The sequence below is a fragment of the Bacillus sp. BP-3 genome (genome assembly GCF_028401955.1).
Lineage (GTDB): Bacteria > Bacillota > Bacilli > Bacillales > Bacillaceae_G > Bacillus_A.
Window position 1 is genome coordinate 1 of the sequence record NZ_JAQOTJ010000017.1, and the last position, 57,671, is coordinate 57,671.

Here is a 57,671-nt window from a genome sequence, read left to right on the forward strand (position 1 = left end):
TTTCTAGTTCTTTTGTTCATTAACAAATCAATAATTCCCAGAGTGTCGGAAATCCTGAAGGGTTTCCCAACACTCTGCGAAAAAAGCTACTTGAATATAATCAAGTAGCTTTTTTCTATTCTGCAAAATACGAAAATCCAATTGCTCCAACACCTGTATGTGTACTAATAACAGGTGTTGTAAAAAAGATTTCAGATTGTGTAAATCCACTAATTTTTTCAACTGCTTCTTTCATTTTCTGCGCTAATGGTAATGCTTTTGCATGTGGAATCGCAACTGCTTTTACTGTTTTACCAGCTATATCCTCTTCAAATATTTTCGTCAAAGTTTTTACAATTTGTCCTTGGCTACGTACTTTAGTAATCGGATTATAGACTCCATCGTCAATACTAGCAACTGGCTTAATATTCAATAAAGATCCAATCATTGCTTTTCCTTTACCGATACGACCGCCTTTGACAAGGTTCTCTAACGTATCAACAACAACGAATAGACGTGTGTTTTTTCTAACTTCTTCAATACGTTTTAAAATTTCTTCTAAAGAACGATCTTCTTGCACCATTTTCGCTGCTTCAATTACTTGATAAGCCAAAGCATGACTAATAAATAAAGAATCTACTACTGTTACTTTTGTATCTGTCATTGTTGCTGCACTATTTGCCGTTGCAACTGACCCGCTTAATCCATTTGTTAAGTGAATCGAAAGAACTTGACTGCCGTCCTCTCCTAAGCGATCATACAATTCTACAAATGAGCCAACTGCTGGCTGCGATGTTTTAGGTAATTCTTCTGATTTTTGCATTTCTTCAATAAACTCATCTGGTTGTAAATCTACACGATCTAAATAAGTTTGTCCGTTCACAGAAATTGATAATGGGATAACATGAATATCATATTTCTCAATCACATCTGGTGATAAATCCGCCGTTGAGTCTGTGACAATTTTAATTTTTTGCATGTTTTATTTCTTCCCTTTCCACTACGCTCTCCCTGTTATTATACTAGTAATCCTACTGCTTTCAACAGTTTAAGGTAATTTTCCAACGAAATTCTTGTTTTTTATGCCTAAAAAGAAAACGGCAGAGCTCTTTTTCTCTGCCGCGAGTTTTTCCTATGCATTTTTTTCTAACGTATTTATTTCATATACATTTGAATAATCATTCCATTTTAAGCAACTCTGCAAATATTCTCGAAATGAGTACGAAAACCTTGGTTGTTTTTGTTTTTGTATTTTAGAAATAAAGAGCTGAAGACGCGACTGAATTTGAAACGCTAATGGGTGCTGTGTTTGTAATACTGGAATTTCAACCACCTTTACGCACTTTCCTGTTGGATGAGTGAAATAAAAACTCTTCATAATCACGATATCAATCCTCTTTTTTTTTTTGATTTATAATGTTAGTATAAACCGACAAAGACAAAAAGTTTGTCTAAATTTTGGAGAAGCTTTATTTTTTTCTTCTTTATATTGTATACGCTTACATCAATAGTATAACAAAGAAATAAAAAAAGTGCCCGTCATAAAGAAGCACTTTTCGATGAAGATTGTAATTCTCGTTTTATCTTTCTTTTATATACAATTTTTGACATCGTAATACTTAATTCATAAATTACTAACAGTGGAATTGCTACGGAAAAATCCGAAATAAAATCAGGTGGTGTAATACAAACCGCAATAACAATTAATATAAAGTATGCATATCTTCTAATCTTTTGTAGTGCTACTGGATTTAAAATCCCAATGCTCGTTAAAAACATTGTTACAACAGGCAATTCAAAAATTACAGCAAATGGTACGGTCATGTTCATAACAAAAGAAAAATACTTGTCTGTTGTAAACATCGTTTGAAACATTTCATCACCAAGACTAACTAAAAAATTGAGTACAAATGGTAGAATAATAAAGTATCCGAAACATAGTCCACCAATGAATAATATAAATAATCCTGGCACGTATAATAGCGTCATTTTTTGCTCATGCGGAAGCAATGCTGGCTTGACGAATAACCAAAGCTGTAGAGCTGCGATTGGAATAGTACATACGATTGAAAACACAGCTGCAATAACAAAATAAATCCACAAAATATCGCTTGGCCCAAGAACTGTTAATTTCATATGTAAATCTTTCACAATAAAACTATAAATCTCTTTTGTATAAGAAAAACCAATAATAAGGAAAAATAAAAATGCCACTGCTGTAATAATAAGTCGTTTTCGCAACTCCCCAAGATGATCTACTATGCTCATTTCGTGATTGTTCATATTCTCACCCATTTCTCTGGTAACTGGGAAAAAGATGCAAGCTCCTCTTACACCTTTTTCCCCTCACAAACGGCCGTAGCCATCCGTTTCATTTAACTAATAATAAGCAGGAACTCCTTCCTACTGATAAAAAACTTCATTTTTTCTCGTCTATATCATCATGCAGACCTTTTGCAGATTTTTTAAATTCTTTTAAGGTTTCTCCAAATGCTCGTCCAATTTCCGGTAATTTCTTTGGTCCAAAAATAATTAATGCTAAAATTAAAATTAAAATTAATCCTGGAAACCCAATATTCGGCATACTGCTTCCTCCTTATCTTCAATTAATTTCATTTTGTCAAAAAAGTCTGTAAACGTCAATGTATCCATTATTTTTTTGTCTGAAAAATTTGAAAATATAATCTTTATACATTTTTTATTTCCTATTCCTGTTGTATATGATATGGTGAATGAAACTATACTCTTCATTTCACTCATGAGAAAGAGGTCGAAACATGACTAAAAAAATGACTCGAATGACTCAATTTGTTAAAGAAGAAATTGCAAATGCAATTACACATGGCATCGGTGCCATTTTAAGTATTCCTGCGTTAATTATTTTAATTATTCATGCATCAAAACATGGAACTGCATCAGCAATTGTAGGGTTTACTGTATATGGTGTGAGCATGTTTTTACTGTATTTATGTTCAACGCTATTACATAGCATCCATCATCCAAAAGTGGAAAAATTATTCACCATTTTAGATCACTCAGCCATCTATTTGTTAATTGCTGGCACATATACACCATTTTTACTAGTTACACTACGCGGGCCACTAGGCTGGACATTACTTGCGATTATATGGACACTTGCAATTGCAGGAATTATTTTTAAAATCTTTTTTGTACGTCGCTTTATTAAACTATCAACTTTATTTTACGTCCTGATGGGATGGCTCATTATCGTTGCTATTAAACCACTATATGAAAACTTAACGGGGAGCGGTTTTTCATTATTATTAATTGGCGGAATTTTATACTCTGTCGGTGCTATCTTCTTCCTATGGGAGAAGCTCCCATTTAACCATGCAATTTGGCACGTCTTCGTATTAGGCGGAAGCACGATGATGTTTTTCTGCGTTTTATTTTATGTATTACCTGTAGCATAAGAAAAGGTCTCAGCTTTTATTATAGCTGAGACCTTTTTTACTTACTTTTTTAACTGACTTGCAATAATATCTTGCGTATATTTCGCTAATTCTTTAATATCCATATTTTCATATTGTTCTGCAGTGATTGGTTTCGAAATTGTGACTGTTGCATGCGCCGGCTTCATTCGATTACCGTTTGCTTCAAACATTTTATACGTTCCGTCCAATGTTACAGGTAAAATCGCTACACCCGCTTTTACAGCAAGATGGAAACTACCAGCCTTAAATTCTCCCATTTCACCACCCTTACTACGAGTACCTTCAGGGAAAATCACGATAGAGTGCCCTTGTTTTAACAGTTCAATCCCATTTTTAATGGCTTGCAACGATTGACGTCGATCTTTACGATCCATAAATACACAATTCATCATTTCCATCCATGTTGAAACAAGTGGAAACTTTTTAATTTCTACTTTCGAAACAAAGCCAATTGGCTTATTTAAATATCCTAGTAAAACAGGAATATCCATATCACTTTGATGATTACTTACAACCAGTACCGGCTTATCTTGTGGCACATTTTCGAGTCCATTCACTTGTATTGTTGATCCAACTACACGAATCATCTTCTTGCCAAACCAATTTGTTGTTTGATACACTAGCTGATCTTTTTCTTGTACTGGTAGTGTATGTATCTTTCGTTTTAAACGCCACATTCTTGGTGTAATACCAATTACAATTAAAATTAAGTACAAAATTTTAAAAAACGTCTGAATCATATAGAACCCCCACATATTGTCATTCCGTTCTTCATTATACTAGACAAACGAAGGAAAAAGAAGAAAAAATGTCCAAACGACAATCGTTTGGACATTTTTCATAATATAATAGATTAGAATTGTTTTGCTAACTCTTGAGCTTTTTCAATAGCTCTTTCTTTAATTTCAGGTGCTTGCGCAGGATTTGCGCTCATACCTTCTACTGCGATATATTCGACATCCGTTACTCCCATAAAGCCTAGTATTGCTTTTAAGTGATTGCGTCCAAAATCCACTCCTGCATACGGGCCTTCAGAATACACACCGCCTGTCGCTTGGATATGAAGTGCTTTTTTGCCTTCTAATAAACCGATCGGACCATTTTCAGTATATTTAAATGTTTTTCCTGCAATTGATAGGTTATCTAAGTATGCTTTTACAACTGGTGGATAGCTTAAATTCCACATCGGTGTTACGAATACATATTTATCTGCATGCATAAATGTTTCTAAGTTTCCGTTCATAGCTGCAATTTTTTGTTGTTGGCTTTCACTTAATGTTTCAAAGCCTTCTCCTGCTCCAAGTTTCCCCCAAGCAGCAAGCACTTCACCATCAATTACAGGTACGTTTGTATGGAATAAATCAATTGTTAAAATTTCATCTTGAGGATTCGCTTGTTTGTATGCTTCAATAAATGCTTCTCCTACCGCCATACCGAATGATACTTCTGCTGGATTTGGATTTGCTGTAATAAATAATACTTTTGACATGTTCATTTCTCTCCCTTTTTCATAGATATCTTTAATTCGAGATTTTTAACAAAAAAGTAAATCACTTACCTTACGTAAGTAATAATACCTAATTAACGCTTTCTTGTCAATGAAAAAATAGTTACTTTTTTTTAGTAAGTAAATAACCATATAGAAAAGGAGCCATCTCGCTTATGAACGAGATAACTCCTTTTCCATTACTGCCCTAATACATGCTTTACTTTCTCAGCCGGAATACTACTTCCGCCTCTTCCTTTTACATCTTCAATCATCATTGAGATAATCATATTTGGAGAATTTGCATCAAATGCTACAAACCATCCTAACTCTTTACCATCTGCTTCTTTTGATTCTTTTAATTCAGCTGTTCCTGTTTTTCCAGCAAGTGTAATACCATCTAATTTTGCAACTTTACCCGTTCCTTCTGGATCATTTACAACTTTTATTAAAGAGTTTTTCAAAATATCATTGTTCTCTTTAGATATCACTTTTTCTTTCCACGCCTTTACTTGCTTATCATCTTTCACAAGATGCGGAGATGGAATATTTCCTTCATTTACAATTGGCGCATATGATAGTGCAACGTGTAGAGATGACATTAAAACTTGTCCTTGACCATATCCTGTATCTGCAAGTTGAATATCACCTTTTATGCCATCTTTTGCGATTTGCGACGTTGCAAATCCATATTCAATTGGTAACTTTTCACCTAGTCCGAATTTCTTCGCTTCTTCTGTAAATTTATCTTTACCAATTTTCAATGCTTCCTGCGCAAAATAAATGTTATCGGAATACATCATTGCTTTTTCAAAATCTACTGGATTTGCATCTTTTACTCGCGTTACATAATAGTTACCCCAAGAAGAATCTTTTGCCCATTTCATACCATCAATTTTAAGAGATTCTTTCGGATTAAGTGCTTTTGTTTCAAGACCAATTGCTCCTGTAATCGTTTTGAAAACTGAGCCCGGTGCGTATACTTGTGTAAAGCGATTTGTCATTGGCTTTTTCGGGTCATTGTTTAAAGCTTCTCGCTCTGCTTTCGCTGACTCTCTCATATAAACATTCGGGTTGTATGATGGACTACTTACGAGCGCTAATGTTTCCCCTGTTTTCGGATGTACTGCTGCACTTGAACCTGCCTCACCCTTCATTTCTGCATAAATCTTTTGTTGCAAATTTCCATCAATCGTTAGTGTAATATTTTCGCCATCTTTCGCTGGTTTTTTTGCAAGCTCTTTTAGCTCTTTTCCTTTTGCATCGGCAATATAAACACGTCCACCTTTTTCCCCGCGGAGTTTATCTTCAAAAACGCTTTCAAGGCCTGTTCTTCCAATAGGATCATCCGCTTTATATCCTTTTCCTTCTAATTTCTTCAAATCATCTGCATTTACTTTGCCCATATAGCCCGTTAAATGAGCGGCAGCTTCTCCTAAAGGATACGTCCGAACATTTACTGTGCGCGTTGCTACACCAGGCATAGATATGTAATCATTTTCATTTGCACCTTCTGGTAAAATAGAAAGTGGTACATAGTAATTTGGTTGTACCCACTTCGCTGTTAATTTCTTTTCGATCTCTTCAACTGGCATTTGTAATAACTTCGCTAACGTTTCTTTCGTTTGCTGTGCTGATTCGCCTAACTTCCCAGGTACAACTCCAACTTCTGCGGATTTCCCATTTGTCGCCAATCCACTTCCGTTCCTATCAGAAATTTCACCGCGCTTTGGCGAAAATGATTGAACAAGTACTTTATCATCTTGTTTCATAGTTGGAAAAATAAATGATGGATTCCAATCAACTTTCCAGACGTCCTTATCTCCATCTTTTTCTTTCACAAGTTTTGCCTCATTTTCAAATGAGATTTTCCCACCAATTGTATCCATACTAACTTTAAAAGGTACATTCGCATTGTCCTTCTCATCTTTTTTGTCTTCTTTTTTCGGTTCTGCAGCAACTTTTAAATTTTTCACTGTAATTCCTGTATACACATTTTCATATTTCTTTACAAAATCATCTTTTGAAATGGACTGCTTTGCCTCTTTTGATAACTGATCATACATTTTATCAAATTTTTTGTCATTCCATGCTTTTACATATGTATCCATCGCTTGTTCTGGCTTCTCTTCTTTCCCACAGCCTACTACTAGTAGCAATGAAAAAATAAGAAGTATTCCCCATATCTTTTTCACATTTCTTCCTCCTTTATTTCTCGAAACTATCATACTATAAAAATCCAATTTCTCAAAATTAATCCAATAAAAAAAACGACGCAATATGCGCCGTTCTTTATATCATCATTATAACATTCAGAAAATTTTTATATAAGACTTTGTTTTAATTTTTTCTTTTCTTAATATAGAATCAAAAAGGAGTCGATACAAAGTTGTGGCTTGTACTAAGAAAAGGTAGGAATCTCTGTATATATTTTTTCGGGAGATTTATTTCTAATATTGGAGCACGATCAAACATGGGGGCATGGGAGTATATTTAGCAATTTTTGCTGCTGGAGGTATACTCGGAGCAACACAAGTATCAAAATACCGAGAACAGTTAAACAATAAGAAAGCCTATATTAGATTTATAAGTATGAGCGGCATTTTATTTTTTCTATTAGGTGTTCCGTCTCCATCTCTTAGTATTATTGCGACCTTTTTACTAGGTATTACATTTAATCTAAGTGTTGTGTTGGCACAAGTCTATATTCAACAATCATGCGAAGAACAGTATTTAGGGTAAGTATTTGCAACTTAGACGTTACTCGCTGTTTTGGGCGGAGGAATAGGGGCTTATTTATCTGGACTACTACATGATATCTTTGACTTAAAAACAGCCTTTTTTGTAACAGGTTTCTGTATGCTGCTTCCAATCTGCATCACTTTATTAAAGACATTTCATCATAGGCAACAGCAAAAGAAGATTGGTATGTAACACACCAATCTTCTCTCTCCTTATTTTTTTCTACCGTACACATGATAAGCGTATGTATATGGATTTTTCTCATCTGTCACGCCTTGTATTACAGATATTTCTTCCCACTCATTGTAGTTTATTTCTGGGAAAAATGTATCACCTTCAAATACCTCTTCAATTTGTGTAATATACAAGCGATCAGCAAAAGGAAGCACTTCTTTAAAAATTTCTGCACCGCCAATTACAAAGAGTTCATCAATCATTTGCTCGTCCATTTTCTTCACATCATCAATAGAATGAATGACCTTACAGCCTTCCATTTCATAATTTTGATTACGAGTTAAAATGATATTTGTTCTGCCGGGTAACGGTCTGCCAATAGATTCAAACGTTTTTCTTCCCATAATAATCGGATGACCCATCGTTACTTTTTTAAAATACGCCAAATCTGCCGGTAGATGCCAAGGTAATTGATTGTCTTTACCGATTAGTCGATTTTTATCCATTGCTACAAGTAATGAAATCATCTATATCCCCCCTATTTTTGTTTACACTGCTACTGGTGCTTTAATTGCAGGATGTGGATCGTATCCTTCTAACGTTAGATCATTCATTTCAAAATCAAAGATAGACTTCACATCTGAATTTAGCTTTAACGTTGGGAATGGACGTGGTTCACGTGCTAATTGTGTTTTCACTTGTTCAAAATGATTTGTGTAAATATGAGCATCACCAATTGTATGAACGAATTCTCCTACTTCTAAGCCGCATTCATGGGCAATTAAATGTGTTAATAAAGAATAGCTTGCTATATTAAACGGAATACCTAGGAAAATGTCCCCGCTGCGTTGATATAACTGACAAGATAATTTTCCGTCTGCCACATAAAACTGGAATAACGTATGACAAGGCGGCAATGCCATACTTGGTATATCTTCTGGATTCCATGCAGACACAATAAGGCGGCGGGAATCAGGATTTTTCTTAATCATATCAATTACATCTTGTAATTGGTCAAGCGTTTCTCCAGCAGCCGTTTTCCATGCACGCCACTGCTTTCCATACACATCACCTAAATTACCGTAACGCTTCGCAAATTCATCATCTTCAAGCACCTTTGTTTTAAATAATTCCATTTGCTCATTGTATTGCTTATTAAACTCTTCATCTTGCTGGGAACGAAGTCCAAAATCGTTCATATCTGGACCTGTATATGCATCGCTCTCTACCCAGTTCTTAAACGCCCATTCGTTCCAAATATTATTATTATGCTGCAGCAAATAACGAATATTTGTATCACCTTTCATAAACCAAAGAAGTTCGCTCGCTACTAAACGAAACGGCACACGTTTTGTCGTAAGTAACGGAAAACCTTGACTTAAATCAAAGCGCATTTGATACCCAAATACAGATACTGTTCCTGTACCAGTGCGGTCTTCTTTTCTCGTACCGTTTTCCATAACATGACGGCACATATTTAAATATTCATACTCTGCGTGTTTCATCAAGTAACCTTCTTTCACAATTGCTTTATGTAACATTATTTTTTCCTATATGGAGTTTATCATATATGCCTTCGAATTTCACACGGACTTTTTTATAAAAACTCTTTAATATAGAATACACACGCAAAAACTCATTATTTAAATATTTTTACACCTTTAAAATCTGACATACTTTCGTCAATCTTTCTGCTAAAAAGAAAAAGGGATTTCCTATCTATTTCAAGAAACTATAGTGCGGTAGTAAAAATATATGAGTGGAGGTTTTACTATGCAAAAAACTGAAATGCCTCTTACAAGTAAATTACATACGACAATCCAAAACATGATGAAAGATTTAAAGGTCCCTGGAGCGGCAGTAGCCATCGTAAAGAATGGAGAGGTAATGCTGTCAGAAGGTTATGGGTACCGTAATACAAAAAATAAAAAACCCGTTACACCAAAAACATTATTTGCAATCGGTTCCGCAACAAAAGCATTTGGTACTTTTTCTTTAAGCTTGCTCGAGCAGCAGCAAAAATTTAATTGGGATACACCAGTACAATCGTATATTCCAACTTTTTCACTTCACGATCCACTAGCAAGCGCACAAACAACAGCTCGTGACCTTGCATCTCACCGCACCGGTGTCAGTCGCCACGATTTACTATGGCGCGCAGACTCCTTAAGTAGAAAAAATATCGTTGAAAACCTTCGCCACTTAGAGCTAGATGCACCGTTCCGCTCTGCATTTTTATATAACAACTTAATGTATGCTACAATTAGCTCTATTGCAGAAAATATTACAAATGAAACCTGGGAACAATATACAACAGAACATATTTTAAATCCACTTCAAATGGAACATACAAACTTCTCAGTAACCACTTCACAAAAATCAAATGACCATGCACTTCCTTACATCGAGAAAGATGGAAACATAACAGAAGTACCTTTTTGCAATCTGAATACAATTGGTGCTGCTGGATGTATGAACTCTAATATTGAGGATATGGCAAAATGGGTGTTACTGCATTTAAATAAAGGAAAAGTTGGCGAACATGAACTTCTTGCGCAAAATCTGCTTGAGCAAATGTATACACCGCATATCCCGATTCCAGATGCACCAATGTTCACTATGCCAGAAACTCTAGTAAACAGTTACGGTCTTGGCTGGTTTATTACTGCCTATCGCGGCCATAAGGAAATCTATCACGGAGGGAATATCGATGGATTTTCAGCATTTGTCTCCTTTATGCCAGAACATAATATTGGTCTTGTCATATTAACGAACCGTGGTAACACGTTACTCCCTCCATATCTTGCACATCAAATTTATGATGAATTGCTTGAATTAGAACCAATTGACTGGCACAAACGTTCGATAGAAGATACGGAAAAGTTTCAAGAAATGATGAAAGAAATGAACAAACCGCTACCACAAGTAAAGGAAACTGTTCTTTCCCATCCGTTAAAAGATTATACAGGAACGTTCGAACACCCTGCTTACGGCACAATTGAAGTACACAAACGAAATGAATCATTAAATTTAAAATTTGCGTCATTCGACATTGAAATGAACCATCACCACTATGATATGTTCAATACGAAATGGAATCTTTTCCAAGTAGAAATGGACATATTAATTTCTTATGAAATGAATCCAGCTGGTGAACTGCACGAACTGAAAATACACCTCCCAGCAACGTTAAGCACCAAGCCACTTCTGTTTACGAAAATAAATAACTAGCATTTTTATTTTTGTAATTTTTCTCAAAACCAAAAAAAGTACATCACTCTTCTATATAGTGGTGTACTTTTTTGTTTCATAAGACCTCTACGTAACCTCATGTACAGTAACAAATATTTCTAACCAATTTTTCATATACAAGGACAGAATATAAAAGATATGAAGTTTCTTTAAGCAAGTTATTTTATATATTCCAAGGGTTAATATTTATATCATTATTATATTTATAATCAATTTTTTCTTTTCCACACTTTTCACACTTATAAAAGCTAGCTGTCCCCATCTGCCCTGTTTTAAAATTTTCACTATCCTGAGTGTTAATGAATATATACTTATGTATACATTTTGGTTCTCTTACTTTATTCAACCATTTTCCTAACATAAAGCAATCACTCCTTTAGAGGATATTCCTCCTTCATTTCTACATTTAGAAAATCCTACAAAAGATTTCCCATAAATGAACACGTTACCTTACTCTCTTTGCATTAGCCTTAACTCACGGCGTACAAGAGGTAACGAATTAGAAAATTCATTTTTTACACTTTCCAAAATTAATCTTCATAACATATTTTGTAGAAACTTATACGAAAGTGAGTTGAGTAATAATGTTTTATCCTTATCTTAACAACCAAATGAGAATTCCTGCTGGGTATGGTGCTAGTGTAACGCAAAGCGGAGCGCAAAGTACAATTCAAGCTGTTCAACAAGCATTACAAGCACAACAACAGGCGCAACAAATGCAACAAAGTATGCAACCTTATTACTTGCAATATTATTATCCAATGCATAGTACACAATATGGAATATCTATTTCAACGATTCCGTATGGAACTGAATACAATTTATAATAAATAATAATAAAAAATAATAGCTGTTTAACGGATACTTACTCATGTCCGTAAAATTTGATCCTTTTGAGGATTATCGTAATGAAGGAAAACGAAAGTGGTACAAATTCAATAAAAAAAGCTAGCAATAGCTAACTGCTCTACAAAAGATATATAAGATCGCTTCGCTGAAACTAGCTGTAGTATAAACGGGCTTTGAAATATTATGCAGTGGAGAGAAAAGGATAAATAATTTTAGACTGTTCCAATTTGATTTTGATCAGCTACATCTGAATCAAATGTATTCGTACCGCTTACACCGTTAAAAGTATTAAGAACAAAAGCAACGTTAGATGAACCGGATCCGTTATAAGCTTTCGTATTTTCTTTCGGAGATACATTATAGAAGTCTCCTAAGTTAAAAGAACCATTACTATTTTGTACGACTAAGTTTCCAACAAGAGACGGCATATTTTCACCTACTTTATCAAGGATTGTTTAAATCACTATATGATTCATTCTGTGAAAGGGTTCGACTGCAATTTACTCATGGAATTGCGAAGAGATTAAAACAAAAATCTCATTTTAAAATTTCTCCAATAATACCCTTCATTTGATGAACCTCTAAATCGGTATTTGTCATAATAACTACACCTGTTTCTAAATATGGATAAGCTACGAGCATACTTTGAAATCCTATCCCCCAACCAAGTGAAGAAAATTCAATTTCTTGTCCTGTACCATCAAGAAAAACACCTAAACCCGCCCATTCTTTACAGCCTTGTGAAGTAATGAGTTCTTTTACCTGAATCTCAGAAAGACCAATTTTACTTTTACCTTTTAACGAGTTCATTACTTCAATTACCAAAATAGCTAAATCTGTTGGTGTTGTCCAAAGTCCGGAAGCTGCTGGATATGGATAAATTGGATATCCGCTCGAAACGACTTCTCCTTTTTTATTATGACCACAAGAAAATTGTCTATTACTTCCAGTTAATGCTATTGGTCCAAATGTGCTGTTTTTCATACGTAACGGTTCAAATATAAGCTCATCTATTAACACCTCAAAAGGTTTACCACAAACATCTTCTATTACTTGTTGTATGATACAAAAACCTGCATCGGAATATTGAAAGTCACTTTCTGGTTCATAATTCACTTCAATACGTTCTTTACAATATGGTGTTTTCCCTTCTAATAATTCACCCATTGTAAGTTCGTCTAGAGTGGAATTATATTCGCAAAAACTCCCTTCAGGATCGATAATTCCAGATTGATGGCTAAGTAATGTTCGTAACGTAACCTTTTTATTTTGCGTATATTCATTTTCAAAAAGCTTCCAAGATATAAGTCTATTATTTATATCCTCATCTAAATGAAAGATTCCTTGTTCGGTTAGCTTTAAAACTAGCATTGCTGTTAAAAACTTACTAATCGAACAAGCATTAAAAATAGAATTACTGTTTACATTTCTATTCGTTCCCGCTTTCATGACACCAAGCTCTTTTGTCATATGCACCTCACCATTTTCAATGAAAGCAATGCTTAAACCAGATACATTATAGTGCTCCATACGCTCTGAAATATTTATATTCCTTAATTCCATATCAAATCCACCTCCATATTATCCCATGTAAATTTTAACAAAAGAATGTATGTTCGTAAGTTGTTTTTATCTTTATCCCGCAAGCGTCATTTGTTTTTGCATCTCATTTTCTTTACTACTAACCTGGCAAATCGAAGTACTTAATGCTATCCTAGAAGGATTAACCATCGTCATGAAAGAGGAACTTACGTTTTGAATACAAGCTAATAAGACTGGAGATAATCCAACTTGAACTGCAGTCTGTGTTTGTAATTTGATAAACATTGTATTTGATGCAGTATTACTTCCTGTTAAAAAACCTATATAAGGAAGGACGAGAATCTTTGCCTCACAAATGATGAGGGAAAATTCCGATAATATTATGTTATATCAACCTCATATGAATGAGGTATTCGTGTTTATAAATTATGTTGGACAAGCATACAAGCAAAAAACTCCTTTTTCATTTAATATACTAAATATAAATAAAGGAGTTTGATAATTTATGGTACCACCAGGACCATCATCCGGAACAATTCTAGATCTTGCAACAAATACTATTACTGTTTTAAGTACGGGAGTTTATAGTATCGAATTTAGTATTGTTATTGCTATAGCTGTCAATGCTAGCGCCCAATCCGAAGTTGTGACAGTTATTGCAAATGTTAATGGCGTAGATGATTTGACAAGTTTTGCGGCTTTTATAATCAATCCTTTTATAATCAATCCAATAGATAATGCTTTTCTAACTATTGTATCGATCCCATCTAAAACCATACAGCGAAATCTCAATGCAGGAGATCAAGTATCTCTTCGTTTTACTTCAGTTGCTGGTGGTGGTTCAGGAGTTTCCGGTTATGACAATCCTTCACTTGTTGTTACAAAAATTGCATAAGGTGAATGAAACAAACAATGCTCCTCCTAGGCATTGCTTGTTTTGAGATGAAAGTCTCTACTTTCCTATTACATCCTTTTTGATGTATTTCTTAATAAAGAGTGAATCATTCTTGCTAATTTAAGTGTTAAGAGAATTTTCGATAATCTTGATCATAGTATCCTCTTCTAATTATAGTTTGTTTAACTAATAGAAGTCATTCTACTTATACTCCATTTACATCTCCATATTCGGCGCATACACAACTTCTAAGATGTAACCGTTTGGATCATAAAAATCTACTGTATAATATCCTTCTGAATACTCTTTTACTTCTATTGGACCACGAATGATTGTAGCTTGAACATTATGTAAAAAACTTACTACTTCATCAACTACAGAACGATTCATTGCTTGATAACAAATATGTCTTGGCCCTAATGTTCGTACAAGCTCTGCATCAATCTCTTTAAAATAAATTTCTGTTTTCCCTGTACTAAAAGCTGTTTCATTTAGTTGTTTCCAGCCAATAATCGAAAATAATTGACGATAAAATTCAATAGACTCCTCTAAGTTTGCTACCCAAAATTCAATATGGTGAATACCTGGTTCAAACGTTTTTTCCGACATACTCCCTTGCTCCCTTTCCCGCTTCACATTATTTTGAATGTACAACACTTACAATTTCTTCTGGTACATTCGCTATGTAATTCGGAGATTCAGCCTGTACCGTTTCTATCACATCATATCCCCAGCTTACCCAAATCACTTCTACACCAATTTTTTTGCAAGATACAATATCTCGAAGCTCATCTCCTACGTAAATCACATCTGAATTTTTTAGTTTGTTTGCTTTTAAAAATTTCTTTATTACCTTGTCTTTTCCGAAAATATTGTTAGAACAAAAAACATTATGAATATAATCAATTTCATTTTGACGTAAAAATTCCCGAATATGTTCCTCAGCGTTCGATGATACAATGACAATTTCATAGCCACTCTCTTTCAACGTCTGCAAAACATCTCTAATTCCATCAAATAAAGAAAGACTTTGAATCGATGGCTGATATAATTTATAGAACTCTAATGCGATCATAGGAATTTTATATAAAGGCACGTGAAGCAATTTACATCTCTCTGGAATTGATAACTTCCGTAATGCCTCAACATCCTCTTCTTTTACCTGTTTAAAACGGTGTTTCTCTGCTATTTCATTAAAAATAGGAATAAAGATATCTTTAGAATCTACTAAGGTACCGTCAAAATCAAACATAACATATTTACTCATTGCCAATGCTCCTTGCTATCATATTTTTTTACACTTAAGAATTCTCTTTCAAATTGATATAACCTTTTGTTTACAAAAAAGAACAAGGTATATCTCCTTGTTCTCATTTTTCTATGACAGCCATTGCGGCGGTGTATTCGTATTCCAATAAATATCACCAAGCTCGTGGTGTGCTATAAAGTCATCATCATAACGATGATAATGAAAATTAAAATAATAACCATCTTGCGGTGGATGATCTCTTCTTACGTGAAAACGAAGTAAGTCATCTCCAGTTTTTGTATTATAAACATGGAAAATCTTTTCATTTTTCCCACCGGCTGGTTTTTGTGAAATTGCTAAAGACTGCAGTGAATCTTCTGGTGTATGATTCGCAAGGTCTGCAAGTGCTTCTTCTATTTTCGGCAATATAATATCTTTAAACTCATCTTCAATTACTGGACCGATTTTCGATCCGAACTTCTCCATCGATTGCCGCTCTGCTTCTTGCATCGCATAGGAAAGGAATGCTTCTGAGCTTATATCGTTTAAATTTTCATCCAGTGTATACGACGGTTGTTCTAGATTTTGTTGTTTTGTAGGCTTGTCCGCTTTTGCAGTACCAAGCAGTACAGAAGGAGGTGTTACTAATCCAAATGTTAATACAGTAATTAACGCGACGAGTGTCTTTTTCATCCAATTTGGCATGTTGTATCCCTCCCTTTCTTTTTATATTTTTATAACTATTTCTTCTATTATACAAAATGATGCCAATTTTTGCACTTTACAAATTTATTAATGTTAACATCATTTGAATATAGAATAGTAAGATTTCATATAATAAATATAATTCCCTGATTTGACTAGGAGGGTTTCCATTTGACACTTGACCTTCTTTTTTCAGCCGTAAGCATTTGTGTTCTAATTTATTTTATGTATGTGTCGATTACGGATTAAAAAAAAGAGCTACCTAGCTCTTTTTTTATTAGGAACAAATAAAATCCACACTGTTAGTCCAATTGCAATCCCTGCACAAACTACAGCAGAAATCAAATAAAAATGAGCTAGTGCTGCAATGCCGTATACACATAAAGCGGGTATAAAGAGATATGCTTTTGCTTTCTGTGACAGCCAAAGTTTCTTCCCTTCCGAACAATATAACTGTAAAAATAGTTTCTCTGAAAAAACTTTCCATTTTCCGCTCGAATAACGATAGATTGCTAATAACGCAAACGAAATAACGATTGCAGCAATCCACCACGGCGTACGCCAAATGGCAATTGCGCTTAAAATGATAATCTGAATGTAAAAACCACTTGCATCACCCGAACGAAAATATTCCTTTAGAAAAGCTTCAATGATTCTAGCGTCATTGTCCTTTCCTAATAATATACGTTTAGAACGCGGAAATAACCACGGCTTCGCTGTATTTGTAGGTTTTTGTACTTGGCCCCCTATTTCCATTATTTGTGATGTCCATCTCATTGCTTCTCCTTTTTCTTTTTCAGTTTCTTTAAAGAAGAAGCGATGATACTCCATTTTTTCTTTTACTAAGAAAAAGTTTATGATAAAGAGAAGGAGGAAGAACAAAATCGCATAAAAAGACTGTTGTAATATGTATCTACATGTTATGCCTATATATACAATACCTATAAAAAAGAAAATATTTTTAATAATAATCACTTGCCACTGTTTATGAAACCGAACATCAATATACCGTTGTATCAAGGAAACTGTGAAACGAAAGCAAGTCAAAAAGACAAAGCAGCTAAAAGCCTGTATTCCCGTTCCATGTAAACCTTTCAAAAAGATGGGTAGGAATAGTATTATTACAAGTGCACTTGTAAAACAAATACGACAAAAAGAATAAACCATTCCATATTTCATCATTTGTTTAATCCGATTTGGAAATTGAATTAAAAACAAACTATCTGCTTGTTCCAAAAACGAACGTACACTTCTTGAAAACGTTGTGCTGTAAAGGATAAAAAGTCCGATAACCCAATATATTACATCTTCATTTTCCGGTCCATTTTTCCAAAGTGAGGTGTAATATATCCAGCTAAATACAAGTGCTGGAACAACTGCATATAATGCGATTGTCCAATCGACAACAGAACGCACTGCTTTCCATTTTCGTTTTAATTCATAGAATAGCCTCTTATAAAATAATTTTCTAATCATGTTGCTCCCGCCTTACAATCACATCAAAACAATCTAACAATGTGCCTTCTCGCATGTTAGCAAGCGTTTGAATACTACGTAAATCTCCATTTGCAAATAACGTTCCTTCTGAAATTAATAAGAAACGCTCACATATTCTTTCTGCTGTATCTAACACATGTGTGCACAGTAAAATACCTGCTCCCCGTTCCTTTTCTTTATACAAAAAATTGAGAAAATCACGAGTTGCCGTTGGATCTAACCCAATAAACGGCTCATCAATAATATAAAAATCAGGCTCTGTTAAAAAAGCTAAAATGAGCATTGACTTTTGTTTCATTCCTTTTGAAAACTTCGACAAATATTCATGCTTATGCTTGTCCATCCGAAATGTATGCAACATCTCATCCGCCTTTATTTCCCAGCTTCCTGATTCTACATCCCTAGCAGCCATTAAAAGTTCAATATGTTCCCATAATGTTAAGTAATCATAATACGTCGGATGTTCTGGAACATAGGCATACGGATTCTTTTTTTCTCCAAATGAGACTTCCCCGTCCATATGCGCCAATAAGCCAAGAATCGCTTTTATCGTTGTACTCTTTCCTGCTCCGTTTGCACCAATTAAAGCAACGAGTTCACCTTGTTCAATTGAAAAGGCAATATTATGTATCGTTTGTTCTCCAGCTTCGTATCCAGCTGAATTTATATTTACTTGCAGCAACTATATCCCTCTCCCTATATAAACTTACAATAAATTTCTATGAAAATAATAACATATTTTTCAAGGAAAAAAATGCCCCATAGCAAAGACACTATCCATATGCAGGAAAATAAGCTGAATAATAGAATACTTTATATTCTGAGCTCAAAATATTTTTTATTATTCCATGCACACCTTCTTATAAAACACTTCTATCAAACAACGAGAAAGGATATTTACTATGACAATTAAACTAAACATTGAAGCTATTTTCATCGACCGTGACGGTACAATCGGCGGCGATACAACGATTCATTATCCCGGAGAGTTTCAGTTATTCCCATTCACTGAGATGGCTCTAAATAAGCTAAAAAAACAAAACATACAACTATTTTCCTTTACAAACCAACCGGGCATTGCGGATGGCAAAGCAAAAACTGAAGACTTTATTCAAGAATTAGAAGCATTCGGCTTTGATGACATCTATCTTTGTCCCCACCGGCATAGTGATGGCTGTGATTGTCGTAAACCAGAAACAGGAATGCTCCTTCAAGCAACGAAAAAACATCATCTTGATTTAACAAAATGTGTTGTAATCGGTGATAGATGGAGTGACATTGTTGCAGGTATACAAGTCGGTGCCACAACGATTTTAGTGCAAACAGGTGCTGGATACGATGCTCTGCATACATACCGTCATAAATGGGCGAACATGAATGCTGATTATATTGCCAAAAATTTAGAAGATGCTGTTTCATGGCTTCTTTCGCATTCTATATGAAAACAAACCAGCAATGCCACGTAAAACGGCATTGCTGGTTTGTCATTCCACTCGCTTTGCATACCTCACTGCAAAAATACGAAAACTATCTCTTTATGAAATGCTTGTCCTTACATATCCATATGTTATGAAACAATATTGCAATATGCTTGGATATTTATCACTAGTTATAAATGTTTTTTATAAAGTTAATTCATAATGGAAATAGCGATCATCTCTTATATAACCATTGCCTACATATAAATGCTGTGCTGTTGCATTATCGACTTCTGTTTGGAGCTTTAATCCTTTTGCCCCTGTCTCTACTGCAAATTGCTTCGCCTTTGCTAAAAGATCTTTCCCTACTCCAGTTCCTCTTGCCTCACTTCGTACAAATAAATCATTTAATATCCACAGCTCTTTCATCGAAATAGAAGAAAAAGAAGGATATAGCTGCGTAAATCCAACGTATTTCCCATCTTCTACTGCTACAAAGATAACAGATTCTTTTCGTTCTATACGTGCACGTAAAAATTGTTCAGCACCTTCAATATTAGAATCTTGTCGATAAAACATGCGGTACTCATTAAATAATGATGCTACTCCTTGTAAGTCTTCCATAGTTGCTTGATATATTTTCACTTCTCTTCGCTTCCTTTCCAGTAATTCTTCATTAACTCCGTTGCCCAATCTGGCTGCTTGATGTCTTCATTTGGTAAAAACTCTTTCATAACTGGTTTCACATCTAAAATAGGGGTACCATCAATCGCATCTAATCCTTGCACAACTAAGCGCTTTCCTTCCCTTCGTACTACTTTTACAATCGTAGCACCTAATCGATTCGGACGATTTTTCCCCCGTTGTGCAAAAATACCGATTTTTGGATACTCTTTATTATTTCGAGGGTGTCTTGCCGTGTACTGAATGTTCTCTTCTCTCACTCTATTAAAATAAAAAATTACTTCAATATGTGAAAATTGTTCAACCCCTTGCAAACTCTCTTCTGTATACAAATCTGTCATTTCTATAACAGATTCAACTTCTCCCCACAAATCATCTTCTACACTGATTCGTTCATTATGTACAAAAGCGATCGGTTGTAACGAAAACATCGTATCCCCCCTTTTTGTAACCACTTACATTATAATATATTCTCCGAATATTTTCCATGAATAATACTCCAGTTTACATAATAATATTATTTATAGAAACAAAAGGGAATAAGTAGCACTCTCTTTCATCTGAAAATTATACAAGACCTGTTAAACTATACATGCCAATTACAACAAATACAGCTACTGTTTTAATAATTGTAATTGCAAAGATATCCCGATATGATTGTTTATGAGTTAACCCTGTTACTGCAAGTAATGTAATAACAGCTCCGTTATGCGGCAATGTATCCATTCCTCCTGATGCCATTGCAATAATACGATGCATCACTTCTAACGGGATATGGAACTGCTCTGCAGCTGCAATATACTTATCAGACATTGCGCTTAATGCGATCCCCATCCCCCCGGAAGCCGAACCTGTTATACCTGCAAGTACATTTGTTGTAATGGCTCCGTTAATTAGTGGATTTGTAAAAGTAGTTGAAATACCATCACGAATTACACCAAATCCTGGGAGAGATGAAATTACACCACCAAATCCATATTCTGCCCCTGTATTCATTGCTGCTAGTAACGCGCCACCAATACTAGCATTTAACCCTGTTTGAAAGTCTACAAATACACGTTTCCAATGTAATAATAATGTTGCAATAATCCCTGTGATAAGTGCTAATTCTACTGACCATACACCAAGCACCCCAGACAACTCTACTTTCCCAAAACTCTTTAAACCAATGGATGTAAAATCAAAGCCATTTGGATACCATTTTGGAATAACAATTGTAAAAATTTTATTCATGACACCGACTAAAATAAGCGGTATGAAAGCAAGTACTTGTCGAAGTGGGGTAATTTCAGCCGATGGCAGTGATCGTTTTACACCTTGTTCCGTTTCGATGGATGCTGCCATTTCCGTATGTCCATCGCCAAATCCATAATACCCTTCTCCTTGCGCTTCTGCTTTGCGACGTCGACTTTCTAAATACACCATACCGACAATAAAAATAAAAATAGCTCCTGTAATTCCTAATAACGGGCCAGCATAAATGTCTGTCTTGAAAAATGTTGTCGGAATAACATTTTGAATTTGCGGTGTTCCTGGAAGCGCATCCATTGTAAATGTAAGTACACCAAGTGCAATTGTACCTGGAATGAGTCGTTTCGGTATATTTGCTTCACGAAACAAATTAGCTGCAAATGGAAAAATAGCAAATGCCACTACAAATACACTAACACCACTATATGTTAAAATCGCTCCCATTAATACAATCGCCAGTATCGTCCGTTTTACACCAACAATTTGAATAATTGTTTTTGCGATTGACTCTGCGATTCCTGACATCTCAACTACTTTTCCAAAAATCGCTCCTAGTAAAAACACAGGGAAATATAATTTAATGAAACCAACCATTTTCTCCATAAAAATATTTGAGAAAAAAGGCAAAACATAAGTCGGCTCTGTTAACAAAACAGCAAACAGTGCACAAATAGGTGCGAATAAAATAACAGAAAATCCGCGATATGCCACAAACATAAGCATACTAAGTGCCAGTAAAATAATGACTAATTCCATGATTTTCTCCTTTCTAATTTCCGAGGAAATATTTATAGAATTTTCAGTTTATTTAGTAAAATTCCACTTTATAAATGAAATTCCTTTTTCAAACATCAAATATGGTCATTTTTTTACAACGCCTCTATTAAAAAAAGATAAGGAAATGACCTTATCTTTTCAATCTGTTACTTGTTTACCGCATAATGAAAATTCTTTAAACTTTCTACATCTTTACTAATATGAGTAGCTCCTGCTGTCACTAACTCTTCTTTACTACCGTACCCATACATGACTCCAATAGAATCGATACCAACTTGACGAGCACCAATTATGTCATACTCTCGATCTCCTACCATAACTACATGCTCTTTCTCTAAATCATCATATGTATGTAAAATATGCTGAATTATTTCTGCCTTTGCAATGCGTGTTCCATCTAAATTACTACCGACAATCTCTTCAAAATAATGCGCCATCTGAAAGTGTTCCAAAATTTGTTTTGCAAATACAGTTGGCTTAGACGTTGCCACAAATAACCGCTTTCCTGCATCCTTTAATTCTTGTAAAACACTAGGAATATGCTCATATACATGATTTTCAAACATTCCCTTCGTTTTAAAATATTCACGGTAATACGTAACTGCATCTATTACTTGTTTTTCATTCATTCCATATATATTCGCAAATGAATGTTGAATCGGTGGACCAATAAAAGAAAGTAATTTGTTATCATCCTGCTCATCAATCCCCATTTTTCGCAAGGCATATACAATTGAATTTACAATACCTTCTTTTGGGTCTGTTAATGTGCCATCTAAATCGAATAAAAAAGTTGTATACATATATTCTCCTCCGCTCACTTTACTTTATATGTTACAATCCAAAAACATGTATTCATATGAATCTCTAAATCTACTGCAAATGGTTCAAAAATAGCTGTAAGTTCTTCTTTCGAATAATAATTTTTTATTACTTCATATTGCTGGCCATCTGCTAATGAACGAATTTTATATGTATTTTCATCACCTGGCTTAGAAATAAGTGTTCCACCAATTCCTTCGTTATACATATTATCTGCCATACATACAATAGATCCTTTGTCTAAAACCGCATGAAACTGTTCTAAAAAAGAGAAAATATTTTCTTTCGGAATATGAGAAAACCAAAAATTTGCGTATGCTCCATTAAATGTTTTTGCTAACTGATTTAGTTTATATGCATTTCCTTGTACAAAAGAAACTTTCGATGGCACAAGTTTCTTTTCTTTAGCTAAAATTAGTACTTCTTCCGAGTAATCAATCGCAGTAATGTGCTTAGCTGTCTCAGCAACATATTGTGTCCAGTATCCTGTACCGCAAGCAACCTCGAGTACATCCTTCCCTGCAAACTTTTCTTTCAAAACATCTTTTACTTCTTTTAATTCTGTCTGTCTAATAGGGTCATCTCGAAAATATACTTCTTCATAACTCTTTGCTCGGTTACTATAATATGTTTTCATTCCAATCCCCCTTGTCATCCTAACCACAACTCTCACTATTTTACAAAACATTCACTTTAATGTAAATATTCTGTTAACAAAAACTACATAAGTCACCATCTAACAAAAAAAGTAAGATGTACAAATCCTTTCTTATCATGTATGATTAGATTTATTTTCCAAATTTTAATAAATGGTGAATACACATGACAACAAAATTAATTTTCATAGTAGTTTTTACAATTATCATTCATGCAGTAGAAACAAGTTCTTATAGCATCCGACTCGCAGGCATTCGATTAAAAAAGATTGCTGTTTCCTTATCTGTAGTTGGAATTGTGTTACTTGTTGCGAGAACATCTAACTTGCTGCAAGCTTTTTTAGTTAGCGGCATTGTCGATCAAGCAAAACTAGACGATTCTATCGATTTAAAAGGTACAATTCATATTATTTTATTCACTGCCTCAATCGGTACATTACTTGCTATCTTTTTGTATCCAACTCTTACAAAACTATTTGGCTATGTTATTCAAAACTTTGAAACAGACGGTTCTTTTATACGTATGATGAAAACAAACAACATTCAAAAACTAAAATGCACAAAAAAATATATCCGTTTTCCAAAGCTAGAAATGATTCATCGGATGCGAATCGGCGGCATTCCAAAGCGCATTATGCTCATTAATATGTTTGCTACCGCTATTTATACAGCAGGCGTTCTTTCTGCTTTATATGCTTCTTTTTTAAATCCCACTTACGCAACGAATGCAAGTACAGCTTCCGGCCTCGTTAACGGATTTGCAACAATCTTATTAACGGTACTATTAGACCCACAGATTGCACTATTAACAGAACGAGCTCTCCAAAAAGAAAACGGAGCAGAAACAATGGGGAAAATGTACGGATGGCTTATGATTTCTAGATTTTTCGGAACATTACTAGCTCAGCTTCTTTTTGTACCAGGAGCTCATTGGATATTGTGGATCATTTCGATTATGAATCGAAAATAAATTCTCATAACAAATCCCCGGTTTTTATACCGGGGATTATTTCACTTTATATTACGGCACTAACCTAGTACAGTCTCTCGGAAATGCGCTTGCTTCACGAACGTTCGATAAGTTTAAAAATTTATATACAAGTCGTTCTAACCCAATCGCGAACCCACCATGCGGCGGACAACCATATCGGAACGTATCAATATACGATTGAAAGTTTTCCACATGTAATCCCTTTTCTTCAAAGGAGCGAACTAACATATTATAGTTGTGAATACGCTGCGCACCTGATGTAATTTCTAATCCTTTATACAGTAAATCAAAAGAGTCTGTGACGGAAGGATTCTCTTGATTTGGCATTGTATACATCGGACGTGTTTCTTTCGGATAATGAGTGATAAAGACAAAATCGCTATTGTATGTTTCTTTTACATACTTCCCAAGCAATTTTTCTCCTTCTGAATCTAAATCGCCTATCGGTGATTCTTTTCGATACTCTTTTTGTAAAATCGTTTGCGCTTCTGTCACCGTTAGTTTTGGAATGTTTGTAATAACCGGAATTTGAATTTGGAGCAACTGTAACTCCTTTGCACAATATTGCTGTACTTTTTCAAACATATACCGAAGTACATCCGTTTCAAGCTGCATTACTTCATAAAAATCTTCAATAAATGCAAGTTCGACGTCTAAGGAAATGTATTCGTTTAAATGACGAGATGAATTGTGATGTTCAGCGCGGTACACAGGTGCCACTTCAAAAACACGTTCTAATCCACCCGTAACCATCATCTGCTTATAAAACTGCGGTGATTGCGCTAAATATGCTTCTTTTTCAAAATATTGAAACTGAAATACGTTTGCTCCGCCTTCCGCTCCTTGTGAAACGATTTTCGGTGTGAAAATTCTTGTAAAATCATGTTGTAGTAAATATTCGCTAAAGGCATGTGCAAACATTGATTTAATTGTAAAAATCGCTTGCACTTTATCATGCCGAAGTGATAGCGTTCGTGAATGTAACATTTGATCTAAACCCACCTGCAGTTTCTTTTTATTCACTTCAAATGGAATTGGTTCAGCGCCATTTATAAGCTGCACATTCTCTACTAACAACTCTACTCCAAGTTCCGTTTTCTCTGTCTCAATTACTTTTCCTGTAACTTGCACAACACTTTCTACTTCTACCTTGTATCCAGCCCATTCTTTTTCAAGTACGCATTGCATGACGCCTGTTCGGTCACGAAGTAATAAAAAGCTAATATTCCCTAAATGACGAACTTTCTTTACCCATCCTTGTAACACAACTGTTTCATGCGGTGTACATTCGCTAATAAGCGACCGCTTCATCTGTTGACTCATACACTCCGCCTCCTACTATTAATTGTATGATTGTATATGTATTATTATCGTTGTCATCATCATCCACAGCCGCTCACCCCTTTCAAAGAATACAAAAATCCGCCCCTATACAAGGGACGGATTTCACCGCGGTACCACCCAAATTGTCACATTGACCACTTTTCGCCTGATAACGGTAGGTTCCGTTTACTTTTACTAGTTATTCACGTTCAAAATAACACTCACAGGTGTCTTTCCATCACGCTGCACCGCAATCTTCTCAGCTACCGATTGCTCTCTGTAGATCGTTCACGATGTACTTTTCCTGCTCATCGCTTTTTATATTTACGGAATATTTTATCCTTTCAAACAACGAAATGCAAGTTATTTTTTTAATAATTTGAAAGGTTATTTATCTTACTTCTTCAGTTCACCTGATATTGGTTTTGTTATAAACTTTCCAAAAATTCGTCAAATATACTGCTTTACATACTTTTTAATACGTATTAGATCTGGGTCCTCTTCCATTAATTCTGCAAAATAGCCGCTTTCATCTTCTTGCAATACGCGCTCTAATTCAATGGTCGCCTCTTCATTTCGATTCAATACAGCTAAATAGCATGCTTTATTATATCTAGCATTTAAATGTGATTCATCCATCGATAACACATCATTCATGAGCTCCAACGCTCTTTTTGTATCACCGTTTAAATGATAGGAAACACCAAGACCGATATATAGTTCATCCTCTTCTGGATGATGCTCTAATCCTTTTTCTAATATAGCAATAGCTTCTCGGTAACGACCTTGATTATTGTAAAGGGCACCTAAATGTATAAAGCTTCCACTCATCATCGGAACATCTTCTGCTAAAGTACGAAGAATATATTCTCCTTCTTTTTCCCTCTGTAAATCTAGTAATATCGTACCCTCCAGCATTCGAATCGATGCGTCAATCGGTCTTTCTTGTAATATGCGCTCCGTTTCACGCAATGCCTCTTGCAGCCTTGCTTCATTGTCATCTGCATGTTCTAGGAGCAGCATAATAAATTGATGTGCAACTTCATAATTCCAATGTTTCCTGAGCGACTTACGTAATGTTTTAATTGCATCATCAATGAGATCACCATTTACATAAAAGTGAGCAAATCGTTGTACCGCTGCGCTGTTTTCTTGATTTAGGCGGATTGCCGTTTCATACAAATCAATAATAGATGTAAAAGAAAGTACATCATTTGCACGTTTTCGAATGCGGTGATATATTTTTGTGAAAAATGCTCCTGTTTGTTCTTCTTGCTCCATCTGTTCCAAAAATTTTTGTTCAAGTGCAGAAGCTGCATACATAAACGCATAGCTTTTTTCTTCATTTGATACGTCTAAATTCCCTAAACTATCACTTATACTTTTTCTTTTCTTCCGCAATTCTTCTATATACGTTACATACACTTCTTCATTGTGAGCATTTTGCATAATAAGCTTCTCAATAACCTGTAAGCCTTCCTTTTCATCCGAGGCAAGTAATATTTTCGCATAATGATGTAATATCTCTTCATGATTATTTTCCTTTGCCAGCGCCTGCTCTATATAAGCACGTTCTTTCTGGCCATCACCAATTGCCCCGTACACATATGCAAGGCTATTTAAACGCCATGACTCAGAAATAATTCCATTCTTTTTGTTTAAAACCGTAATCAGTTCCTCATGACGCCCGGTTTTTACTGAAATATTTGCTAAATGTTCCATATTTACTAATAAAGGGGCATTTTTACAACCTTCAAACATGTAATGCTGTTCGTTCTCTAAATCTTCTTCAACATAGTAAATTTCAGCCAATTTCAAATGTGCCATTGCGAAAGTAGAATCTTGTTTCACGCATTGTAAATACGCTGTTTTTGCTTGATCCCATTCTTCCAATGTTTTATACACTTCTCCGAGCCTAAAATGCGGGAATGCATCTTCTGTGCTCTGCGTCGCTTGCTCATACAGCTGAATAGCTTTCTTATAATTTCCTGCAGATTCCTGTAAAATGCCTAAATAACATAAATAATCTATATTGCAATTATCTTTTTCAACTAACGTACGTAAAAATGAAATTCCTCTTTGTAAAAATGGTGTATCTTCAAGCTGCGATACATACATTTCTAGTGCATCTCGGAAATTACTTTGTATACAAACGATTCCTTCTTCCATAATCAGTAAAGCTGATTCAACTTCTTTTTGTTCGATGTTTTGATCTATAGCTGCGTTCCATAATATCTTTCCAGCATTAATAAGGAAGTCGCTATCTTCAATAAATTGTTCTTTCAGTCTAAAAATATATTGTTTTCCTGTTTCATAGCCTTTTTGTTTCATGTAAACTTCACTGATTCCTATATGACAGGATATTTCTTCCTCGTCACATCGAAGCCCGCCTTCATACATTTTCAGTGCTTTTTCATATTGTTCTCGCTCTAAATAAAGGTCACCTAATTTCGCATACAACACAGCTGATTGAACATCATTTTGCATTCCTTCTAGTAAAACTTCTTCTGCTTTTCTTTTATCTTCTAATTCTGCTTCATAAATATCAGCTAACATGATATATGGAAGTGGTAATTGACGATCCAATTCCTTACCAACTTGAAGTCCGCGAATTGCCGATCTTATCTTTCCTAATTTATGAGCACACCGAGCACGCTCACACCAAACAAATCCGTCTCTTTTATACTGTTTTAATAACATAGTAAACACTTCATATGCTTCTTCACCATGGCCGGCATCCGTTAAAATAAGGGCATGATTAACAAAAACAAAACGATCTTCATGACGACTCGTTGCAATAGATGAATACTTTAGAGCCTGCTCCAAATCATCTAAATACATATAGCCAATGGCCATATAACTCCAAGCTACTGGCTGATCAGGGTCTAGCTGGAGCGACGCACGAAAGTTAGCAATCATATCATCATAACGAGATTCATCGAACGCAATGCGTCCTTGCGTAAAATGGTAGAATGGATTCGTAATTTTATGATTCACTTGTTCTAATACTGTATACGCTTGTTCTAGTTCTTCGATACGTACAAAACATTGCGCTGTATGAAGCTTTACATAATCGGATTCGGGATAAGCATGTAAAGCACGTTTCGCACAGTTATATACAAACTCCTTTCCATCTTGTAAATCTAAATGTTTAATCGTATATAACCATGTATACGGATTTTCTTTATGCTCGTGTAAAAGCCTTAATAAATTTTCCACATCGTCATGTTCAGCAAATTCCATTTGATCTGTTAACGAAAAGATGCGCCGGAAATACAAATCATCTTCTTTACATAATGAAGAAAGAAGCTCACTTTTCTCATTTGGAACAATTGCGATGGATAAATAATTCGTATTTACATATTGCTTTGCAAATTCTTCATATGTAACAAGTATGCGCTCTGCAAAATTGGGATCTTGAATATATAAAACTTGCAGCTGATCATTATAACCAACTACCAATTGTACATGCGAAACATGGTCTATATCAACACTAAGCAAAACTGGAACACCGACATCGATAAATTTTTTATACATATTTACTGTACCTACAAAGAAACGACTTTTATAACCGATCGCTTCCACGTATTCTACTGTTTTTGATAACTTTGACCCTATTCCATCAAAAATATGCTTAGCAATTTCATCTTGCGTTTTGCGATTTCCAAAAAGCCTCAATATCATTTCGATACTTGCAGGTACGCAATAGTTATCTTTCTGTACGACAGGTACAATAGAAAGCATCACTTCTTTTTTCTCAGTAAAACGAAGTGCGTTATGATAAGGAGAATCTTTTAAACTTTTCTCCTTTTCTAGCAATGTTTGTAGACTATCCCAATCACCTTCCATATAATAGAATTCCGCCCAAATTTGTGAGAAATACGGTTGATAACTATGAAATGGCAACAAGTTTTGAACTTCATGTAAAACTTGGCTCAACTCATCATATGCTTTTTTATCATATAATCTTTTTATCTTTTCTAAATAAAAGAACGGAACTTGTGGAAATTTCCTCATCGCTTCCGTAATGATTTGTAAGGATTCTTCATGTTCTCCTTTCATAGAATACAACTCAGCTAATAAATATGTTGATGTATCTACACATTCCTCACAATTCATTCCTTTTCGCAGTACTTCTTCTGCCTTCAGCCAATCACCTTTAAATAAATAGAAGTAACCCCATTTATCAAAGATTGGAATTTCACTTAATTCGTCTGCTTTCTTCATATATCTATAAGCTTCCTCATAACGACGCATTTCAAGTACGCAACGTGCCAATACGAAATACGCCTTTGCAAGGTGCTCTTTTTTAACAGCGTGACTTTCTTTTTGCAATGCCTCTTTTAACAAATCTTCTGCATCTAATGATTTTCGTTCATCAATTAAATCATCACAAAACCAAGTAAGCGTCCGAAAACTGTTAAAACGACGATGTGCATACCGCACTACAAATCTACTATAAGATGGCATCAAGCCTTCATCCAACAGTTGAATAAGTGTATAAAAATCTTCTTCTGAAGAAATTTCACCTAACCGTTCTTTCATATAGGAAAGGGAATTTTTTGCTCTTATTTCCTCAATTTCGTTTTGAATTTCCGATAAACCATTTAAAAATTCTTTCTTTTTTACAAATACCCTTAATTTCTCAAAATCTCGCATCTTTTCACTCCATTCTTTTTTCATAATTGTATATACTAGGTATAGAACTTACAACGTTTTTTCACATTTTCTTTAAAAGAAAAAACAGAGCGTACACTCTGTTTTTTCTTCTCTTATATTTCGTTCGCTCGAAGATGAATCAATACCTGCTTATTTCCTACTTGAATTTGTTCTGCTTGTTGCATCCATTCCTTAATGAATAATTGTTTCATAAGTAAGTTTTCTTGCAGTAATTCTTTATACTTCATCATTACATCCTGTAATTCCTCGTCACATTCAATTTCAATATCTACTCGCAAATTTACTGGCAAATTCAATTGTTTGCGATATTCCTGCACAGCGCGAATAAATTCTCGCGCCATTCCTTCCTGTAGCAATTCATCCGTTACATGCGTGTCCATCATAACGGTGTATACCCCATTCGCAGCATCAGCAAATCCTGTTTTCGGTATTTTTTCAATAAACACATCTTCTAATGTTACTGCGACAACTTCTCCAGACGACAATTGACATGCTCCATTTTCATCTTTTAGAAACACTTTTACTTCTTCATTAGATAAATTTTGCAGCCAATGATTGACCGTATTGATTTGTTTTCCGAATTTCGGGCCTGCTTGTTTAAAGTTTAGTTTTAACTGATATGACATATAATCCGCTTCACTATATTCGATTGTCACTTCTTTCACGTTTAACTCATCCATTACAATCTCTTTATAAGAATTCCAATCCATTTCTCGCTTCGTATTCTCAAATACAACTAATTTTGTTAATGGTTGTTTTACTTTTAATGTGTGTTGATTACGAATACTACGTCCAAGCTCAACTACTTGTAAAACAGCTTCCATCTCTCTTTCAAGCTGTTTTTGAATTAGCGCTTCTTCACATACTGGATAATCCGCCAAATGAACACTGCTGTCTTCTAAATTGAAATGAATATCTTCAGCTAAAAATGGTGTAAACGGTGCAAGCAGCTTACTAAGCGTAACAAGTACTTCGTGAAGTGTAGCATATGCTGCCGCTTTTTCAGCATTCATACTAGACGCCCAAAAGCGATTGCGCGAACGTCTTACATACCAATTGCTTACTTCTTCAACTAATAATGCTATTTCACGTGCAGCTGTTGTAAATTGATAATCTTCTAAAGCTATACTTACCTTTTGAATCGTACTATGCAACCTTGATAATACCCACTCATCCAGTTTTGTCTTCTTTGTACGATATTCCTGTTTTGGATTGTATCCATCTAACTCCGCGTACAATACGTAAAAACTATACACATTTAACAACGTATCAACGAGTTTTGATTTTGCTTCTTGTACAGTTCGTTCTGAAAATCGTTTCGGATTCCAAGGCGCACTATCTACAAGCAGCGCCCACCTCAAAGCATCCGCTCCAAATTTCTCTACTAAATCTACTGGGTCTAACGCATTCCCTTTACTTTTTGACATTTTTTGCCCATTTTCATCTAACACATGCCCAAGTGATAATACACGCTTATACGGCGCTCTTCCAGTGTATAGAGTAGACACCGCAAGTAAGCTATAAAACCAACCACGCGTCTGATCAATTCCTTCAGCAATCACATCCGCTGGAAACTGCGCTTCAAATAACTCTTTATTTTCAAATGGATAATGATACTGAGCAAACGGCATCGAACCACTATCAAACCAAACATCAATTACTTCTGGCGTACGTTTCATTGTTTCACTGCATTTTGGGCAACTAATTTTCACTTCATCTACATATGGTTTATGCAATTCAATCTTTTCATCAACCATTCCAATTGCATATTTTCTTAATTCTTCAATGCTTTTCGGCGCAAATTGATGGTAACAAGCTTCACATTCCCATACATTTAGCGGTGTACCCCAATATCGTTTCCGGCTAATGTTCCAATCCACCATGTTTTCTAAAAAGTTACCAAACCGGCCATGTTGGATATGTTCTGGATGCCATGTTACTTCATTATTATTTTGTAAAAATTGCTCCTTTAACGCAGTTGTTCGAATGAACCAACTTTCATTTGCATAATAAAGTAGCGGTGAATCGCAGCGCCAACAATGCGGATAACTATGCTCATACTTCTCCTTATGATAAAGAAGACCATGCTCAGCTAAATAGCGAACAATTTCAACATCACACTCTTTTACAAATTTCCCTTGTAAAAAAGGAACATCAGATGTGTACTCTCCCTTCTCGTTTATAACATTAACAAATGATAGATCATTTTCTTGAACCACTTTATAATCATCTTCTCCGTAAGCAGGGGCGATATGAACAATTCCTGTACCGCTATTGGCTGTGACAAAATCAGCTTTTACTACACAATGACCATTTGTGACTTCTGCAAATTGAAATGGCGATACGTAAGAAATGCCCGTTAACTCCCTTCCCCTGTGAACAGATAACACTTTATAATCTTGCTGCAGTACATCTTTCGCTAACTCTTTTGCAACAATATAAATCGTATTCCCTTGCTGGGCCCTTACATATTCCAGCTCTGGGTGAACAGCTAGTGCTACATTAGCTGGAAGCGTCCATGGCGTTGTTGTCCAGCCGAGAAGATACTCGTTTTCCCGATCTGTACGCTGAAATTTAACTGTTGCACTTAAATCCTTCACTGTTTTATATCCTTGCGCCACCTCATGTGAGCTCAATGACGTTTGGCAGCTTGGGCAATAAGGAGAAACGCGGTGACCTTTATACAGCAATCCTTTTTCATGAATCGTTCCAAGAACATGCCAAACACTTTCAATATAAGAATTATCTAACGTGATATACGGCGTACCCATATCAACCCAGTAACCAATACTTTCTGTAAATTCACGCCACTGCTTTTCATACGTAAATACACTCTCTTTACACTTTGCCAGAAAGGCTTCTACACCGTACTTTTCAATATCATGTTTACCAGAAATACCGAGCTGCTTTTCAACGCCCAATTCCACCGGTAATCCATGTGTATCCCATCCAGCCTTACGCAGCACTTTATATCCTGTCATTGTTTTATATCTTGCAACCAAATCTTTAATGGTCCGCCCTAGGGCATGCCCAACGTGCGGAAGTCCATTCGCAGTTGGCGGTCCTTCATAAAATACGAAAGATTGTGCACCTTCACGATTTCGAATCGATTGCATAAAGGTATCCTGTTCATTCCATTGCTTACGAATTCGCGCTTCTCTCCTTACAGCTGCTTCTTTCACATCTACCTTCTTCATCTACAATCACTCCTTAAGAAATAATTAAAAGCACACAAAAAACCCGTCCCTATCATTAGGGACGGGTTTACCCGCGCTACCACCCTACTTCTATTGATTAATCGTTCATCAATAGCACTCAGCAACGTACAATCATACGCGTTCCTTGTAACGGTAGACAACCGTTCGAACTTACTATGTTCAGCTCGACTCCTCGGAGATGATTTTCAAATATATACCGAACACCGGCTTGCAGCAAGGCACCGGCTCTCTGGGGAACAGTGATATATTTTACTCGTTCTCGTCATCAGATTTGTATACTTTTATTAACAGTTATTTTATTCCAACACAACACCAATTGTCAATTAATTTAGAATTTTTTCTGAGTTGAATTTATTTTATTTTTATCTTTACTACTTTTTTTATTCTACATCTTTAAGAACGTTACACGAATAACAGCATGTCGCATGGTTAAACTACTGAAAGAACCAAACATGGTTATTATCAGGAAAAGTGGTGTTTTTATGTCGGACTTTTTAGAACCAATCGAATACGAAACAGGTACTGCGATTCAAACCTTCAGCATTATAGAAACGAACGTTACTACTGATGGATATGAGGTTCTGTTGAATATTGATTTAGACAGTGGTTACGAATTAGATAATGTGAAAATGCAGATTACCAATGAAGAATTAGCAGGATACGAAACAACCGATATCCATGAAGGAGTAAAATATGCATTAGGATTTTTTGATAATTAAATATATGATATTTTTATTTCCTCATTAGCCCCCTAATAAATTTGGACACCTACTAAGAGTAGTTTTTGCTTGAGATAACCAAACAAGGGGGCATTTATTTGGCCATAAAGAAGGCATTCTATAGAAACACCTTAACGAAATTTATTATGTTGAAATACTTATTGAAACCAACCTTTTTTTGTTTTTATACATCCATATAAAAAGGTAGAGTTATTCTTTAAACTCTACCCAATACTTTAATATGAAATAGCTCGTCTATTTTGTGTAGACCAATTGTTATAAAAGTCAGACCAATACATAGAAGCATTTTTCTCACCAGTCCAAGGATCGTTATAATAAAAATAGTTTTCATCATACCCTACAAGCGTAATAGCATGGACTGTAAAACCATGCATAGTCATCCAAACGACAACAGGTTTCCCGTCGTCTAAATTTCTTTTTATTTCTAAACCAGTTAGATTTATTGCACTACCAGTGTATTTACGTACTAAATCCATTAAAGCTGGAGGATATATAGTCCAACCTTTACCAAAAGGATTTCCTACAAAACCTTGATTTGGATCAAAACTAGAATACGGCATTTCGTATGCAAGTTGAACTTTATCTACATTCGCACCTGCATATTGTAACATCATCGTTACTGATGTTATCTCACAACCGGATACTAAATTTCTTGATGGAATATAAGGGTCACGTTGACTAATAATTGGTACATCCAAATATGGGTAAGTAGAACCTTTTACAACCGCTTTACTATCTATCCAATTTAAATTACCACTAGAATTTTTAAAACCATACCATGTTACACCGTTATAGTTTACAGATAATTTTACATTCAAGTTTTTATTAGTAAAGTCTGAAGCCGAACCTACATATGAAGCATTTTGCATTCCGTAAGGTCTAGTCCATACTGTATGACCTTGATTATTTTCTACATGATAAGTCTCATTCATTTCTATTATGTTAGATGCATTAGAAACTGTTTTAGAGTCAATCCAACCTAGTTCTTTACCGTCTACCATAAAATGATACCAAACTGTTTGTTCCCTAGTTAAACTACCAATTACTTTAATGGGTTTATTTACATAGTTATTTGCAGAACCAACATATTTAGCGTTCTCTTCACCATAAGGTAAAGTCCAAATTGCATGACCGTATGTATCTCCTAATAATACAGTTTTATTTTCATCATTAATCACAAGATTAGATAATGTTCTTGAATCAACCCAACCTAGTTCTTTATCCCCTAATTTGATTTTACTCCACACAACATTATTTTTCTTTACTTTTTGGATAACTTTAACTTGTTTAAAGCTATAATCACTAACTGATGCAATCCAGTTAGCACCATATTCTCCATATGGTACACTCCAAACACCGTCAGAAGGTTTTGCTGAACCACCAATTAGTACTGAACTGTTTTCGATAGGTAAATTTTCTAAGTCAGTTACAGCTTTATCACCATCTATCCAACCAATTACCCCTTTATCATTTTTAACTTGATACCAGTTTGTAACTCCCTTTTTAACTGTCTTTATTACTTGTAATGTTTGATAAGCATAAACATTAGTAGAACCTATGTATTGAGCACCCATCACACCATAAGGTTTTGACCATATCCCATTACCGTTGGTCGTTCCAATTGTTACAGAGAAATTAACAGGTTTTACCCCATCTTTGTCCAATGCCTTTGAATCAACCCAACCTATTACTTTACCCTCTACACTAAATTGATACCAAGTTGTATCTCCAAACATTGCTTTTTCGATTAATTTAATGTTATCGTATGCATATTTATCTGAAGTATCTACATAGATTGCACCCTTAACGCCATATGGTAAAGACCAAATGCCATTATTATATGTCGCACCCATTATAGCGTCTTGATTTATTTCTTGTATGTTCGATAATTTACTTAATACTTTACTATCTAACCAACCTATTGTTTTACCATCTATACTAAATTGATACCAAGTTGCATTGTTTACTATCATTTTTTGAATCAGTTGAACTGATTTTCCTGCATACTTATTAGTAGAATCAATATAGTTTGCACCTTGTAATCCATATGGTACAGACCAAATACCATTACCCTGTGAAAACTCAATAATTTGAGTCTCTTGTACATTTGTTGTGCTAGGTTGTGAGTTAGATGATTTAGCACTGTTATCTTGTTGACTATTTGATTCTACATCTATACCTTGTACATTTTCTGATTTAATATTACTATCTTGTGGGTTTTGCGGATTATTCGATTTCACTCCGTCAGTTTGTAAATTATCTGTTGTAAAACTATTATCTTGTAAATTATTTGATTTAATATCTTTACTTTGTAAGTTATCACCAACTTGATTATCTTGTACTTTTATATTGTTAGATTGTAAGTTTTCAGCTTTTATAAACGTTGGTTCTGATAAAAATAAACATATCCCAGTTACTCCTATTACCGCAACTGATTTGCTACATACCTTTAACGTGTTACTTTTACTCATTATTCTTATCCCCTATTAAATTTATAAGTTAAGTTGATTTGTTGTTGTTTTATTCGAATCTCTAAAGAGTATAAAATATTTTGTATAAATGAACAAAGACGTATAAAAGAAGACTTTTTCTTCGTAGAATTGATCTCCCCCCACCAAATTCACAGAAAAGGATCTTTCCTATAAATCAGTTTACATCAAAAATTACTAAACCACTAGTCCAAAAACAAGATATTACAGTGATTTTCATGAGCACTTAGAAAAAGTAGTGAATACACTACTAGTAGCAGAATTAAAAGCGTTTTTATACTATGAAAAATATAATCGTATTGTTTCCAATTCGCGCAATATACATAATAGTTTTTGTGCCAAAGCTACGGCACTTCAGTCTACTATAAATGATTTAAATCCCTTTATTTTGGATTCAGAAACGACGAAGAGTTCTGCAAGCATATGATTAAAAGTTCATATGGATTGAGAAAAAATAACCTCGTTCCTTTGAATGTTATCTTCTCTTAAAAGCTTAATGTGTTTCTCTTACCCCACGCTTAATAGGACATTTGTCATATACAACACTTTATAAATACTGTATTTTATAAAGTGTTGTAAAATCATAGAAGGTATTTTGTGTAAAACCTAGCCTTTGCGCTTTGATGTATAAAGGTATCTTAAATGAGTACGTTGATAAGACTTTTTATAAAAGGCGGCTACAAAAACTAACTATATTTGGAGGATTACTATGAAGTACGAAGTTATAATATTTGATGCAGATGAGACGTTATTTGACTTTAAAAAATCAGAAAAGGACGCTCTTAAAAATACGATGCTGGCATGTAATATAGAATATGATGAAAGTTATCATTTGAAAGTATACAAGTCTATCAATACAGCCATATGGAAAGAGTTAGAGGATGGAGTTATTACTCAGAAAAAATTAAATGTTGAAAGATTTAAACGGTTATCAAATCAATTAGATGATGAATTTGACGAAGTTGAATTCGCACAATTATATATGAAACATTTATCTAATGCATCTTTTTTATATGATGAGAGTATAGACCTTGTAGAGAGTCTACATCAAGACTATAAACTTTCTATCATTACCAATGGTCTTAAAGATGTTCAAGATAATAGAATCCGGAAATCTGTTGTAGCAAAATATTTTGAAGATATAGTAGTTTCTGAGGATGTTCATGTATCAAAGCCAGATTCTAAAATATTTGAATACGCTTTAAACAAATTAAAACATACTGACAAGAGCAAGGTATTGATGGTAGGCGATAGCTTAACTTCTGATATACAAGGTGGAATCAATTTCGGTATCGATACATGCTGGTTTAACCCTAATCAAATCGTAAATACATCTGACTTAAAACCCACTTATGAGATTTCAAATTTGCTGGATCTTAAAAACATACTAAAAAGATGAATATATACAAAGAAGAGAAAGGAATTGATTCATATTAAATCCCTTTCTCTTTTACGTCTGTTACATCTCCTCAGGCGCTTCCACCCCAAGTAAACGCAAACCTTCTTTTAACACAACTGCCACCGCATATACGAGTGCAAGTCTGCTTTCTCTCTCTGCATTTTCTTCTAAAATACGAACATTTCCGTAATATTTATTAAACGCTTGCGCTACGTCTAATAAATATTTCGCAATATGAGATGGCTCATATTTGGCAAACGCTGTTTCAATGACTTGCGGAAAACGATGCAACAGTTTTATAACGGTCCAGCTTATATCGTCTGTTAACTGTAACTCTTGTTTTTCAATATCGATATCGCTTTTTTTCAATAACGAACAAGTACGTGCATGTGTGTATTGTACATATGGCCCTGTTTCTCCTTCGAATTTCAACATATTTTCAAGTGAAAATTCGATATTATGCATGCGTTCATTTTTCAAATCATGGAAAATAACTGCGCCAACCCCGACCTGTCTTGCTACTTCATCTTTGTTCTTTAAGTTCGGATTCTTCTCTTCAATATTTTGCTTTGCTAGTGTAATTGCTTCTTCTAACACTTCTTCCAGTAAAACAACTTTTCCTTTACGAGTAGACATTTTCTTACCGTCTTTTAAAATAAGTCCGAATGGAACATGAGACATACCTTCTACCCACTGGAATCCTAATTTCTTTAGTACAGTGAAAAATTGTGAGAAATGTAAGCTTTGTTCATCTCCAACGACATATAGTGCTTTATCAAAATTATACGTGTTTTGACGATATAGTGCAGCCGTTAAATCACGCGTTGCATAGAGTGTAGCACCATCTGACTTTTTAATTAAACATGGCGGCATTCCTTCTGCTTCTAAATTAACAACTTGTGCTCCGTCTGATTCTTCTAGTAAACCCTTTTCCTCTATAAGCGTAACGAAATCATCCATCTTATCATTGTAAAATGCTTCTCCTTGAAAATTAGAGAATTCTACGCCAAGCAGCTCATAAATGCGAGAGAACTCTTTTAACGATTCGTGACGAAACCAGTTCCACAAATATACCGCTTCTTCATTGCCATCTTCTAGCTTCTTAAACCATGCACGCCCTTCTTCTTCGAGCTCTGGATACTCTTTTACTTCTTCATGAAAGTGTACGTACAACTTAAATAACTCACGAATCGGATCTTCTCTAACAAACTCTTCATCGCCCCATTTTTTATAAGCAGTAATGAGCTTACCAAACTGTGTTCCCCAGTCCCCAACGTAGTTAATGCCTACAACTTCATAACTACATTTTTCACATATATGTTTTAATGCATTTCCAATCATTGTAGAACGTAAATGTCCCATCGAAAACGGCTTAGCTATATTAGGAGATGAATAGTCAATTACAACCGTTTTTTCTTGGCCAAAGTGCAGCTGTCCATATTCATCTTTTTCATCTAGTATTGCATTCAACACTTCATTACTTACAGTTTGACGATCAAAGAACACATTTACATATGGTCCAACCGCTTCTACTTTTATAAAAAATGGGTGAGATAATTTATTCACCAATTCCTGTGCAATAACTGCTGGTGCTTTTTTATATTGTTTTGCTAATGTGAAACAAGGAAATGCTGCATCTCCAAACTCATCTTGCTTTGGTGTTTCAACTAAAGCTACAATTTGTTCTAATGATAAACCTGGTTCTAATACGTCGAATACATGCTGTGCGAACTTCATTTTATATTCCATCAGTATCTTCCTCCTTTTTATCAATAAAAAAACTCGCCTCTTTTCTAAAAAAAGAGACGAGTTTACACCCGTGGTACCACCCTTGTTGTTCATTATGAACCACTTTCCCGTTTATAACGAGGTTAGGGAGCCCCGGCTTACTCTACTACACTGTTCAAGCAGCATCTCCGAAGTGCGCTTCATTATTTTCTCTGCACTAGGCTTTCACCATCCCTAGCTCGCTTTTGCTTCTGAAAATAATTACTCTCTTCATCCAAGATTTCCTATAAAATTTATTATAATCTATTATACATCTTGCCAAATAATTAGCAAGTTTCAATTACACCAAAATGAAATTTTGCGCTTTTTCGTTTATAGACAAAGAAGTTATGTTTTTCAAAACGCATACTGCGAAAATGATCCTTTAACACAACACGTTTTCGCGCTACACGCTTAACCTCTTTCATTGTTTCATCCGTAATATCGTTGTACAACGCAAAATGTTTTAAACCACGAATACCATCTGATTCTAATACCGTTTCTTCAAACATCGGATCTAAATATACTACATCGTAGCTATGATCTTTACATTGCTGTAAAAAAGATAAGTGTTCCGTATTCTTAACTGTAATTCGCTGCATTGCTTCGTTCATTTCTGTTACACTTGTATCCCACTGCTGAAGACCTTTTTCAATCAAATATGCCATATAGCAATTACCTTCTAATCCAGTGATTTCTCCCGCTTCTCCTACAGCATAACTTGCCACAATGCTATCAGATGCCATACCGAGTGTGCAATCTAACACTTTCATCCCTTCTTCTAGCTGCGCGGCTTGCAGAAACGGATCATGTTCACCGCGCATTAATCGTTTCACGCGAAACATAGCTGAATTCGGATGAAAAAAGAACGATTCTTCCGTTCCTTGCGGATAAATTGCTAATCGGTTTTTCTGGGCAACAAGTATATCTTGTTTATATTGTTCATGTAATTCATAAATAGGACGGTCATTTCTCACAAGAAAAGAACTTTGCAAGTCGGTTGCTATTTTTTTTGCATATGCGGTCATTTCTTTATTTGTTCGGCCTGCTGTCGTTACAATCATTCTGTCACCTCATTACAAAGAAAAAGGGAGAAAATCTCTCCCTTTTTAGCAATGCTTTTCAAAAGCTTGTTCTAAGTTGTGAATAATCTCTTCCATTGTTGCACCTTCAATTTCATGACGATGAATAAAGTGAACAACTTCTTTTCCTTTTAATAGTGCCATTGATGGTGAAGATGGCGGGATATCATCAAAGTAAGAGCGCATCATCGCTGTTGCTTCTTTATCTTGACCTGCAAATACAGTGACAAGATTGTCAGGTTGCTTCTCAGAACGTACAACCGCTTGACCAGCTGATGGACGTGCTAATCCTGCCGCACAACCACAAACAGAGTTCACAACAACTAATGTTGTCCCTTCTGCATTTTCCATGTATTCTTGTACATCTTCTGCTGTTGTTAATTCTTTAAATCCCGAGCGTACTAACTCTTGACGCATCGGAATTACCATTTGGCGCATATATTCTTCGTATGCATTTGTCATGTTACCAATCTCTCCTTCAACTTTCATTCCAGATTCATCATATCACGCTCTAATACTAGACGCAAAAGAAACATGTTGACTTTCTTATTTTTTCCTTTGGATTTCACAAGCACCATTTTTACAATGTCCAACAGGAACAATTTCTCTCTTTGTCGCAATATAATCATATAAGACGTGACCAAACCCGAAAAGAATCGATAGTTTAATAAAAGGTACGATTGCCCAGTATGCAGGAATTCTTTTCGCTAAGACATATATACTTTGAATCCCTTTATACCAGCGGGCATCCTTATAAATGTATAAATGTTGTTCCATGTTTTGCTGCATCTCTTCTGATAAACAATAGTGCCGAACAATTTCATCTTCACGAAAAGAAACAAATGTTATTTTTCCCTTTTTATCTAGTTCCTTCGTTCGATTTGCAACCTTTGTACACATCGGACACCAACTATCGTAAAAGACAATCATAGTTATTATTCTCCTTTTCGGTACTCTGTCATTTGCTTCCAAACAGAACCTTTTGCTTCTTCACCGCCCTCAATGCGTTCAAGTGCTAAACGCGCTTGCATTGCTACTTCAAATTCCGGATCCTCTTGTGCTACGCGAAGTGCTGGGATTGCACTTTCATCACCAATTTCAAATAGAAACATTGCCGCGCGCCAGCGTACAAGTTTACTTGAATCTTTTAATGTCTTAATCATCACAAACATTGCTGCAGGGTCACCGATATCTGATAAGCAATCACCTGCTGTGCGGCGTACACTGACTGATTTATCTAATAATGCCTTATAGAGTAAAGGTAAGACACGATCCCCTTTAACCATTCCTAAATAAGCAGTTGCTAAGCGACGAATCGATACTTTTTCATCTTCTAACGCTTTCTCTAGTACAGGAATATCTTCTTCTGTCGGATCCATTTGTTCTAGTGCTGCATAGCGTTTTGTCCAATCAGAATCATTTATCATTTCCTCTGTTACTTTATATGGCTCACGCTTTGTAATCGTTACTTCTACCTCTCCTGCTTGTTGTAATAATTCTTGGACAATCGCATCTACACGATCGGCTGGATATGCCGCAACAACCTCTTCCACAACTTCTTTTCCAATCTCTTCAAAACTACCATAACGCGTACTTTGCTCCACCCATTTACGCTCTTTCACAACATTTGGCGCTGACATTTGCACTTTCATAATTGCTTCCTTAAAACGATCTGGTAACCCTACACGTTCCTCAGTTGTACCATCTGTTAGTTTCACTTGCATTGGAATGGTAAAGAACATTTGAATAAACACTTTCACTTCACCAAAATGGGCATTTTGCTCTTGTTCACTCTCTGTTACGACTTCTTCACCAAAGACTGCGCGAACTTGCTGTAAAATATGTTTCCAGTCATATTTCGCATTACGCTCTACTGCTAAAAAGTCCGCTACATGATATACACCTTTTACACCTTCAATTTGCAAAATTTGCTGTACTCTCTCTGGAGCCTCTATTACATTATTACGCGTATAATTGTTACGTGCTCCTGCTGGTAATACTTCATTTAAAATAACCTTCATTGTATTTGGGCTCGGTGTCGGTTCAATTCCTTTAATCTTCACGTAAATTGTCTCTCCTTTATTGCTGTTCTTAGCTGTATTGTAACATGTTCTTAAATAAGACTCCTACTGAGGTGCTTGCTCTTTTTTCTTCTCTAAAAATGTAATTCTTTCAATCACAACTTCTGTCTTATATATTCTCTTACCGCTCTCATTATTATATTGACTCGTATGAATATGTCCTGTTATACCAACAAGTTCCCCTTTTTTACAGTACATCGTTACATTTTCCGCTGATTTCCGCCAAATCATGCAATGAATAAAATCTGCTTGTTGCTCTCCTAAACTGTTACGAAATCCTCTATTTACCGCAACACATATACGTGCATAAGCAATTCCTTGTTTTGTATAGAATAACTCTGGATCTTTTGTTAATCTGCCAATTAACGCAACTCGATTCATCATACGGTTCATGCCACCTCTTCGTTTTTTCTTTATTGTAGAAAAAACGAAACGTGTAGTAAAAAATGTAAAAAATTATTTTTTACTACGAAAAGCCAACTTTCTCTCTATAAAATTTCAAAAAGAAATCCTGCATGATACAATCATGCAGGATTTTAGTACGTTAATCATTTTTTACAAAATAAGAAACGAAACGTAAAATTTCTAAGTATAACCAAACTAATGTCATCATTAAACCCATCGCACCGTACCACTCCATATATTTTGGAGCGCCTCCGCGTGCACCGCCTTCAATGAAATCAAAGTCTAACATTAAGTTTAATGCAGCAACAACAATTACAACTGCGCTGACAATCATACCAATTGTTCCACCTTGATGTAAAAATGGAACTGGTACGCCAAATAGTTGTAAAACTAAAACGATTAAATACATAATCGCAATTCCAAACGTCGCTGCCATCACACCCGTACGAAACTTATCTGTCACCTTCACAACACGCGTTGCATATAACACTAACATTGCTAGTAAAATAGAAACTGTTAATAATACTGCGTGTAAAATAATATAATCACCAAATTTCATTGTATATACAGCAGAAATACTTCCTAATACAATCCCTTCTACTGCTGCATAAATCGGTGCTGTAATCGGTGAAATACGCGGTACAAAGATCGATACAAATGCAATAATTGCCGCAATAATTAAAGCACCAATTAACACTGGCATTTGCATTTTATTTTGTATCATCTGCATATATGCGTACACTGACGTTCCTAATAACAAAATAAGCATAATGAACGTTTTCGCAACTGCACCACCGACTGTCATCGCTGAAGTGCTTACGCCTTCTTTACGAAACGCATCTTTTTTTAACATTGGATTAGATGTGCGCATGATTTCCCTCCTAAAATAGTTTCTACCAATAGTGTAAAGATTTTCCCTTTACATTTCAACATATGCGGCTTGTTTTTACTTTAATCCTTCAACAATGTCAGATAATTCACTCCAACGCTCCATTGTCTGTTCTAATTCTTCTTCTGTTCGCTGCTGCTCTTCAGAGAGTTGCTGTGCTTTCGTATAATCAGCACCCACTTTTTCTAATTCTTCTGTAATACTTTCAATTTTCGCTTCTAATTCTGCAATCTTATCTTCAATCGTTTCCCATTCACGCTGTTCATTATAGGAAAGCTTACGTTTCCTTTGTTGTTTTGGCGCTTCTTCTACTTTCTTTTCTTTCTGAACTTCTGCTTTTAACAGTGCTTCTTGTGCTTTTTTCTCATCTAAATAATCGCTATAGCTGCCAAAGAAGATGCGAACGTTTCCGTTCCCTTCAAATACAAACAGTTCTTCTGTAATTTTATCAAGGAAGTATCGATCATGCGATACAGTAAGGACAACACCAGGAAACTCTTCTAAATAATCTTCAAGCACTGTTAGTGTTTGCGTATCCAAATCGTTCGTAGGCTCATCTAAAAGTAAAACATTCGGCTCTCCCATTAAAATACGCAATAAATATAATCTTCTTCTTTCACCACCTGATAATTTACTAAGCGGTGTACCATGTGTATGTGGCTCGAATAAGAAACGTTCTAACATTTGGGAAGCACTAATCGTTTTTCCATCTGTCGTATGAATCACTTCAGCTACTTCTTTAATATACTCAATCATACGCTGATTTAAATTCATATCTTCATTTTCTTGCGTATAATATGCGATTTTTACCGTTTGTCCAACCTCAATTTCACCGCTGTCTGGTGTAATTTTACCAGCAAGCATGTTTAATAGAGAAGATTTCCCGCTGCCATTCGCACCGATAATACCAATGCGATCTCCCGGTTTCACAATATATTGGAAATGTTGAAGAACAGTTTTATCACCAAATGTTTTTGTCACATCTTTTAATTCCAGTACTTTCTTTCCTAATCGGCTGCCTCCAAGCGCAATATCCACGTTTTGTTTTGCACTTGGTCCATCTTGCTGTTGCAATTCTTCAAAGCGCTGGATACGTGCCTTTTGCTTCGTAGAGCGCGCCTTCGCACCGCGGCGAATCCAAGCAAGCTCACGGCGATATAAGTTTTGGCGCTTTGCTTCCTGTGCCATTTCTTGTTCTTCTCGAAGTGCTTTCGCTTCTAAAAAAGCACCGTAATTTCCTTCATAGCTATATAACTTACCATTATCTAATTCAAAAATACGGTTCGTTACACGATCTAAAAAATATCGATCATGCGTAACAAGTAAAACAGAACCTGTATAACGTGATAAATATTCTTCTAGCCATTCTACTGTTTCATGGTCGAGATGGTTCGTCGGCTCGTCTAAAATTAATAAATCTGGTGTTTGAATGAAACATTGCGCCATCGCAACGCGTTTTTTCTGTCCACCCGATAAATTTCCTACTGCTGCAGAAAAATCAGTAATGCCGAGCTTCGTTAGCAATGATTTTGCATTTGCATTCGCTTCCCAAGCATTCATTGCATCCATACGCTGCTGCACTGCAAATAATGCCTCCTGCGCTTTTTCACTTGTTGGATTTTTTTCTAAGTTCAATAATGTTTGCTCATACTCACGAAGAAGACGAATTAACGGTGTATCCCCATGAAACACTTGCTCCAGTACAGTTAAATTTTCTTTAAAATCAGGTTGCTGTGATAAATAACTAATTGTATATCCACGTGTATGCGTCATTTCCCCTGTATCTGGAATTTCCACACCCGCAATAATTTTTAATAGCGTTGATTTCCCTGTTCCATTTACACCGATAATACCAGCACGCTGCCCTTCCGCAATACTAAAAGATAGACCATTAAATAATGGTTTGTCTCCATATGATTTCGATACATTTTCGACTGTTAACATTCTCATATTCGTGCATTCCACTCTTTCATAAATTGATCAATAAATTGTTCCATATAGCGATGACGCTCTTCTGCCTCTTCCTTCGCTGCAACTGTATTCATTAAATCTTTTAACTTTAACAGTTTTTCATAAAAATGATTTAGCGATGGTTCATCGTTTTTTCGATATTCTTCTTTCGTCATCGTTTCACGCGGTAGAATGTTTGGGTCATACAGTAAACGGCCCTTTGCCCCTCCATAAGCAAAAGTTCGTGCAATCCCGATTGCTCCAAGTGCATCAAGACGATCTGCATCTTGAACAATTTTACCTTCTAACGTTGCCACAGTTCCGCCGTTTCCACCTTTATAAGACATATTTGCAATAATATGAACAATATGCCGTGCCTCTTCTTGACGAACCCCTAATAGTTCAAGCCAATCCGTTACTTTCTTCATGCCAGTTTCTTCACTCTCATTTAACTTCTCATCTGCAACGTCGTGAAGTAAAGCCGCCATTTCAATAACAAAGCGATTCCCACCTTCTTTTTCAAACAATGCAATCGCTAATTTATGTACGCGTTCAACATGATACCAATCGTGACCACTTGCATCCTTTTCCAATATGCTTTTAACAAATGTAATCGTTTTTTCAATTTGTTCTTGTTTATTCATAATATCTTCACCCAATTTAATATTGTAACACGCTCTCATTTTTTCATCACATATTTTCTTGTCCGCCCATACTATATGCTGTAACTAGTATCTTGAAGGAGGAAAAAAAATGTTTTATAACTCGCAACAGCCTTATCCGCAGCAACCCTATTATCAATCACATCCTGATCAACAGCCATACTATCAATACAATCCACGTTTCCCTCAAGCCGGCCCTACAATGCCAACAGAACCAACTGAACAACAAATCCAACAATACGCTGCACAATTTCAACACTTAAAACAACCCGTATTAAGCCTCGTTAAACCTTGGGTAGAATATGGTGTAAAAGAAGCAAAATATACATCCGTATCACACGCAATGACAGAAATTGCTGCAATCACATACTTAATTGGAAAAGGTTACAATCCAACAGTTGCTCATTACATTGTTGAATCCTGGGAGAAGAATGAACAGTTTTAAATCTATTTATTTTGTAGCACATACAAACGATAAAAGTGCCAAAAAACCTTAAATATAGGGATTTTGGTGCTTTTTCTTTCTATAATCTATTTTATCACAAAAATATTCCCCATATTTTCCGTGCTCTTAATCCGTTTATTCGATAAATAATAAAACAGAATCTTACAAATAAAAAAGAGGACCCGATTTAGTGGATGCTCTCAATATGACAAAAGCACCCATATTGATGCTCTAACTTCTACTATCCTTTTAGCTAATCAACATATGATATGTGAAATTTTATTCTTTTCCTATTCACCTAATGTTGGTTTATATTTTGCACGTCGAACGATACGACATCAAGTGATTAAGATAAGAGCAAAAGCAAGCTTACAGAATGCTCCCTTTTATAAAATAAAAAAGACACCAATGACTATGCAGCAATTAAGCTACTGCTCTAATGATTTGGCGTCCTCTAGTTTTCCAGTCGGACTATATCCAATGATATTTTATATATTCCAAAGATCGCTATTAATATCACTATTATATTTGTATTCAACCTTTTCTTTTCCACACCTTTCACACTTATAAAAACTAGCTATCCCCATCTGCCCTGTTTTAAAATTTTCACTATCCTGCACTTTAACGAAGTTATATTTATGTTTACATTTAGGTTGTCTCTCCTTATTCATCCATTTCCCTAACATATAAGAATCACTCCCCTTGACAATATTCATTCTGCATTCTTATAACAAGAAGAGCCTCTAAAGAAATTTCAATCAATAAACACATTATTTTGTATCGTATTAAGCCTGTGATATACAAAAGGATTATTTTGTTTAAATTCCATTTACTATCTGCTAAAATTTAGGGAAAAAGCATCATATTAATAAAGGAGCACTCATGAAGCATACTTTAAACTTATTGTCTTTTATTTTTTCACTTATTTGTGTTGGGTTATTTATCCTATACATTGAAAGTAACTCAAGTTCTACTGAACAAGTGCTTTTTTTACTAATATTAACAGCAATAACCTTTATTTGTGGCCTTATAGGAATGGATACACCAGATACTGTGATAACAACGATTAGAAGCATAATCACAATCATACCTACATTGTTCTTACTTTTGTACTTAATATTAATAGTGTGTTTTATATATCTTTAATCGAATCGTAATTATTAAATTCATTTTTCAAGAAAGGATAAAGTAATGAGAAAGTATTTTGGTTTCATTTCAGTATTGTTAACTATTGTCGTATTTTTAAATCTATCATCTAAATATACAAACTTTTATATATTTTTTTATTACCTATATCAATCGTTTTAGCTGTTTTATCTCCAAAAAATATAGGAAAAAAATTTGCTGTTGCTATTTTAATAATTTTAAGTATTTTATATGCTTGCATATGCATTCTAGGTTTTATTATTAGTTGGGGATTAAGCTAAAGTATATTTAGCTAATCCTCTTTCTCCTAAATAAGGATTTTATTAAGCTTTGTTTAACCTATTTAAATTAATTGCTGATTCTATCCGATAGCTCACGATGAATTCCACGTTTACATTTTGTACCTGCTCTTCTGTATAATCGTAAAAATCCACGGCTACACGTTTTGCGAACCTCTCTGCATATTCATCCTCTTTTACAGGAACCGAAACTATAAAACTCATATGCTCGTTATATACATGGTACTGATAACTAGCGTTAGGCATCTCATCCTTCCTTTCTGTCAAATAACTATTTTGTTAAAATTCAGGCTAAACAATAATACACTATATTAGTTATTTATTGTTTCTAAAATAAATTAATTTAATAACATAAGAATAAGATATCTATTAAAAAGATTTTATCTTACTATTTTTTTAACACATAAGCGAGGTGATTTTGATAGAAAACATAGATCCAAAAAACAAAGATTTGTTCAATAATTCCCCATTTATGGATATCAATAAAATTATTCTTCCTCATTTGCCACCTGGACCTACCGGTTCTACCGGTGCCACTGGACCTGCCGGATTAGGCTTAACAAACTACCTATATACTTTTGATACTACTAACCAGTCAGTTGCAGTCGGTAGTAATGTTACCTTTAATACAAATGGGCCTATAATAGGAACTGCTTTTACTCATATAGCAGGTACTGGAAATATTATAATTAATACACTAGGAACATATTTAGCAGAATTTCAATTAATGGCCACTCGTGAAAATCAATTTTCCTTGGAGTTAAACGATACACCAATTTCAGGTGGAAGATATAGAACAGGTTCACCGCATGCCCTAAATCAAGGTATTGTCGCTTTTAAAGTAACAGCTATACCTTCAACATTAACTTTAGTAAACAATATTTCTTCAGCACCAAATTCATTAACTATTTCACCATAATTTTTTCAATGAGCTTATAATGATGCTCTTCATGTATCGCTAAAAGGTGAATACCTTGAATTAAGTTAGGGTAGTTGGCTAATGGATCAAAAAATATTATATGTCCAGCAATACCCTCTTCGATATTCTCAACCAATTCTTTCAATCTATTCGTCTCATTTAACAGTAATACCAATAGCTCTTCTTTATTCAAAGCATGACTCACTTTTTTCGGCGGCACTAAAATAAAAGGCGCTTTCATCCCTTTTCCATGCTTTTCTTTATATTCAGCATATATATCATGAATTTGATTTTGAAATGATTTCTTCCTTCTCATTTTTGCATACGGAATTAGAACAAAAGAAAGTTTTGTCGCAACTTTGAGCATTCTTGTAATCAAATATAAATGATATAAATGCTCTCCAATCGACCATTTTCCTTCTTTTTGATGCCATAGTTGCTCACTTGAAATATCTTCTATTTTTTGAAAGAAACAATGTCGCTGCTGTTGTAAAATTTGAAAATGGTGTAATATACTTTCAGATTTCATCTCATACTCCCTTCATTTTAACTCTAAATTTGATTCATATACATATATTGTAAAATTATACCACGATTATTTTTTGTAAACAAAACGAACAAACATGTTTTATAATATGAAACCACACTAACAAATCAAGCAATATATTTCCCAATTCCAACGCTTAAATTAACCTATTTTTATTTTGACAGAAAAAAACTACAGATACTTCCATATAAACATACTTATTTTTCTAACTATTACAGGATTACATGCGTTTTTCAGTATATTCTTATATAATCAATAAATAAAATCTTACAAATGGAGATATAAAAATGGCATTTTGGAACACAATCAGTACAATTTTATTTTTAGCTACTCTTATTCTACTAATTTTATGTTTTATTTCATTCTTTAAGAAAAACGGAAAAACAATAAAATTTGGTAGATTTGCAGTCATTTCTTTTATTATTTTTCTATTAATATCATTAACAAGTACTGCACATACTGATCACCCGATTCTAAATTTTTTCGCAAATATTTTTCTCATTATGTCTTTCTCCTTTCTAGTATTAGCTATTTTATCAATTTTTAAGAAAACAGGAATGGCTAAAAAACAATTTCTTCTCACTACGATTTTATTCGTATCTGCTGTTATACTAGGCAATATTGCAACTCCTTTTATTGAAAAACCAGTTGCTAAAGAAAAACAAGATACTTCTAAGAAAAAAGAAGAACAAAACGATAAAAAAAAGGAAGCAGATAAAGAAAAGACAGAGGCTGAAGAACAAGCTCGTAAACAACAAGAAGAACAACAACGCCAAGCTGAGGAACAAGCTCGTAAGCAACAAGAAGAACAACAACGCCAAGCTGAGGAACAAACTCGTAAGCAACAAGAAGAACAACAACGCCAGGCCGAGGAACAAGCTCGTAAACAACAACCACAAGCTGCTCCAGCTCAAAGCAATGAAAATGTATATTATAAAAATTGCTCAGAAGTAAAAGCTGCTGGAAAAGCCCCTTTACGTGCTGGTAATCCTGGCTACAGTAGTAAGTTAGATAGAGATGGTGATGGTATTGCATGTGAAAGATAATGTACATATGTAAAATTTTAAAATGCGATTTTGGGGCTTATATTCATCTCGGTGAAGTTTTTTACCAAGTATAAAATTAATGAATAACGAAACCCCCGATGCCTTCCCAGGCATCGGGGGTTTCGTTATTGTTTTTCTTCTTTAATAGCTGTTTTGATCGTTCCTGATTTTACCTTATTCCCATCAAAGAAGCGTAGCAAGTCACCTTGAATAATACTATCGGACATTTTCAATTCTGTCTGCGCTCGATCAATAAGTGCTTTCGCCTCTTGCTCTGGTACTTGAACGATTTGGCCATTTTGACGATTATAGAATGTGTTGTTGTAATAAATATATTTGTCTGTAATAAAGCTTCCATCACGTTCTACAACAAATGGTTTGCGTTCTGGTGAAAATAAATCATGACCAAACTCAATATCATTAGAAGTATCAACTCCTAATAAGTGAAGAATCGTCGGTTTTACGTCTACTTCACCAGCAGGAGCAGTCATTGTTTTCCCTTCTGTTTGACCTGGAACGTGAATAAATAATGGTGTACGTTGCAGTTGCATGTGGTCATATGGATTAATTTCATTTTTCCCTAAGAATTGTGCCATTGCACGATTATGATTATCTGAAATACCATAGTGATCACCGTAAAATACGATAACTGAGTTGTCATATATTCCTGTTTCTTTTAAGCGTTCAATAAAACGTTTTAAAGCTTCGTCTTCGTAACGTGCTGTAACAAAATAGTTATCTAAAGTCTCGTCACCTGAATTAAATGGTTCAATCATTTTAATGCTGTCATCATACGTAAACGGAAAATGATTCGTTAACGTAAGAAAACGAGTATAGAACGGCTGTTGTATCTTTTGTAATTTATCCACAGATTGATCAAAAAATTCTTTATCCTTTAATCCCCATCCTATTTTATTCTCTGGAGTAACTTTATAATCTAATTCATTGTAGAATCGATCATATCCTAAAGACGGATACATCATATTACGATTCCAGAACGTAGCGTTATTCGCATGGAATACAGCTGTATAATAGCCTTGCTGATGTAAAATTTCTGGAGTTGCCTCATATTCGTTTCCAGCATTCGTAAAGAATACAGAACCACGATCTAACGGATATAAAGAATTATCAATCATAAACTCGGCATCAGATGTTTTTCCTTGTCCTGTCTGATGATAAAAGTTTTCAAAATAATAACTTTCTTTTTTAAATTGGTTCAAAAACGGTGTAACTTCTTTTCCATTCACTTTAGAATCAATTAAAAACGACTGCGTTGATTCTAAAGAAACAACGATAACATTCTTTCCTTTTGCCATACCAAACATATTTGGGTCAGGCTTCGTGTTAACTGTTTTCATATAGTTCTCAGCTTCTTGAATTTTACTTCCATCCGCAAATACCTTTTGTGAACTTGTTTTTGCTTGTAATCCAAGATCGTATAATTGATGAACATATAATCCAAGGTTTTTCACAAGCATCACGCGGTCAAATGAACGAGTTAACAATTCAGGGCGTTCTTTTTCCGCAAAACTAAGGTTTACCATAAAAATGGCGATACAGATTAATAAATAAAGTGACTTCATAGAGCCAGAAACACGTTCTGTTTTTGCAAAGTTTGGCTTCTTTTTAGCAATGTAAAATAAAACGATAATATCTAAAAACATTAAGATAAATTTAACGTTTAACAACGCTTTGACACTAGATCCTAATCCATCCATATTCGATGTTTGCATTAGTACCGGAAGTGTAACAAAGTCATTATAAAAACCATAAAACATTACATTACCGATTAAGATAATGGTCATAATAAGGTTAATAACGATAGCTATATAATTCCGTTTCTGACCCTTTGCAAATAATGCAAGTCCCACTAACACTAAAGAAGACGCTAATGGACTAATAAACAGAATCCATTCTTGCATAGTAGATTCTAGCTTTAAATCAAAACTAGTTCGCGTAACAATATATGTTTTTAACCAAATCAAAACAGCGACTAATAACGGAAAGCGCATATTTTGAAATTGTTTTTTTAACGCTTCTTTCATTTTTCTCTCCCTCTCTGACTGAACAGCAGTAGTATAATACTTTTTCATTATATTTATGGCTTTTTTCTCACCGCCACATTGTATCGAATACATTTGTATTCCGTGTGAACTTTTTCTTTTTTTTTTTGTAAAATGAACACAGTAAAAAGAAGCTTTTCTATATGAGCATCTTTTTACTATAGTTCCTTCAAATTCCAACCTTTTAGAAATTTACAATCATCTCCAAAACGAAGAATCATCTTGCTTATTACGCGCATATTAATTTTTCTTTGCCTCTATTTTTTCTTTTACTTTTTCAGCTTTATCTAAAGACTCTCCGATATCTTTTTGTTTTTCCCTTATTTCATCAACGCTATCTACCGCTTTAATTGCTTTATCAATTCCTTCTTCTTCTATTTTCTTTCTCTTTTCTTCTCTCGTTATTTCTTTTTTCTCTATATCTTTTGCCTTTTGCAACATATCTTCAGCATTGAACTTTACAGCTTTTTCAAGTGTCGCATTTTTTTTTGTATCTATCACTTGATTCGAGTCTTCCATCGCTTGTTTATAATCTCCATCTTTTAACGCTGTCGCACCATGTTCCATCCATTTTGCAACTTTCATATATGTTTTTGTTTCATCTGTAGATTTTTCTTGGTCGGCTTTTTCAAACCACATAATTGCATCACTATACTTCGTGTCTTTCAATGCTTTCATACCTGCTTCGACATGTGCATCATAATTACTAGTACTACATCCAGCTAACATAATTAAAAAACATCCTATTGTAAAAATAAGTTTTTTCAAGCTATTTTCCTCCTACATCCTTATACTACTATATTATTGTCGAATGCTCCTATTATCAAATAAAAACTATTCTGTATTAACAATTAAATTTATTTCATATAAGTCCCTGATATACATTCAATTTTCAACTCTGAAAGACACTCATCCCATCTATGCATGGTCCCACACAAAAAGAAGCTCTTCTAAATGAGCTTCTTCTTTCTATAGTACCTTTTCAATTTCCTTTTCTAATTGCTCTGGTTTCGTCTGCGGTGCAAAACGATTCACTACTTTACCATCACGCCCTACTAAAAATTTTGTAAAATTCCACTTTACCGCTTTCATTCCTAATAATCCTGGTGCTTGCTCCGTTACATAGTGAAATAATGGATGGGTGTTATCGCCTTTTACATCAACTTTCATAAACATGGGGAACGTTACACCATAATTTAACTCGCAAAATTCCGTAATTTCCTCTTCTGTTCCAGGTTCTTGACCTCCAAATTGATTGCATGGAAATCCTAGTATTTCAAAGCCTCGATCTTCATATTTTTCATACAAAGCTTGCAATCCTTTATATTGCGGTGTAAAACCACATTTACTAGCAACATTCACAATTAATACTACTTTTCCTTCATATTCACGTAACGACTTTTCTTCTCCTTTTATTGTTTTTGCAGAAAAATCATAAATTGTCATATTATATCGACTGCTACTAAAAACATATACAAATGTATACTCTTAGAGTTTTCCTGCTTCTACGAACCCCATTTCGCTACTATCTTGCTACTTTGGTTTATATGGCTCTCCACAGGCGTTAATTCCGATGTAGCCCACCGTACATATATACCCTAGTTAAGTTAGTATGGTATATTCTTTTGCTTGTAAAAGGTTGATGGATGCGTTTAAATCTCTATCTATTTCATTTCCACACTCGCATGTGTATACTCTGTCAGACAGTTTTAAATCCACTTTCTTATGACCACAACAGGAACATAATTTAGAAGAAGGATAGAATCTGTCTACTTGGTGTAATTCAATGCCATATTCTTTACACTTTGCTAATAACCATGTTTGAAACGTATAAAAACATTGCTGTGCGACAGCTTTAGATAGATGCTTATTCTTCATCATCCCTTTTATATTCAAATCTTCTATTATGATATACGTTGGTTTGGTTTTCACTAACTTATTCACAACAGACTTTACATACTCTAATCTAATATTTACTAAACGAGCATGTAATTTTTGTACGCTAAGAATATTTTTGTCTATATTCGCTCTTTTGTTAGTAGCAGATGTTTCACCCCTCTTTTTTAAATTTTCATATTTACGTGATAAAGAGCGTTGTTCACGTTTTAATTTTCTTTCTAACTTTCTTACTTTTCCTGTTTCATTAATATTTCCGTGAATTTCCCCAGTACTACAAATAGCAAAATCTTTAATCCCTAAATCAATCCCTAACCCTGTTTTTTCTAGCTTTAGTTTTACTTGCGCTTCCTCTACTTCACAAAGTATGGATACATAATATCTCCCTGCTTTTTGAGAAACTGTTCCACTTTTCACAATGGCGTTTTTAGGAATATAACCGTACTCTTTCAACCTTACAAAGCCAAGAGTAGGTATTTTTACTCGATGTCTTTCAATCGTCCAGTCTGTTTTATTATTTTTAGGGAAGTAGCATTTTACATCTTGATTTTTCTTCTTTTTAAATTTAGGAAATCCACTAACCCCTATAAAAAATCTTTTAAACGCTTTTTCTCCATTCATAATGGCTTGCTTTGTGGCTTTAGACGACACACTTTTTATCCATGCTTTATCCTCATTATTAGGTATATATGCGTTGTTTAACCACTTGGAAAAATCCATACCACTTACAAATCTACCTTCCTTTTCATAAACCTCTTTATTATGAGAAATGTAGAAATTGTAGATAAATCTACTAACTCCAATCGTTTGATGTATTTTAGATTTTTGTTCTTGTGTAGGGTTAATTTCTATCTTATAGGATTTTTTCAATTTTCTTACCCTTTATGATTTTCCCTTGCACTTTCTTAACCCGTATATACGAAAGCCAAACACATATAGAATAGAGACAATATCTTGCACTAACTCTTTTTGCAGGTAAAGACTTTCACTATTTACAACTATAACTTCCACATTGAATATGGGTAAGAACCTTTCAAACCAATCGTGCCCAAACCGAATAAATCTCTCTATGAGTGCTGAAAATTGTACCTACTTCGTTTGAATCACAATCTTCTTGTGATAATATTGCACTACAATTGATTATACTTGTATACGTTTTTAACAACTAATTAACTCATCCTTAAGTTCATACACTCTCATATATCTATCATAAAATGTATGGTGTACATTGTCTAATGAGAACGCTTTATTTCTGTTCAAAAAATCGTCACAATTTGCTAGACATTTTCCTTGGAAAGTTTTACAATAAAGATGTGAACAAAATGTGACATTTTATCTTCTGAATTGTGACATTTTCAATTCCATTATTAAAAAAAGGGATGGTGTTGATAATGAAAACTGTACAAAGTGAAAAGCTTTCTAATCGCGAATTTTATTTCGTACTATACATGATGATGTTATTTGTTTTAGGTTGGTTTATGGATGTTAACGGTATTTTCTTAAGCAAATATTTCACACTCGCAGGAATGATTACTGTTCCAGCAATTGGTGGTCTTGTCGGCTACTTTATTATATCTCTTAGCAAACAACAAAATAACTAAACGTATTACATAAAGGCAGAAAACGATGTTTCGTTTTCTGCCTTTTCTTTTATAATAAAAGAATAATAGCCTACAAGGAGTGATAATTTTGAAAAAAGTAGAAAAACTATCTTCACAGCTATATCTTATCGACGATTACGACTTACAACATGAACAACGTACAGGTACATATGTTTTACTCGGTGATGAAATTACGATCATTGAAACGTGCGCCTCACCATCTGTTCCTTATCTATTAGATGGATTACAACAGTTGAATATCCAACTGACCGATATAAAAAATATTATTGTTACACATGTTCATTTGGACCACGCTGGTGCTGCTGGCTTAATGATGGAAAAATGCCCAAATGCAACGCTATTCGTTCATTCCAGGGGCGCTCGTCACATGATTGATCCAACAAAACTCATTCAAGGTGCAAAAGCTGTTTACCGTGATTCATTCGATAAACTCTTTCATCCTATTTTGCCTATTCCAGAAGAGCGTGTTCACATCGTACAGGATGGTGAAACATTGCAAATTGCCAATAATCAGACGCTGACATTCTACGATACACCAGGTCATGCAAAGCATCACATTAGCATTCATGATTCTTTAAC

57 protein-coding genes, 1 pseudogene and 3 other annotated features (1 of these 61 running past the window's edge) are annotated in these 57,671 nt (G+C 34.7%); of the genes and pseudogenes, 15 read left to right on the forward strand and 43 right to left on the reverse strand.

Annotated features, from left to right (window positions below):
- Positions 1-115: 115 nt before the first annotated feature.
- The 4 genes from PLX19_RS20765 to tatA all read right to left on the reverse strand — a co-directional run bounded on the left by PLX19_RS20765 (position 116) and on the right by tatA (position 2,563).
- Positions 116-958 carry a DegV family protein gene (locus PLX19_RS20765; RefSeq protein ID WP_272190728.1) on the reverse strand — a complete coding sequence of 281 codons (843 nt, stop codon included), beginning with the start codon at positions 956-958 and terminating at the stop codon, positions 116-118.
- 153 nt (positions 959-1,111) lie between these two features.
- The gene (locus tag PLX19_RS20770; RefSeq protein ID WP_020060705.1) at positions 1,112-1,363 is read right to left on the reverse strand and encodes a DUF2535 family protein; all 252 of its coding nucleotides are present in this window, start codon (positions 1,361-1,363) and stop codon (positions 1,112-1,114) included.
- Positions 1,364-1,518: 155 nt separating this feature from the next.
- Positions 1,519-2,274 carry a twin-arginine translocase subunit TatC gene (gene tatC, locus PLX19_RS20775; RefSeq protein ID WP_272190731.1) on the reverse strand — a complete coding sequence of 252 codons (756 nt, stop codon included), beginning with the start codon at positions 2,272-2,274 and terminating at the stop codon, positions 1,519-1,521.
- Positions 2,275-2,398: 124 nt separating this feature from the next.
- Complete coding sequence (gene tatA, locus PLX19_RS20780; protein WP_035430399.1) at positions 2,399-2,563, reverse strand: twin-arginine translocase TatA/TatE family subunit; 165 nt, start codon at positions 2,561-2,563, stop codon at positions 2,399-2,401.
- Between the two features lie 193 nt (positions 2,564-2,756).
- Here tatA and trhA point away from each other — a divergent pair, with 193 nt between their 5' ends.
- The gene (gene trhA / locus PLX19_RS20785) at positions 2,757-3,413 is read left to right on the forward strand and encodes a PAQR family membrane homeostasis protein TrhA (protein ID WP_272190733.1); all 657 of its coding nucleotides are present in this window, start codon (positions 2,757-2,759) and stop codon (positions 3,411-3,413) included.
- Positions 3,414-3,454: 41 nt separating this feature from the next.
- On the opposite strand, the gene PLX19_RS20790 is transcribed toward trhA, so the two are convergent.
- From PLX19_RS20790 to PLX19_RS20800, 3 genes are all read right to left on the reverse strand, one after another.
- Positions 3,455-4,174 carry a lysophospholipid acyltransferase family protein gene (locus PLX19_RS20790; RefSeq protein WP_272190734.1) on the reverse strand — a complete coding sequence of 240 codons (720 nt, stop codon included), beginning with the start codon at positions 4,172-4,174 and terminating at the stop codon, positions 3,455-3,457.
- Positions 4,175-4,287: 113 nt separating this feature from the next.
- The gene (locus tag PLX19_RS20795) at positions 4,288-4,923 is read right to left on the reverse strand and encodes an FMN-dependent NADH-azoreductase (protein WP_272190735.1); all 636 of its coding nucleotides are present in this window, start codon (positions 4,921-4,923) and stop codon (positions 4,288-4,290) included.
- Between the two features lie 197 nt (positions 4,924-5,120).
- The gene (locus PLX19_RS20800; RefSeq protein ID WP_272190736.1) at positions 5,121-7,115 is read right to left on the reverse strand and encodes a penicillin-binding transpeptidase domain-containing protein; all 1,995 of its coding nucleotides are present in this window, start codon (positions 7,113-7,115) and stop codon (positions 5,121-5,123) included.
- A 286-nt stretch (positions 7,116-7,401) separates the two neighbouring features.
- On the opposite strand from PLX19_RS20800, the gene PLX19_RS20805 reads away from it, so the two are divergent.
- Both PLX19_RS20805 and PLX19_RS20810 read left to right on the forward strand, forming a co-directional pair.
- Positions 7,402-7,662 carry a hypothetical protein gene (locus PLX19_RS20805; protein ID WP_272190737.1) on the forward strand — a complete coding sequence of 87 codons (261 nt, stop codon included), beginning with the start codon at positions 7,402-7,404 and terminating at the stop codon, positions 7,660-7,662.
- Between the two features lie 30 nt (positions 7,663-7,692).
- Positions 7,693-7,854 carry a hypothetical protein gene (locus PLX19_RS20810; RefSeq protein ID WP_272190738.1) on the forward strand — a complete coding sequence of 54 codons (162 nt, stop codon included), beginning with the start codon at positions 7,693-7,695 and terminating at the stop codon, positions 7,852-7,854.
- Between the two features lie 20 nt (positions 7,855-7,874).
- Here the strand turns inward: PLX19_RS20810 and PLX19_RS20815 are convergent, their stop codons facing one another.
- Both PLX19_RS20815 and PLX19_RS20820 read right to left on the reverse strand, forming a co-directional pair.
- Positions 7,875-8,363 carry a dihydrofolate reductase gene (locus tag PLX19_RS20815; protein ID WP_272190739.1) on the reverse strand — a complete coding sequence of 163 codons (489 nt, stop codon included), beginning with the start codon at positions 8,361-8,363 and terminating at the stop codon, positions 7,875-7,877.
- Between the two features lie 21 nt (positions 8,364-8,384).
- On the reverse strand, positions 8,385-9,341 hold the full coding sequence (locus tag PLX19_RS20820) for a thymidylate synthase (RefSeq protein WP_272190740.1): 957 nt from the start codon (positions 9,339-9,341) through the stop codon (positions 8,385-8,387).
- A gap of 268 nt (positions 9,342-9,609) precedes the next feature.
- Here PLX19_RS20820 and PLX19_RS20825 point away from each other — a divergent pair, with 268 nt between their 5' ends.
- Positions 9,610-11,067: a serine hydrolase gene (locus PLX19_RS20825; RefSeq protein WP_272190741.1), complete on the forward strand. Its 1,458-nt coding sequence runs from the start codon at positions 9,610-9,612 to the stop codon at positions 11,065-11,067.
- Between the two features lie 184 nt (positions 11,068-11,251).
- Here PLX19_RS20825 and PLX19_RS20830 read toward each other — a convergent pair whose 3' ends face one another.
- Positions 11,252-11,449 (reverse strand): hypothetical protein, encoded by a 198-nt coding sequence (locus PLX19_RS20830; protein WP_272190742.1) that lies wholly within the window; start codon positions 11,447-11,449, stop codon positions 11,252-11,254.
- Between the two features lie 223 nt (positions 11,450-11,672).
- Here PLX19_RS20830 and PLX19_RS20835 point away from each other — a divergent pair, with 223 nt between their 5' ends.
- Positions 11,673-11,915, forward strand: coding sequence for a DUF3947 family protein (locus PLX19_RS20835; RefSeq protein ID WP_272190743.1), 243 nt, complete (start codon positions 11,673-11,675; stop codon positions 11,913-11,915).
- A gap of 234 nt (positions 11,916-12,149) precedes the next feature.
- On the opposite strand, the gene PLX19_RS20840 is transcribed toward PLX19_RS20835, so the two are convergent.
- From PLX19_RS20840 to PLX19_RS20850, 3 genes are all read right to left on the reverse strand, one after another.
- Positions 12,150-12,365 (reverse strand): spore germination protein, encoded by a 216-nt coding sequence (locus PLX19_RS20840; RefSeq protein WP_272190745.1) that lies wholly within the window; start codon positions 12,363-12,365, stop codon positions 12,150-12,152.
- 109 nt (positions 12,366-12,474) lie between these two features.
- Positions 12,475-13,500, reverse strand: a complete 1,026-nt coding sequence (locus tag PLX19_RS20845) for a serine hydrolase domain-containing protein (RefSeq protein WP_272190746.1) — start codon at positions 13,498-13,500, stop codon at positions 12,475-12,477.
- Positions 13,501-13,572: 72 nt separating this feature from the next.
- Entirely contained in the window at positions 13,573-13,863 is a 291-nt protein-coding gene (locus PLX19_RS20850) for an L-lactate permease (RefSeq protein ID WP_334313774.1), read from the reverse strand.
- Between the two features lie 121 nt (positions 13,864-13,984).
- On the opposite strand from PLX19_RS20850, the gene PLX19_RS20855 reads away from it, so the two are divergent.
- On the forward strand, positions 13,985-14,374 hold the full coding sequence (locus PLX19_RS20855) for a hypothetical protein (protein ID WP_272190747.1): 390 nt from the start codon (positions 13,985-13,987) through the stop codon (positions 14,372-14,374).
- Between the two features lie 216 nt (positions 14,375-14,590).
- Here the strand turns inward: PLX19_RS20855 and PLX19_RS20860 are convergent, their stop codons facing one another.
- From PLX19_RS20860 to PLX19_RS20880, 5 genes are all read right to left on the reverse strand, one after another.
- Positions 14,591-14,983, reverse strand: a complete 393-nt coding sequence (locus tag PLX19_RS20860) for a VOC family protein (RefSeq protein ID WP_272190748.1) — start codon at positions 14,981-14,983, stop codon at positions 14,591-14,593.
- 28 nt (positions 14,984-15,011) lie between these two features.
- Positions 15,012-15,641 (reverse strand): HAD-IB family phosphatase, encoded by a 630-nt coding sequence (locus tag PLX19_RS20865; RefSeq protein WP_272190750.1) that lies wholly within the window; start codon positions 15,639-15,641, stop codon positions 15,012-15,014.
- 111 nt (positions 15,642-15,752) lie between these two features.
- Positions 15,753-16,328 carry a YpjP family protein gene (locus PLX19_RS20870; protein ID WP_272190751.1) on the reverse strand — a complete coding sequence of 192 codons (576 nt, stop codon included), beginning with the start codon at positions 16,326-16,328 and terminating at the stop codon, positions 15,753-15,755.
- A 258-nt stretch (positions 16,329-16,586) separates the two neighbouring features.
- Positions 16,587-17,804 carry an ABC transporter permease gene (locus PLX19_RS20875; protein WP_272190752.1) on the reverse strand — a complete coding sequence of 406 codons (1,218 nt, stop codon included), beginning with the start codon at positions 17,802-17,804 and terminating at the stop codon, positions 16,587-16,589.
- A complete protein-coding gene (locus tag PLX19_RS20880; RefSeq protein WP_272190754.1) occupies positions 17,797-18,507 on the reverse strand; it encodes an ABC transporter ATP-binding protein in 711 nt (236 codons plus the stop codon). Before PLX19_RS20880 ends, PLX19_RS20875 begins: the two co-directional genes overlap by 8 nt.
- 220 nt (positions 18,508-18,727) lie before the next feature.
- On the opposite strand from PLX19_RS20880, the gene PLX19_RS20885 reads away from it, so the two are divergent.
- A complete protein-coding gene (locus PLX19_RS20885; RefSeq protein WP_272190755.1) occupies positions 18,728-19,267 on the forward strand; it encodes an HAD-IIIA family hydrolase in 540 nt (179 codons plus the stop codon).
- A 180-nt stretch (positions 19,268-19,447) separates the two neighbouring features.
- Here the strand turns inward: PLX19_RS20885 and PLX19_RS20890 are convergent, their stop codons facing one another.
- The 5 genes from PLX19_RS20890 to PLX19_RS20910 all read right to left on the reverse strand — a co-directional run bounded on the left by PLX19_RS20890 (position 19,448) and on the right by PLX19_RS20910 (position 23,414).
- On the reverse strand, positions 19,448-19,888 hold the full coding sequence (locus tag PLX19_RS20890) for a GNAT family N-acetyltransferase (RefSeq protein WP_272190757.1): 441 nt from the start codon (positions 19,886-19,888) through the stop codon (positions 19,448-19,450).
- Entirely contained in the window at positions 19,885-20,358 is a 474-nt protein-coding gene (gene tsaA / locus PLX19_RS20895) for a tRNA (N6-threonylcarbamoyladenosine(37)-N6)-methyltransferase TrmO (RefSeq protein WP_272190758.1), read from the reverse strand. The genes PLX19_RS20890 and tsaA overlap by 4 nt, the downstream gene beginning before the upstream one ends.
- 136 nt (positions 20,359-20,494) lie before the next feature.
- A complete protein-coding gene (locus PLX19_RS20900; protein ID WP_272190759.1) occupies positions 20,495-21,934 on the reverse strand; it encodes a GntP family permease in 1,440 nt (479 codons plus the stop codon).
- Between the two features lie 167 nt (positions 21,935-22,101).
- Entirely contained in the window at positions 22,102-22,758 is a 657-nt protein-coding gene (locus PLX19_RS20905) for an HAD family hydrolase (protein ID WP_272190760.1), read from the reverse strand.
- A 14-nt stretch (positions 22,759-22,772) separates the two neighbouring features.
- Positions 22,773-23,414 (reverse strand): class I SAM-dependent methyltransferase, encoded by a 642-nt coding sequence (locus PLX19_RS20910; RefSeq protein WP_272190761.1) that lies wholly within the window; start codon positions 23,412-23,414, stop codon positions 22,773-22,775.
- Between the two features lie 185 nt (positions 23,415-23,599).
- Between PLX19_RS20910 and PLX19_RS20915 the strand changes: the two genes are divergently transcribed.
- A complete protein-coding gene (locus tag PLX19_RS20915) occupies positions 23,600-24,403 on the forward strand; it encodes a lipid II flippase Amj family protein (RefSeq protein ID WP_272190762.1) in 804 nt (267 codons plus the stop codon).
- A gap of 51 nt (positions 24,404-24,454) precedes the next feature.
- Here the strand turns inward: PLX19_RS20915 and aspS are convergent, their stop codons facing one another.
- From aspS to ileS, 3 genes are all read right to left on the reverse strand, one after another.
- Positions 24,455-25,747, reverse strand: a complete 1,293-nt coding sequence (gene aspS / locus PLX19_RS20920) for an aspartate--tRNA(Asn) ligase (protein ID WP_272190763.1) — start codon at positions 25,745-25,747, stop codon at positions 24,455-24,457.
- A 109-nt stretch (positions 25,748-25,856) separates the two neighbouring features.
- Positions 25,857-26,068, reverse strand: a binding site (T-box leader).
- Between the two features lie 129 nt (positions 26,069-26,197).
- Positions 26,198-30,430 (reverse strand): tetratricopeptide repeat protein, encoded by a 4,233-nt coding sequence (locus tag PLX19_RS20925; protein WP_272190764.1) that lies wholly within the window; start codon positions 30,428-30,430, stop codon positions 26,198-26,200.
- Positions 30,431-30,519: 89 nt separating this feature from the next.
- Positions 30,520-33,609 carry an isoleucine--tRNA ligase gene (gene ileS, locus PLX19_RS20930; protein WP_442869077.1) on the reverse strand — a complete coding sequence of 1,030 codons (3,090 nt, stop codon included), beginning with the start codon at positions 33,607-33,609 and terminating at the stop codon, positions 30,520-30,522.
- A gap of 69 nt (positions 33,610-33,678) precedes the next feature.
- Positions 33,679-33,920 (reverse strand) — a binding site (T-box leader).
- Positions 33,921-34,127: 207 nt separating this feature from the next.
- On the opposite strand from ileS, the gene PLX19_RS20935 reads away from it, so the two are divergent.
- Positions 34,128-34,364: a hypothetical protein gene (locus tag PLX19_RS20935; RefSeq protein ID WP_272190766.1), complete on the forward strand. Its 237-nt coding sequence runs from the start codon at positions 34,128-34,130 to the stop codon at positions 34,362-34,364.
- A gap of 236 nt (positions 34,365-34,600) precedes the next feature.
- Here PLX19_RS20935 and PLX19_RS20940 read toward each other — a convergent pair whose 3' ends face one another.
- Positions 34,601-36,856, reverse strand: a complete 2,256-nt coding sequence (locus PLX19_RS20940; RefSeq protein WP_272190767.1) for a GW domain-containing glycosaminoglycan-binding protein — start codon at positions 36,854-36,856, stop codon at positions 34,601-34,603.
- 727 nt (positions 36,857-37,583) lie between these two features.
- Between PLX19_RS20940 and PLX19_RS20950 the strand changes: the two genes are divergently transcribed.
- Positions 37,584-38,273, forward strand: coding sequence for a YjjG family noncanonical pyrimidine nucleotidase (locus PLX19_RS20950; protein WP_272190768.1), 690 nt, complete (start codon positions 37,584-37,586; stop codon positions 38,271-38,273).
- Positions 38,274-38,333: 60 nt separating this feature from the next.
- Here the strand turns inward: PLX19_RS20950 and argS are convergent, their stop codons facing one another.
- From argS to PLX19_RS20995, 9 genes are all read right to left on the reverse strand, one after another.
- A complete protein-coding gene (gene argS / locus PLX19_RS20955) occupies positions 38,334-40,022 on the reverse strand; it encodes an arginine--tRNA ligase (protein WP_272190769.1) in 1,689 nt (562 codons plus the stop codon).
- A 49-nt stretch (positions 40,023-40,071) separates the two neighbouring features.
- Positions 40,072-40,287 (reverse strand) — a binding site (T-box leader).
- Between the two features lie 40 nt (positions 40,288-40,327).
- Positions 40,328-41,104 carry a class I SAM-dependent methyltransferase gene (locus tag PLX19_RS20960; RefSeq protein ID WP_272190770.1) on the reverse strand — a complete coding sequence of 259 codons (777 nt, stop codon included), beginning with the start codon at positions 41,102-41,104 and terminating at the stop codon, positions 40,328-40,330.
- A gap of 45 nt (positions 41,105-41,149) precedes the next feature.
- Positions 41,150-41,584, reverse strand: coding sequence for a BrxA/BrxB family bacilliredoxin (locus PLX19_RS20965; protein ID WP_272190771.1), 435 nt, complete (start codon positions 41,582-41,584; stop codon positions 41,150-41,152).
- Between the two features lie 84 nt (positions 41,585-41,668).
- The gene (locus PLX19_RS20970) at positions 41,669-42,052 is read right to left on the reverse strand and encodes a thiol-disulfide oxidoreductase DCC family protein (protein WP_272190772.1); all 384 of its coding nucleotides are present in this window, start codon (positions 42,050-42,052) and stop codon (positions 41,669-41,671) included.
- A 5-nt stretch (positions 42,053-42,057) separates the two neighbouring features.
- Positions 42,058-43,185, reverse strand: coding sequence for a conserved virulence factor C family protein (locus tag PLX19_RS20975; protein WP_272190773.1), 1,128 nt, complete (start codon positions 43,183-43,185; stop codon positions 42,058-42,060).
- A gap of 63 nt (positions 43,186-43,248) precedes the next feature.
- On the reverse strand, positions 43,249-43,587 hold the full coding sequence (locus PLX19_RS20980; protein ID WP_090995014.1) for a single-stranded DNA-binding protein: 339 nt from the start codon (positions 43,585-43,587) through the stop codon (positions 43,249-43,251).
- Between the two features lie 160 nt (positions 43,588-43,747).
- Positions 43,748-44,479, reverse strand: a complete 732-nt coding sequence (locus PLX19_RS20985) for a Bax inhibitor-1/YccA family protein (RefSeq protein WP_272190774.1) — start codon at positions 44,477-44,479, stop codon at positions 43,748-43,750.
- 75 nt (positions 44,480-44,554) lie between these two features.
- Positions 44,555-46,447, reverse strand: coding sequence for an ABC-F family ATP-binding cassette domain-containing protein (locus PLX19_RS20990; protein WP_272190775.1), 1,893 nt, complete (start codon positions 46,445-46,447; stop codon positions 44,555-44,557).
- The gene (locus tag PLX19_RS20995; RefSeq protein WP_272190776.1) at positions 46,444-47,091 is read right to left on the reverse strand and encodes an HD domain-containing protein; all 648 of its coding nucleotides are present in this window, start codon (positions 47,089-47,091) and stop codon (positions 46,444-46,446) included. The genes PLX19_RS20990 and PLX19_RS20995 overlap by 4 nt, the downstream gene beginning before the upstream one ends.
- 130 nt (positions 47,092-47,221) lie before the next feature.
- Here PLX19_RS20995 and PLX19_RS21000 point away from each other — a divergent pair.
- Positions 47,222-47,554, forward strand: a pseudogene (locus PLX19_RS21000) (hypothetical protein); the annotation flags it as partial.
- A gap of 488 nt (positions 47,555-48,042) precedes the next feature.
- Here the strand turns inward: PLX19_RS21000 and PLX19_RS21005 are convergent.
- Complete coding sequence (locus tag PLX19_RS21005) at positions 48,043-48,240, reverse strand: hypothetical protein (protein ID WP_272190855.1); 198 nt, start codon at positions 48,238-48,240, stop codon at positions 48,043-48,045.
- 783 nt (positions 48,241-49,023) lie between these two features.
- Positions 49,024-49,245: a hypothetical protein gene (locus PLX19_RS21010; RefSeq protein WP_272190778.1), complete on the reverse strand. Its 222-nt coding sequence runs from the start codon at positions 49,243-49,245 to the stop codon at positions 49,024-49,026.
- Between the two features lie 166 nt (positions 49,246-49,411).
- Between PLX19_RS21010 and PLX19_RS21015 the strand changes: the two genes are divergently transcribed.
- Complete coding sequence (locus tag PLX19_RS21015) at positions 49,412-49,918, forward strand: hypothetical protein (protein WP_272190779.1); 507 nt, start codon at positions 49,412-49,414, stop codon at positions 49,916-49,918.
- Here PLX19_RS21015 and PLX19_RS21020 read toward each other — a convergent pair.
- Entirely contained in the window at positions 49,905-50,447 is a 543-nt protein-coding gene (locus tag PLX19_RS21020) for a DinB family protein (RefSeq protein WP_272190781.1), read from the reverse strand. The two genes, PLX19_RS21015 and PLX19_RS21020, sit on opposite strands and share 14 nt — an antisense overlap.
- Positions 50,448-50,752: 305 nt before the next feature.
- Here PLX19_RS21020 and PLX19_RS21025 point away from each other — a divergent pair, with 305 nt between their 5' ends.
- Positions 50,753-51,511: an excalibur calcium-binding domain-containing protein gene (locus PLX19_RS21025; RefSeq protein WP_272190782.1), complete on the forward strand. Its 759-nt coding sequence runs from the start codon at positions 50,753-50,755 to the stop codon at positions 51,509-51,511.
- Between the two features lie 125 nt (positions 51,512-51,636).
- Here PLX19_RS21025 and PLX19_RS21030 read toward each other — a convergent pair whose 3' ends face one another.
- The 4 genes from PLX19_RS21030 to PLX19_RS21045 all read right to left on the reverse strand — a co-directional run bounded on the left by PLX19_RS21030 (position 51,637) and on the right by PLX19_RS21045 (position 56,340).
- Complete coding sequence (locus tag PLX19_RS21030; protein ID WP_272190783.1) at positions 51,637-53,556, reverse strand: LTA synthase family protein; 1,920 nt, start codon at positions 53,554-53,556, stop codon at positions 51,637-51,639.
- A 258-nt stretch (positions 53,557-53,814) separates the two neighbouring features.
- Positions 53,815-54,303 carry a hypothetical protein gene (locus PLX19_RS21035; protein ID WP_272190857.1) on the reverse strand — a complete coding sequence of 163 codons (489 nt, stop codon included), beginning with the start codon at positions 54,301-54,303 and terminating at the stop codon, positions 53,815-53,817.
- 240 nt (positions 54,304-54,543) lie between these two features.
- Complete coding sequence (locus PLX19_RS21040; protein WP_272190785.1) at positions 54,544-55,020, reverse strand: glutathione peroxidase; 477 nt, start codon at positions 55,018-55,020, stop codon at positions 54,544-54,546.
- A gap of 156 nt (positions 55,021-55,176) precedes the next feature.
- Positions 55,177-56,340 carry an RNA-guided endonuclease InsQ/TnpB family protein gene (locus tag PLX19_RS21045; RefSeq protein ID WP_272190787.1) on the reverse strand — a complete coding sequence of 388 codons (1,164 nt, stop codon included), beginning with the start codon at positions 56,338-56,340 and terminating at the stop codon, positions 55,177-55,179.
- Between the two features lie 509 nt (positions 56,341-56,849).
- On the opposite strand from PLX19_RS21045, the gene PLX19_RS21050 reads away from it, so the two are divergent.
- Together PLX19_RS21050 and PLX19_RS21055 are read left to right on the forward strand one after the other, a co-directional pair.
- Entirely contained in the window at positions 56,850-57,071 is a 222-nt protein-coding gene (locus tag PLX19_RS21050; protein ID WP_272190859.1) for a DUF3925 family protein, read from the forward strand.
- 88 nt (positions 57,072-57,159) lie between these two features.
- Positions 57,160-57,671, forward strand: partial view of an MBL fold metallo-hydrolase gene (locus PLX19_RS21055; protein ID WP_272190788.1) — the 5' portion only. It continues 460 nt past the right edge of the window; 512 of the gene's 972 nt are visible here — the first part of the coding sequence; it begins with the start codon at positions 57,160-57,162; its stop codon lies beyond the right edge, outside the window.

What these genes read in the sequence shown, in the direction of transcription:
- PLX19_RS20765 (WP_272190728.1), bottom strand. Translation starts at nt 958, where the DNA reads ATGCAAAAAATTAAAATTGTCACAGACTCAACGGCGGATTTATCACCA.
- tatC (WP_272190731.1), bottom strand. Translation starts at nt 2,274, where the DNA reads ATGGGTGAGAATATGAACAATCACGAAATGAGCATAGTAGATCATCTT.
- tatA (WP_035430399.1), bottom strand. Translation starts at nt 2,563, where the DNA reads ATGCCGAATATTGGGTTTCCAGGATTAATTTTAATTTTAATTTTAGCA.
- trhA (WP_272190733.1), top strand. Translation starts at nt 2,757, where the DNA reads ATGACTAAAAAAATGACTCGAATGACTCAATTTGTTAAAGAAGAAATT.
- PLX19_RS20790 (WP_272190734.1), bottom strand. Translation starts at nt 4,174, where the DNA reads ATGATTCAGACGTTTTTTAAAATTTTGTACTTAATTTTAATTGTAATT.
- PLX19_RS20795 (WP_272190735.1), bottom strand. Translation starts at nt 4,923, where the DNA reads ATGTCAAAAGTATTATTTATTACAGCAAATCCAAATCCAGCAGAAGTA.
- PLX19_RS20805 (WP_272190737.1), top strand. Translation starts at nt 7,402, where the DNA reads ATGGGAGTATATTTAGCAATTTTTGCTGCTGGAGGTATACTCGGAGCA.
- PLX19_RS20815 (WP_272190739.1), bottom strand. Translation starts at nt 8,363, where the DNA reads ATGATTTCATTACTTGTAGCAATGGATAAAAATCGACTAATCGGTAAA.
- PLX19_RS20820 (WP_272190740.1), bottom strand. Translation starts at nt 9,341, where the DNA reads ATGAAACACGCAGAGTATGAATATTTAAATATGTGCCGTCATGTTATG.
- PLX19_RS20825 (WP_272190741.1), top strand. Translation starts at nt 9,610, where the DNA reads ATGCAAAAAACTGAAATGCCTCTTACAAGTAAATTACATACGACAATC.
- PLX19_RS20830 (WP_272190742.1), bottom strand. Translation starts at nt 11,449, where the DNA reads ATGTTAGGAAAATGGTTGAATAAAGTAAGAGAACCAAAATGTATACAT.
- PLX19_RS20835 (WP_272190743.1), top strand. Translation starts at nt 11,673, where the DNA reads ATGTTTTATCCTTATCTTAACAACCAAATGAGAATTCCTGCTGGGTAT.
- PLX19_RS20840 (WP_272190745.1), bottom strand. Translation starts at nt 12,365, where the DNA reads ATGCCGTCTCTTGTTGGAAACTTAGTCGTACAAAATAGTAATGGTTCT.
- PLX19_RS20845 (WP_272190746.1), bottom strand. Translation starts at nt 13,500, where the DNA reads ATGGAATTAAGGAATATAAATATTTCAGAGCGTATGGAGCACTATAAT.
- PLX19_RS20855 (WP_272190747.1), top strand. Translation starts at nt 13,985, where the DNA reads ATGGTACCACCAGGACCATCATCCGGAACAATTCTAGATCTTGCAACA.
- PLX19_RS20860 (WP_272190748.1), bottom strand. Translation starts at nt 14,983, where the DNA reads ATGTCGGAAAAAACGTTTGAACCAGGTATTCACCATATTGAATTTTGG.
- PLX19_RS20865 (WP_272190750.1), bottom strand. Translation starts at nt 15,641, where the DNA reads ATGAGTAAATATGTTATGTTTGATTTTGACGGTACCTTAGTAGATTCT.
- PLX19_RS20870 (WP_272190751.1), bottom strand. Translation starts at nt 16,328, where the DNA reads ATGCCAAATTGGATGAAAAAGACACTCGTCGCGTTAATTACTGTATTA.
- PLX19_RS20875 (WP_272190752.1), bottom strand. Translation starts at nt 17,804, where the DNA reads ATGATTAGAAAATTATTTTATAAGAGGCTATTCTATGAATTAAAACGA.
- PLX19_RS20885 (WP_272190755.1), top strand. Translation starts at nt 18,728, where the DNA reads ATGACAATTAAACTAAACATTGAAGCTATTTTCATCGACCGTGACGGT.
- tsaA (WP_272190758.1), bottom strand. Translation starts at nt 20,358, where the DNA reads ATGTTTTCGTTACAACCGATCGCTTTTGTACATAATGAACGAATCAGT.
- PLX19_RS20900 (WP_272190759.1), bottom strand. Translation starts at nt 21,934, where the DNA reads ATGGAATTAGTCATTATTTTACTGGCACTTAGTATGCTTATGTTTGTG.
- PLX19_RS20905 (WP_272190760.1), bottom strand. Translation starts at nt 22,758, where the DNA reads ATGTATACAACTTTTTTATTCGATTTAGATGGCACATTAACAGACCCA.
- PLX19_RS20910 (WP_272190761.1), bottom strand. Translation starts at nt 23,414, where the DNA reads ATGAAAACATATTATAGTAACCGAGCAAAGAGTTATGAAGAAGTATAT.
- PLX19_RS20915 (WP_272190762.1), top strand. Translation starts at nt 23,600, where the DNA reads ATGACAACAAAATTAATTTTCATAGTAGTTTTTACAATTATCATTCAT.
- aspS (WP_272190763.1), bottom strand. Translation starts at nt 25,747, where the DNA reads ATGAGTCAACAGATGAAGCGGTCGCTTATTAGCGAATGTACACCGCAT.
- PLX19_RS20925 (WP_272190764.1), bottom strand. Translation starts at nt 30,430, where the DNA reads ATGAAAAAAGAATGGAGTGAAAAGATGCGAGATTTTGAGAAATTAAGG.
- PLX19_RS20935 (WP_272190766.1), top strand. Translation starts at nt 34,128, where the DNA reads ATGTCGGACTTTTTAGAACCAATCGAATACGAAACAGGTACTGCGATT.
- PLX19_RS20940 (WP_272190767.1), bottom strand. Translation starts at nt 36,856, where the DNA reads ATGAGTAAAAGTAACACGTTAAAGGTATGTAGCAAATCAGTTGCGGTA.
- PLX19_RS20950 (WP_272190768.1), top strand. Translation starts at nt 37,584, where the DNA reads ATGAAGTACGAAGTTATAATATTTGATGCAGATGAGACGTTATTTGAC.
- argS (WP_272190769.1), bottom strand. Translation starts at nt 40,022, where the DNA reads ATGGAATATAAAATGAAGTTCGCACAGCATGTATTCGACGTATTAGAA.
- PLX19_RS20960 (WP_272190770.1), bottom strand. Translation starts at nt 41,104, where the DNA reads ATGATTGTAACGACAGCAGGCCGAACAAATAAAGAAATGACCGCATAT.
- PLX19_RS20965 (WP_272190771.1), bottom strand. Translation starts at nt 41,584, where the DNA reads ATGACAAATGCATACGAAGAATATATGCGCCAAATGGTAATTCCGATG.
- PLX19_RS20970 (WP_272190772.1), bottom strand. Translation starts at nt 42,052, where the DNA reads ATGATTGTCTTTTACGATAGTTGGTGTCCGATGTGTACAAAGGTTGCA.
- PLX19_RS20980 (WP_090995014.1), bottom strand. Translation starts at nt 43,587, where the DNA reads ATGATGAATCGAGTTGCGTTAATTGGCAGATTAACAAAAGATCCAGAG.
- PLX19_RS20985 (WP_272190774.1), bottom strand. Translation starts at nt 44,479, where the DNA reads ATGCGCACATCTAATCCAATGTTAAAAAAAGATGCGTTTCGTAAAGAA.
- PLX19_RS20990 (WP_272190775.1), bottom strand. Translation starts at nt 46,447, where the DNA reads ATGAGAATGTTAACAGTCGAAAATGTATCGAAATCATATGGAGACAAA.
- PLX19_RS20995 (WP_272190776.1), bottom strand. Translation starts at nt 47,091, where the DNA reads ATGAATAAACAAGAACAAATTGAAAAAACGATTACATTTGTTAAAAGC.
- PLX19_RS21005 (WP_272190855.1), bottom strand. Translation starts at nt 48,240, where the DNA reads ATGTTAGGGAAATGGATGAATAAGGAGAGACAACCTAAATGTAAACAT.
- PLX19_RS21010 (WP_272190778.1), bottom strand. Translation starts at nt 49,245, where the DNA reads ATGCCTAACGCTAGTTATCAGTACCATGTATATAACGAGCATATGAGT.
- PLX19_RS21020 (WP_272190781.1), bottom strand. Translation starts at nt 50,447, where the DNA reads ATGAAATCTGAAAGTATATTACACCATTTTCAAATTTTACAACAGCAG.
- PLX19_RS21025 (WP_272190782.1), top strand. Translation starts at nt 50,753, where the DNA reads ATGGCATTTTGGAACACAATCAGTACAATTTTATTTTTAGCTACTCTT.
- PLX19_RS21030 (WP_272190783.1), bottom strand. Translation starts at nt 53,556, where the DNA reads ATGAAAGAAGCGTTAAAAAAACAATTTCAAAATATGCGCTTTCCGTTA.
- PLX19_RS21035 (WP_272190857.1), bottom strand. Translation starts at nt 54,303, where the DNA reads ATGTTAGCTGGATGTAGTACTAGTAATTATGATGCACATGTCGAAGCA.
- PLX19_RS21040 (WP_272190785.1), bottom strand. Translation starts at nt 55,020, where the DNA reads ATGACAATTTATGATTTTTCTGCAAAAACAATAAAAGGAGAAGAAAAG.
- PLX19_RS21050 (WP_272190859.1), top strand. Translation starts at nt 56,850, where the DNA reads ATGGTGTTGATAATGAAAACTGTACAAAGTGAAAAGCTTTCTAATCGC.